Origin of the sequence: Salinisphaera sp. PC39 (assembly GCF_040361335.1) — a bacterium.
Classification (GTDB): Bacteria; Pseudomonadota; Gammaproteobacteria; order Nevskiales; family Salinisphaeraceae; genus APNM01.
The window spans coordinates 112896-169339 of sequence record NZ_APNM01000002.1; the positions used below are offsets into that span (position 1 = coordinate 112896).

Genomic DNA, 56444 nt, shown 5'->3' on the forward strand with positions numbered 1-56444 from the left:
GCACCAAGGCCGAAGTCCGGGACCGGTCCGCCCGCGACACGCAATAGCTAGGGCGTCCCGACGATCTCCCGCCGTCGCCAGTCGCCGGCCAACGCGGGCCAGGCGGGGTCGATCCGCAAGCGCCAGAGATAGATCCAGGCGGGACCGTAGGGCGTGTCGATCCGACGCCGGGTATAGCTGCGCGGATAGTCCTCCAGCCGGTCCAGGGCCCGGAACGTGCGGCCGTCGACCGCATAGACCTCGCCCACGACCCGCGTGCGGCCACCGGTGACGACGGCCGGATAGGGGCCGGTATCGAACAGGGTGTAGGCCGGCGGCGTGCGGTGGCGCCCCAGGTAACGCGCCCGCCGCAGCAAGTGGTGGTTACGGCACCCGCGGCGCAGGGTGCCGTAGACGAAAACCTGCCGGGCGGGATCGTGGCGTTCCGGGGGCATGGGCGTCGCGCACCGTTGGAAACCCGCCTGGGAGGATAGCCGCGCGCATGTCCGATGCAACCGGGGCGCCGTGGCCGCGCCGCGGTCGCCGTGGTAATTTGCGGCCATGGCTGCGACCCAGGACAAGGCGGTGCCCGTGCGGGACGCCGCGACGCTCGTCCTGCTGCGCGACGGCGCGGCGGGACTGGAGACCTTCATGCTCAAGCGCGGGACCGGGACCGCCTTCGTGCCGGGCGCGCATGTCTTTCCGGGCGGGGCGGTGGACTCCGCCGATGCCGACCCGACGGTCTATGCCCGCTGCGACGGTCTCGACGATGCCGCCGCCAGCGCCCGGCTGGGCCTGCCGCAAGACGGTCTGGCCTTCTGGGTCGCGGCGCTGCGCGAGAGCTTCGAGGAGGCGGGCCTGCTGATCGCCACCGATGCCGCCGGCGGGGAACCCGACTGGGACGACCCCGGCCTGCAGCGGCGTCTGGCGGCGGCACGCACCGCCCTGCATGCCGGCGAGACGACCCTGGCGGCCATCCTGGAGGCCGAGGACTTGCGCCTGCCGGTCACGCGCCTGCGCTATTACGGCCACTGGATCACGCCCAAGGGTCCGCCCCGGCGCTACAGCACACGCTTCTTCGCGGCCCTGGCGCCGTCCCGCCAGCGCCCGGCCCACGACGGTGTCGAGGCGGTCGCCGGCGACTGGACCACGCCGGGTCATGCCCTGCGGTGCTACAGGCGCGGCGAGCTGCGGATGATCCTGCCCACCGAGATGCAGTTGCAGCTACTGCGGCGGTTCCCGGACAGCGCCAGCCTGCTGGCCGAGCTGGACGCCATGAAGCGGGTGCCGACGGTCGCCCCGGACCGGCCGCCGAGCGCATGAGCGACGAAGACTTCACACCCGGCCGCGCGGTCGACCTAGCGCCCGGCGTGCGCCGGATCACCGCGCCCAATCCCGGCTACATGACCGGCCCCGGCACCAATACCTATGTGGTTGGCGGGGACGAGGTCGCGGTCGTCGATCCCGGGGTGGACGACACCGGCCACCTGGACGCGATCCTGGCGGCCGCGCCGGGTCCCGTCCGCCGTATCCTGGTCACGCACAACCATCCGGACCACGCCGGCGGCGCCCGTGCCCTGGCGGCGCGCACCGGCGCCCGCATACACGCACACCCGACGCCGCTGCAGGGCGTGCGCGACCGCGACTTCCGGGCCGACGAGCTTCTCGACGAGGGCGACGAGGTGCGGGGCGCGGACTACCGTCTGCGTTGCCTGCACACGCCCGGCCACACCACGGACCATCTCTGTTTCCTGCATGAAGAGACGGGCCTGTTGTTCGCCGGCGATCACGTGATGGCGGGGGTGACCGTCGTGATCGCGCCGCCGGACGGCGACATGATCGCCTACCTGGCCTCGCTGGAGCGGCTCAAGCGCGAGCCGATCGCGGCCTTCGCCCCCGCCCACGGCGGGCTGATGCGGCCGCCGGTCGCGGTGCTGGACGAGGTGATTACGCATCGCCTGGAACGCGAGGCGCAGGTACGGGCGGTACTCGATGCCGAGCCGGCCGGGATCGGGGTGGACGATATCGTCGCCCGGCTCTACCCCGACGTGCCCGAGCCGCTGCGGCCGGTGGCGGCCTATCAGGTCTATGCCCACCTGCTGAAGCTGCGCGCCGAGGGCCGGGCCCGCGGCGAGGATATCGATTCACCCTGGCGCGCGGTCTGACGCGCGGCCGACAATAGGGACGGCAACACCATGCATCGACTCACGCGATTCGCCCTCCCGGTCGTTCTGGCCCTGATCGTGGCCGGCTGCGGCAGCCGGGTCGACCGCGCCCATTTCGAGCGCATCGAGAACGACATGAGCCAGGACGAGGTCGTGGCCATCCTGGGCGAGCCGGACGATCTGGAGAGCGTCGCCCTGGGCGGCGTCTCGGGGGCCACCGCGACCTGGCGCGACGGCGATCGCGCGATCACCGTGGTCTTCACCAACGACCGCGTCACCTTCAAGCGCTTCGGCGCTGCGGACGGGAAGGCGAAACCATGAGCACCGTGACGACGGAACGCGACGGGGCGGTCCTGACCGTCCTGATTGACCGGCCCGAGGTCCGCAACTGCGTGGACCGGCCCACCGCCGACGCCCTGGTGGACGCTTTCGAGGCATTCGAGGCCGATCCGGAGCTCGCGGTGGCGGTGCTGGCGGGCAGCGGCGGCCATTTCTGCGCCGGCGCCGACCTCAAGGCCGTGGCCTCGGGCGAGCGCCGCAATCGCACCGAGGTGGACGGTCCCGGTCCGATGGGACCGTCGCGCATGCGTCTGACCAAGCCGGTGATCGCGGCGGTCGCCGGGCATGCCGTGGCCGGCGGCCTGGAGCTGGCCTGCTGGGCCGACCTGCGGGTGGCCGAGGAGAGTGCGGTGTTCGGGGTCTATTGCCGCCGTTGGGGCGTGCCGCTGATCGACGGCGGGACCGTGCGGTTGCCGCGCCTGATCGGCCAGTCGCGTGCCCTGGACATGATCCTCACCGGGCGCGGCGTGTCCGCTCGCGAGGCCCTCGACTGGGGGCTCGCGAACCGGGTCGTTGCCGACGGCACGGCACTGGCCGAGGCGCGCGCGTTGGCCGCGGATCTCGCCCGCTTCCCGCAGGACTGCATGCGTGCCGACCGCCTGTCGGCCCTGGACCAATGGTCGCTCGGCGAGACCGCCGCGATCGCGCGCGAGTTCGAGGGCGGCGTGCGCGTGCTGGAACAGGCCGTCGAGGGGGCCGGTCGTTTTGCCGGTGGGTCGGGGCGCGGCGGGCGGTTCGACGATTTCTAGGAAGGTGTCTACAAAATCAACCGGCATGAGTGAGGCGTCTGGCCAGCAGCCAAGCTCCCGCCGATCGGGCCCAGGCTTTGGTGGCGCGAGATGAAACCACAGAGGCGCACGGAGGCGCGCAGAGGTTCTTGCTGGCCGCTTGCCGAGGCGCTTCCCGGAAGAAATAATCCACAGATTACGCAGATATACGCAGATTAAAGAACAGCCCTAACCAATCTGCGTTAATCGGCGTCCATCCGCGGATAAACAAATGCCCTGGTTCGGCACGGCGCCGACCGCGCAGCGCCCCGGCGACCGAAACGCCGAGCCAGAACCGGACCTTGGCGGGTGGTTCCTGAAAGAAATAATCCGCAGATGACGCAGATATACGCAGATTAAAGAGCAGCCCGATCAATCTGTGTTAATCGGCGTCCATCCGCGGATAAACAAATGCCTTGACTCGGCACGGTGCCGACCGCGCAGCGCCCCGGCGACCGAATTGCCAGGTTGGTAACGGACCTTGGCGGGTGGTTCCCGGAAGAAATAATCCACAGATTACGCTGATGTACGCAGATTAAAGAGCAGCCCAACCAATCTGCGTTAATCGGTGTCAATCTGCGGATAAAACAAGCGCCTTGACTCGGCACGGTGCCGACCGCGTAGCGCCCCGGCGACCGAATTGCCGGGTTGGTAACGGACCTTGGCGGGTTATCCGCCTCTTCCGCTTGAAAACCGCGATCGTGTCCGGGACAACAGTCAGTTCCCTCTGTGTGCCTCCGTGCGCCTCTGTGGTTAATTTTCTGGCTGGCCGTTTGCCGAAGCGCTTTCCGGAAGAAAGAATCCGTAGATGACGCCGATGGACGCAGATTAAAGAACAGCCCTAACCGATCTGCGTTAATCGGCATTCATCCGCGGATAAACAAATGCCCTGGTTCGGCACGGCACCGACCGCGCAGTGTCCCGGCGCCGGTGACTACCAGCTTTCCGCGTGCGGTCGCAGGTCCAGCTCGAAGGTCCAGGCCGGGCGCGGCTGCCGCGCCAGGTGCAGGTAGCTCTCGGCGATCGCGTCCGGGTCCAGGAAGGTGTCCTCCGCACGGTCCGGCATCATCTCGCGGGTGCGTGGCGTGTCGATCACGCCGTCGATCACCGCCAGGGCCACGTGGATACCCTCGGGGCCGAGTTGCCGGGCCATGGACTGCGCCAGGCTGCGTTGGGCGGCCTTGGCGGCGGCGAAGCCGGCGAACCGGGCGCCCCCGCGCAGGCTGGCGGTGGCGCCGGTCACCAGGATGCAGCCGCCGCCGGCCGCGCGCATGCCGGGCAGGACTCGGCGCGTGCAGTGGTACAGGCCGAAGGTGTTGACCCGCCAGGCTGTCTCGAAGGCGTCCGGCTCGATCTCGTCGACAGCGCCGAAGGCGGCGTTGCCGGCGTTGTAGAGCAGTACGTCCGCGGGGCCGAGGTCGTTCTCTATGGCCTCGAAGGCACGGTCGATGCCCGCCGGGTCGGTCACGTCGCAGGCATAGGCCCGTGCCCCTCCGATCCCGGCCGCCAACTCGCCCGCCCGGTCCGGGTCGCGCGCCAGCATCGCCACCGCGTAGCCGGCATCGGCGAAACGACGGGCCAGGGCGGCCCCGAGGCCCGGCCCCGCGCCGGGGATCACGCAGACCGGCGCGCTCACGGGGCGTCTCCGGCGTCGAGGGTCTGTTCCAGGAAGACACGCATGTGTGCCCAGGCGCGGCGCGCGGCGGTGGCGTCGTAGGCGACGCCGTCCAGGCCGTGTTCGTCGGCGCCCTGGTTGGTGAAGGCGTGCTCGGCGTGGCCGTAGGCGGTCAGGTGCCAGTCGAGCCCGGCACGTGCGTTCATCGCCTTCTCCCAGGCGGTGACGTCCGCGGGCGGCACGTAGGGGTCGGCGGCCCCGTGCAGCACCAGGATGGAAGCGCCGATCTCGTCGTCCTCGGCGGGCGTCGGCAGGTGGCCGTGGAAGCTCACCGCGGCATCCAGATCGGCGCCGCTGTAGGCGAGTTGCAGGACAGTGGTGCCGCCGAAGCAGAAGCCGATCGCCGCCAGGCGTCCGGCATCGACCCGCGGGGTCTCGGCCAGGCGCGCCAGGGCCGCGCCGGCACGCTCGCGCAGGTGCGGCTTGGCCGCGTCCGACCAGGCGCCGGCCTGTTCCGGGTCGCCGGTCGTGCGGCCGCCACCGTACATGTCGGCCGCGAAGGCCACGTAGCCAAGGCCGGCGAGCTCCCGGGCCCGGCGCTTGGCATAGTCGTTCAGGCCCCACCATTCGTGGATCACCAGCACGCCGGGACGGGGCCCGTCGACGCTATCGTCGTAGGCGAGATAGCCGATGTGCTCGGTGCCGTCGATCTCGTAGCGCACCGTTTCCGTGGTGACGGCGGCGCCGGCGGTGGTGGCGGCCAGGACGAACAGGATGGGGGCTGTCAGGGCGGCGAATCGGTTCATGGCATCAGGGGTGCGGACATCAGCGGTCAGTGTCCCGTGCCGCGGGCGGCCTGTCCACCGGGGCGGGTCATGTTTCCTCGCCCAGGATCCATGCAACGGCCGCGGCGAAATCGTCGGCGACGTGCGTGGGTCGGATGTCGGGATCGCGTTCGTCTTCCGCGCGGAATTTACCGGTGCGTACCAGGATGCCGGCCAGGCCGGCATCCCGGGCGCCGCCCACGTCGCCGGCGAGATCGTCGCCGATCATGACCGCTTCGTCCGGGGTCGCACCGAGCTGGTGCAGGGCCGCTTCGAAGAAGGGTGCGGCCGGCTTGCCGACCACCTCGGGTTCGATTCCCGCCGCATGGGCCAGGGCATGGACGAAGGGACCCATGTCCAGCGACAGCGCCCCGTCCTCGTCGGCGAAATAGCGGTTGTCGCCCATGGCGATCAGGCGCGGCGAATCGCTGGCCATCAGCACCCGGAAGGCCCGGTTGAGATGGGCATAGGTGAAGGCGTCGCCGGCGTCGCCGACGACCACCGCATCGGGCTCGCCGGCGGGCATGTCCTCGAACTCCGGTGCGAGATCGGGATGGATCAGCAGGCAGGGCGTCAGATCCTCGCGGGCCACGAGGTCGTGCGCGGCGCGCGCCGCGGTGAGTATTTCCGTGGCGGCCATGTCGAAACCGAGCGCGATCAGCCGTTCGACGAGCGCGGCGCGTGTCCGGCGGGTGGTGTTGGTGACGAAGCAGATGCCGCAGCCCGCGGCGCGCAGGCGGGCGAGGGCATCCACGGCGCCCGGGATCGCCGCGTCGCCGTCGTAGAGCACCCCGGCGAGGTCGATCAGGACGTTCTCGTAGCGGAGTCGGGTCATGTCGTTTCCTCCCGGCCGCGGCCGGATTAGACCATTTGTCACTTTTTGCTAATATCGTGCCGAACCGATCGCTTCCGCTATCCGGCCGCTCGCCGGCGGGAGGACGGCGGCGAACCACAGGGGCGGCGATGCATCGCCCCGGCACACCGGAGGAGGATACGATGACCGATACCGTAATCGGGGTGTTCGAGCGCACGGTCCGCGAGCGCGGCGCGGCGCCGGCGCTCAAGACCAAGGAGAGCGGCGCCTGGCGCGCGATCAGCTACGATGATTACCACCGCGACGTGATGCGCGCCGCCCGCGGCTTCATGAAGCTGGGGCTGGAACCCGGCCGGGCGGTATCGATCATCGGCTTCAACTGCCCGCAATGGCTGATCTCCGATCTGGCGGCCATCGCCGCCGGCGGCGTGCCGGCGGGTATCTACACCACCTCCAGCCCCGAGTTGTGCGCCTATGTCGCCGGCCACTGCGACGCCCAGATCGTGGTGGTCGAGAACGCCGAGCAACTGGCCAAGTTCAAGCGGGTCCGCGACGAGCTGCCGGAGCTCAAGGCCATCGTGATGATGTACGGCAGCGACGACGACACAGACGTGTTGAGCTGGGACGAGCTGCTGGAGCTGGGTGACGACGAGGCGCTGGAAGCGCCCCTGCGCGAGCGCATCGCCAACCAGAAGCCCGAGGATTGCGCCACGCTGATCTACACCTCGGGCACCACCGGCCGCCCCAAGGCGGTGATGCTGTCCCACGCCAACCTGATGTGGACCGCCCACTCGGTCTCGGACATCGTCAAGGTCCAGCCCGGCGACGACCAGATCAGCTATCTGCCGCTGTCGCACATCGCCGAGCAGATGTTCTCGATCCACGGTCCCATCACCTACGGGGTCACGGTCTGGTTCGCGGAGAGTCTGGACGAGCTGGGCGCCAACCTGCTCGACGTGCGGCCGCATACCTTCTTCGCCGTGCCGCGCGTCTGGGAGAAGATCCAGCACAAGATGCAGGCGGCCGCGGCCGATGCCTCCCCGCTGCAGAGACGCATCGCCGCCTGGGCCCGCGGCGTGGGGCTCAAGGCCGCCGAGGCCGAGGAGCAGGGGCGGGGCAAGCCGCTGCTCTATCCGCTGGCGAAGGCCCTGGTCTTCGACAAGGTCAAGAAGCGCCTGGGCCTGGAGCGCAGCCGTTTCCGCGGCACGGGCGCGGCGCCGATCTCGCGCGAGACCCTGGATTTCTTCGCCAGCCTCGATCTGATGCTGTACGAGGTCTGGGGCCAGAGCGAGTCGACCGGTGCCGGCACGGTGAATCGCCCGGGCACCGTCCGGCGCGGCTCCATCGGTCAGCCCTATCCGGAAACTGAAATCCGCATCGCCGAGGACGGCGAGATCCTGATGCGCGGGCCGGAGGTGTTCATGGGCTACCTCAAGAACGAGGAGGCCACCCGGGACACCCTGGATGCCGACGGCTGGCTGTATAGCGGCGACGTGGGCAAGATCGACGACGACGGTTTCGTCTATATCGTCGACCGCAAGAAGGAGCTGATCATCACCGCCGGCGGCGAGAACATATCGCCGGCGCACATCGAGGGCGAGCTCAAGTCGATCGCCGTGGTCAGCCAGGTGTGCGTGGTCGGCGACCGGCGCAAGTTCCTCTCCGCCCTGATCACGCTGGACGAGGAGGCGGTGCCCGAGGCCGCGCAGGCCGCGGGCAGCCCCGCGCGCACGCCCGACGAAGCGGCCCGCTGCGACAAGTTCAATGCCTGGTTCGAGCGCCAGATCGAGGCGGTCAACGAGCGTCTCGCCCGCGTCCAGACCATCAAGCGCTGGCATCTGCTGCCGGAGGACTTCTCCATCGACGGCGGTGAGCTGACGCCGACCATGAAGCTGAAGCGGCGCGTGGTCCACGACAAGTACGCCGACGAGATCGAGACCCTTTACGCGGACGTCTGACGACGGCGGCATAAGCCGCCGCCCGCCGCCGACGCCCGCCCGCCCGGCACCCGCCGGGGGCGGGCGTTTTTTTGTGGGCGCGCGATTTTTTTGGGAGTCGTCTGTTACCTCCCGCCCTCCTGTCGAGTCATACGGGATACAGGCAATGGGCCTGTCGTTACCGCAACAGGAGGGAAAGCAAATGTTCGTACGCAAAGAACTACTCATCGGTGTCGTGGCGTTCGCCCTGCCGGGCAGCGTCGCGATCGCGCAATCCATGAGCGCCCAATCCGCGCTCGCCCATCGCTCGGCCGTGTCGGCGGAGTCGTCGCCGGATGCCTCGGTGTCGGCGGCCTCGGCAACCGAGTCGGCCACGCGCGTGCAGGCCGCCGGGTCGGGCGCCGAGGCCGCGGCGGCCGGGCGCTTCGAGGTGGTCGGCGCCCTGACGTCGGGCCAGTCCGACGAGACGCCGTCGGCGTCCCGGCCGGACGACAGCGGGCCCAGCCCCGAGCCGGCCGACGATAGCGCGGAGAGCGCCGAACCGTCCGCGCCGCAGGAAAACCGGCAGGCTTCCGGGAGTCCGCGGACGGCCTCGGCCGTGGCCCAGGCGGAGGCGCTGCTGGGCGTCGCCGCTGAAGCCGGGGCCGGCAATGCGGTCGCCGCGACGGCCGGGTTGATCTCGGAGATGGATGCCGCCCTCGGCCTGGAGGGACTGACCGGCGGCGATCTCGCCCTGGCCGGTGATCTCGGCCTCGGTACCTCGATGGGCCTGGCCGGCGAGCTGGTGCCCGGGGTGACCCAGGCGCTGGGCCTGGGCGCCATGGCCGACATCGACGCCGATGTCGCCACGGCGCTGAGCGCCGGCCTGGTCGACGGTGTCACGGCGGGGCTGGGCGCCGATATCGGTGCCAGCATCGACAGCAGTGTCACGAGCGGCCTGACCGGCGGGCTGGTCAACAGCCTGGATGCCGGTGTCAGCGGCAGCCTGGGCAGCAGCCTCAACGGCAATCTCGGCGGTCTGGGCGGGTCCGTCAACGGCGCCGCGGGCGTCCTGGGCGGCCTCGGCGTCCAGTAATCCCGACGGAATCCTGAGACTCCTCCCCATTGGCTCCCCCGGCGTTCGCCGGGGGAGTCCTTCCTGATAACGATCGACGACCGGGGGTGAACGATGAATGTCGTAACGATCAGGGCCATGGCGGTGATCCTGCCGTTGGTGGCCGCGGGCCTCTGCGAATCCGCCGCGGCGCGGGTGTTCGGCAGCCTGGAGAGCGGCTATGCCAGTTTCAGCGATTTCCGGGCGGTGGCCAGCGAGCGCCAGACGATCTCGGAGAGCGCCTATTTCAGCGCCGCGAATGTGGGCGCGTATCGCGCGGTCGGCGGTCGCCGCACGGCCGTGCTGGTAAAAATGGGTTTCCAGGACGTGCGTTTCGACGAGAGCGGGCAGCTCGACAACCGCGTCGTCAATGGCGACCTGGGGCTGTACCACCGTCTCGGCAGCGGCAGCTCGGTGATGCTGCTGGGCGGGTTGCGCCGGCTCGAGTTCGAGGACAGCGACCGCGACGACCGGATCGCATCCGCCCGGCTGCAGTTCCGGAAGCCGTTCCTGACGGTCGAATGGCGCAACGAGGTCTATTACGAGCAAGGTGCCGAGACCACGCTCTCGGGTGAATATGCCGGCTATGGTTTGAGTTCGTCGCTGAGCTGGTCGCCGCACAGCAAGTGGCAGTTCAGTCTCGGCATCGGGGCCAACCGCAACCGCTACGACGGCAGCGTGCAGGTGGTGCGCGAGACCGACGGCGGTCTCCTGCGGCCGCCTCGCCGCGAGGTCGTGGATGTGGAGATCGATCAGAGCGAGGACGTCCTGGGCGGGTTCGTCGGCCTCAAGCGGCGCCTGCGCGACTGGCTCTATCTCAGTGCCTCGGCCGCGCACCGGCGCATACGACCGGAGTCCGGTGACGATCTCGAGGGCGAGACATACTCATTGGCACTGGGGGTGCAGTTCTGAGGGGTGTCTGCAAAACGTCGCGAGCGAAGACAGACCGTAGGCCGGGATAAACGAAAGGTTCCCGGCATCCCCGGCGATTCGCCGAAAACGGGCCTGAAGACCCCTACCCCCGCCGAGGATCACGACGGCGGAAAGCGCCTCGACAAGCGGCCGGCAAGAACATGGACCACAGAGGCGCACGGAGGCGCACGGAGGCGCACAGAGGAAAACGACTGTCGTCCCGGCAGCCGCGGCAGCGGCTATCCGGGACCCAGGGACACGTTCGTCAGGCCAGGGATTGTCGGGATGCCGGATCGACCCAAAGCCTGCTCCGGACACGATCCAGAGCCTCCAGCAAACACCTCGGCGCGCCTCCGTGGTTTCATCTCCCGCCAACCAGGGCAAGAAAATGGACCACGGAGGCGGTGTGCCGCACCGCCTGCCCGGGGCCCGGGTCGGCGGTGCGGTATCCGATCGTGCCGATGCATGGCCGGGATCGCCGTGCACTCCCGGATGATGTCCGGGGCAAGGCGATGACCGCCTTGTCGAGTGCGCCTAGAAGGCGGAGGGGGAGACGCGAGTCGTGGGCTCCGCGATGTGCCCGTTCGGCTCGGCGGTCAGAACGGATAACCGCGGGTGCGAGGGGGTCATGCCCAATGGGTGCTCGCCGGTGGGGGTGAGGCCGCCGTATGCGGCGCCGGCGACGAAGCCGGCGACGAAACCCAGGATCAGCGAAACGACGACCATGGCGGGTACGTTCGAGAGGCGCAGTCTGTCCAACAGGGCTGTCAGTGGTCCGCGCCGCCGTGTCGACAGGGCCTCCCGGTGGATATTGGGCCGCTGTCGGCGTATGTCCCGCATGACCTTGTCGCGGAACTCGCGCGAATCGGACCGCTGCGGGTCACGGGCGAGCCATTCGATAATGGCCTCGTCGGAAAGTTCTTCGGGACGTGATACGTCCCCGTCCTTTTCCTCATCGCCCGGGTCGCGATGACTCATATCTCGGCCCCCATGCGTGCGAGCATGCCCCGCAGCGTGGATACGGCGCGCCAACCGCGCACCTTGGCCGCATCCTTGCTGCACTGGAGTATACCGGCAATCGTGTTGTAGTCGTATTCGTACAGGTAGCGCAGGATGATCATATCGCGATCGCTGCCCCTGAGCTGTTCAAGCGCCCTCTCCAGTATGCGCGAGTTTTGCTGCACCTGTACCTGGCTCTCCAAGTCTGGGGCATCCTGGGCGATTTCCATATCGTCAAAGTCTTCCGTGGTGGTCATTCTCTTCTTGTACGATCGCAGGTAATCCCTGGTTTTATTGAGTGCGATTTTTCCTATCCAGGTGGACAGCTTGCTCTTGCCATGGAACTTGGCGAGATTCTCGTAGGCACTGATGAAGGTCTGGTGCGCCAACTCCTCGACCTGATCCTCGTCGTCGACGAGACGGCCGATCATGGTGCGCACCATGCGCTCGTAGCGCGCCACGATATGACTGAAGCTCCCGGTGTCCCCCAACAAGCACGACTGCACCCAGTGGCGCTCTTGTTCGTCCGACATGTCGTCCCCCGATCCCAAAGCCCCGGGCGCCGATCGCCGGCGGGGCCTTCGGTTTACCTATCCGTAGGACGTCGCGGCGGCCGCGGAGGTAACAGGGAATCTGGCGCGAGAACACGGCACGGGATGCCGCGCGTCCGGCGCGAGGGCGACGGGACGGGGCGGGAGGTATGCGACGGGGACGACGTGCCCCGCCGCGAGCGGGGCACGTCCGACAGGATCAGCGGCCGACGAACTCGGGTTTGCGCTTCTGCAGGAATGCCTGCACGGCCTCGGCGAAGTCGGCGGTGCCCTGGACCTTGAGCTGGGTCTCGGCTTCCAGCTCAAGCTGGGTGGCGAGATCGTTGCCCTCGGCCTCGTCGAGGATGCGCTTGGCCAGGCCCAGCGCCCGCGTGGGACGGGCGGCGAGGGTGCCGGCGAGTTCCCGGGCCGCGTCATCGAGCTCGGCGTCCGGCACCACCTTCCAGATCATGCCCCAGCGCTCGGCCTCGGCGGCGGGAACGGCCTCGCCGGTGAGCACGGCACCCAGGGCGCGGGCCCGGCCGACCAGCCGCGGCAGCATGTAGGTCGAGCCGGCGTCCGGCACCAGGCCGATGTTGGTGAAGATCTGCTGGAAGCTCGCGGATTCGGCGGCGATGATCATGTCCGCCGCCAGGGCCATGCTGGCGCCGGCACCGGCGGCCAGTCCCTGGACGGCGGCGATCACGGGCTTCTCGATCGAACGCATCGCCTGGACCACCGGATGGTAATTGGTACGCAGCGCGGTGGCGGTGTCCATGCCGCTGTCGAAGCCTTCCTTGAGATCGGCGCCGGACGAGAAGGCGCGGCCCGTGGCCCGCACCAGGACGGCCCGCACGGCGTCATCAGCCGCCGCGTCCTCGAGGGCCCGGCGGAACTCCTGCAGCAGCGTGGCATTGAGGGCGTTGAGTTGCTCGGGCCGGTTGAACGTGATTACCGCGACGGCGTCCTCCACGCCGTACTCGATCGCCTCGTAACTCATGTCATCGGATCCTTTGTTCGTGAATTAACCACAGAGGCACAGAGAACACAGAGCGAGAATGAATCACAAAAGGCATCGAACAACAAAGATTAAGAACCACTTTGTGCCCTTGCTCTGTGTCCTCCGTGGCTCTGTGGTTCATCTTTCATCCGGCCAGGGTTTCTCGCCGGGGATCGGCTCGCCGGAGTCGCGCAGCCGGATGGCCTCCTGGAAGCCGTGCGCGGCCGCGTAGTCCTTGAACCATTGCCCCTCGGGGGAGTGCCGGGTGATGCCGTCGAACAGCGTGGCCAGGGTCTGGGTGCTGTTCAGGCCCATGTTGTCGTAGGCCTGATTGACGGTCAGTTTCTGCATCATGAGCTGGCTCTTGGGCACCCCGGCGATGCGGGCCGCCAGGCTCTCCACCCGCCGATCCAACTCCGCGGCCGGCACCGCCTCCAGGACCAGCCCCAGCCGTTCCGCCTCGCGGCCGTCGATCAGGTCGCCGGTGAGCAGCATGCGCTTGGCCCGTTCGGCGCCCAGCCGGTAGACCCACATCGCCGTGGTGGGACAGCCCCAGACCCGCGCCGGCGGATAACCGATGCGGGCGTCCTCGGCCATCACCACCAGGTCGCAGCACAGGGCGATATCGGAGCCGCCCGCCACCGCGTAGCCGTGGACCTTGCAGATCACCGGCTTGTGGCAGCGCCACAGCGACATGAAGTCGTCGGTGTTGGCACGCATCATCCGGTAGTCCAGCGTCGGGTCCCAGGGCATGTCCTGGTTCCAGTCGTGGTCGGATTCGGCGTAGGCCTTGAGATCGTAGCCGGCGCAGAAGGCGTCGCCGGCGCCCGCCAGCACGATGACGTGGACGTTCTCGTCGGCATCGGCGCGTCGCACCGCCTCGCGGATCTCGCCGGGCATGCGCCCGTCGATGGCGTTCAGCCGCTCGGGCCGGTTCAGCGTGATCCGCGCGATCCGCCCGTCGGCCTCGTAAGACAGGGTTTCGAACATGGTGCCTCTATCAAAAGAACCACAGAGGCACAGAGAACACAGAGCCGGAAGGAAACACGAAGGCGTGCAAGATCAAGACAATCAAATGTGATCCAGGCGCCTTGTCCTTCTGTAGCCTGATTCCCGGCTTTCTCGCTCTGTGTCCTCTGTGTCTCTGTGGTTAGTTCACATGGGGATCGGCGCGCTCGACGATCGCCGTCAGGTCCAGGCCCGGGGGCAGGGTGCCGAAGGCCAGGCCGGCGTCGCCGCCCAGGCGCGAGGCGCAGAAGGCGTCGCTGACCGCGGCGTTGCCGGCGCGGATCAGGATCGACGCCTGCAGTGCCAGTGCGATCGATTCGGTGAAACGCCGTGCCGACGGCTCCAACTCCGACCGGTCGCCGGATAGCGCCGCCTGCACCCGCGCCAGGTGCTCGTCGTAGTGGCGGTTCTCGCCCTTGGCCGATCGCAGTTCGGCGACCAGGGCCTCCACGGAATCGGGATCGCGGCCCATGGCCCGGAGCACGTCCAGGCACTGGACGTTGCCGGAGCCCTCCCAGATGGAGTTCAGCGGCGCCTGCCGGTACAGCCGCGGCAGGATGTGCTCCTCGACGTAGCCGGCCCCGCCCAGGCATTCCTGGGCCTCGTTGATCTGCGCGGGCGCCCGCTTGCAGACCCAATACTTGCCGATCGGGGTCATGATGCGGGCCAGGCGTTTGTCGTGCTCGTCGCCGCGGGCGGTGCCGTCGAAGGCCCGCGCCAGCCGCATCGACAGGGCCAGGGCCGCCTCCGACTCCAGCGCCAGGTCGGCCAGGACGTTGACCATCAGGGGCTGCTCGATCAGGCGTCTGCCGAAGGCCTCCCGGTACGTGCAGTGGTGGATCGCCTGGGCCGTGGCGTGGCGCATCAGCCCCGCCGAGCCGAGCATGCAGTCCAGGCGCGTCTGCGCCACCATCTCGATGATCGTCGGCACGCCGCGGCCCTCGGCGCCCACCATCCAGCCGAAGGCGCCGCGGAACTCGACCTCGCTGGAGGCGTTGGACTTGTCGCCCAGCTTGTCCTTGAGGCGCTGGACCTGGATGGCGTTGCGCGTGCCGTCCGGCCGCCACTTGGGCAGCAGGAAGCAGGACAGGCCGGCGTCGGTGTAGGCCAGCACCAGGAAGGCGTCGCACATCGGCGCGGAGAAGAACCACTTGTGGCCGACCAGCTCGTATTCGCCGCCGGGACCCGGCCGGCCGAGCGGGTAGGCGCGGGTGCTGTTGCTGCGCACGTCCGAGCCGCCCTGTTTCTCGGTCATGCCCATGCCCACGGTCAGGCCGCGCTTCTCGCCGGCGGGCCGGCAGGCGGGGTCGTACTCGTTCGCCAGGATGCCCGGCAGCCAGGCTTCGGCGACATCCGGCTGGTGCCGCAGGGCCGGCACGCAGGCATGGGTCATGGTGATCGGGCACATGGTGCCCGACTCGAACTGGTTGTGGATGTAGGTCAGGGCCGAGCGCACCACCTGGGCGCCGTCGCGCTCCGCGGTCCAGGTCAGGCCGTGCAGGCCGTGGGTCTTGGCGATCTCCATCGACCGGTGGTATGCGGGGTGGAATTCGACCTCGTCCAAGCGGTGGCCGTAACGGTCGAACAGGCGCGGCTTGGGCGGGTTCTCGTTGGCGAGCCGGCCGACCTCGACCAGCTCGCCGCCGGCGATTTCGCCGAAGGCCTGCAGCCGGTCCTCGCCCCAGCCGCCGCCTTCGCGGTGCAGGGCGTCGCGCAGGGCGGCGTCGGTGGCGTAGGCGTTGTAGCCCTCCAGGGGCGGCGGCTGGTTCTCGACCGTGTGCGTGGGGCGGGTGATGTCCGGCAGGTCGCCGTTCAGCTCGTGTGCGTTGGTGCTCATGACGTGCTCCTCCCCGCGGCGACCGCGCGCAGGCAGAAGGCGGTCAGGCCTTCCACCAGGTCGTCGGCCGCCGCGTCGTTCGCGGGATGGTCGTAGGCCGGCGTGTCCGGCTTCGGTGACAGGGGGCCCACCAGGGTCTCGTTCAGGGCGCCGACCAGGGCGGCGGCCGCCAGGTCCGGGTCCTGGGCCGCGAAGCGGCCGGCGGCGATGCCGTCCGCCAGGACGTCGCGGATCAGGCGGGCATAGGTGTGGCGGAACAGCAGGCGCTCGGCCTCCACCAGCGGATCGACCGGCTCGGCGAGCAGGGCGTAGGCCAGGCGCGGCGCGCGCAGGGCGCGTCGGGTGAAGGTCTCGACGACCGCGCGCAGGCGCTGCGCCGGGCTGCCGGTGCCGTGCGCCGCGGCATCCACGGCGTCGACCTCGTGCCGGACGACCGAGCGGAAGACCTCGGCACACAGGTCCGCCTTGGAATCGAAATAGCGATAGACCGTGCCCGTGGCCACGCCGGCGTCCTCGGCCACGGCCTGGATCTGGGCGGCGGCGTAGCCGCCGGCCGCGATGCGGTCGCGCGCCGCGCCCAGGATGGCGTCACGGACCGTGCGCTTGCGTGCGCGTACCTTGTCGGTTTCCCGGTAGGCCATGGCGTTCGGGGCCCTCCGTAGATGAATCCGGGTTCATGTCTTTATGGAGTGAATCTGGATTCATCGCGTTTGTCAAGCCGTGCCGGGCACAAAAAAGCCGGGTCGGATTTCCGACCCGGCTTCCGCCGGCGACTGTGTTCCGGGCGGATCAGAGGAAGTCGATCGCCGGACCGTAGACCGGCAGGCCGTCGCCGATGACGATCTCCCCCGCCGTGGGCGAGTTGAGCCGGTACAACTCGAAGCGCAGGTCGCCCTGGAGGGTGGGATCCGGCGCCGGCGGGGCGGGCGGCTCGATGTCGTCGATGCTGCTGCTGTCGCTGCAGGCCGCGAGACCGCCGGTCATCAGGGCGACCACCAGCAGCCATTGCGCGCGGCGGCGCAGCCCGCGGATGCGCACGAGTCCGAGCAGACCGACGAGCAGGCCGCCGGCGAGCACCGGCGGTGTCGCGAACAGTGCGGCCGCGTTTTCCTCGTCCTCGGGTACCCGCAGCACGATCAGGAAGTCCTCGCTGGCGCCGCCGGCGATCGCGCATTGCGGCGCGGTGCAGTCGAAGGCGCGGCCGTCGCCGCTGCCCACCTGGGTCATTTCGCCGTCGTCCAGACGGCCGTCGCCGTCGTCGTCGAGCAGGACGTCGAAATCGAGGTTCTCCAGCTCGTCCGGGTCGTTGGACACGAGCAGGCGCAACGCCTCGACACCGCTGTTGAGGAGCAGTCGCACGTCAAAGCCGTTGACGCTGACGCTGTCCTCGCCTTCGTTGCTCAGCGTGAAGCCCAGGACCGCGAGATCCTCGCCCTGCTCGAAGGCGACTTCATCGGGGCCGTTGCGTTCGACCCGCAGGACGGGGTCGTCCGTCAACTCGTAGCTGCCGGCGTCGCAATCGGCCGTCTCGTCGCCGTCGCCGTCGAACGGGCGCGTGGCGCCGCGCTGATCGAGGTTGTCGATGGGCGCATTGCCGCAGGCCGTCTCGTCGCCGATATCCAGCGCCAGGCTGTCCTCGGCCAGCGGATGCGTCGGCAGGACGCCGCCATAGAGCTTCAGGTCGTCCAGGCCGGGGTCCGACTCGTTGATCAGGCTGTTGTCGTCCGCGCTGACGCTGCCGTCCTCGGCGTCGACCACGACGCTGCTCTCGACGGTAACCGTCGCGCCGCCGTCGGCGAGCGCGATGCCGTCGCCGGCGTCGTTCGCGCTGTTGTCGGCGACGGTGCTGAAACGCAGGGATGCGCTGCCGGCGTCGGACTGGAACAGGGCGCCGCCGAGACCGTCGCGGTCGTTGCCGCCCAGGGCGTCGTTGCTCGAGAGCGTGCTGTTGTCGATGGTCAAGGTGCCGGCATTCCAGATGCCGCCGCCGTCGGCGGCCTCGTTGAAGGCCACGGTGCTGTCGTCCAGCGTGGCGTCGGCGCCGCTCCGGTTGCGCAGGCCGCCGCCGTCGCCCTCGGCGATGTTGCGGCTTTCGATCTGGGGCGCGCCCAGGAACACCCGGGTCAGGGTCAGCGTGCCGGAGTTGTCGATGCCGGCGCCGTGGAAGCCGTCGTTCCGGCCGATCTCCGTGTCGGCGATATCGAGATCGCCGGTATTGAGGATGGCAGCACCGCCGGCGTTCTCGCCGTTCGCCTGATTGGTATAGAAACGGCTGTCGGCGATCGTGCCGCCGCCGCTGTTGAACAGGCCGCCGCCGCCGGTGACCGCGGTTTCATCCTCCGTGTCCTCGCCGCGAGCGGTGTTGTTCAGCACGTCGCTGCCCTGGATGTCCGGGGTGCCGGCATTCCAGATGCCGCCGCCGTCGGTCTGGGCGAGGTTGTTGATCACCGTGCTGTCGACGACCGTGATATCGCCGGCGTCGACATAGATGCCGCCGCCGAAGCCGGGAATCTCGGGCAGGGTGCCGTCCGAGCTCTCGGTCTCGGGCTGGCCGGCTCGGTTCGAGCTCAATGCCACCGTGTCCAGCTCGACCGTGCCGCCGGTGCTGGCGAGGCCGCCGCCGCGATGACCGGTGTCGCGCAGGAATTCCTTGGTCGTGATGCCGGTGTTGGAGCTGACCGTGGCGAAGGTCAGGCGCAGGGTGCCGCCGTCGTTGAACAGGCCCGCGCCGCCGGCGACGTCGCCGGTCTCGCCGAGGGCAAAGGCGTTGTTGCCCTGGATGGTGGCGCTGCGCAGCTCGACCGTGCCCGAGGTCCAGATGCCGCCGCCGCTGACCGTGGCCTCGTTGCTGTTGAAGGTGACCACCCGGCCGGCGACGGTACCGGCGGTGCTGTGCAGACCGCCGCCGTCGCCGAGCACGATGTCGTCCTCGTCGTTGTCGTTGCCGGCGGCGTTGCCGGACAGGCTGGTGTTGTCCAGGGCGATGGTGCAGTCGGCCGAGAAGAAGTCGGACTCGGCCGCCGCGGGGCAGCCGCCCGTGATCGCCGCGGTGGATTCGTTGGCGAGACCGCCGCCCGCATGCCCGGCGACGCTGGCGCGGATACTGCTCTCGGACATGGTGAGCGTGCCGCCGGCGGCGACGAAGATGCCGCCGCCCTGGCCGGCGCCGGTATCCTCGTTCAGGGCGAGGCTGTTGGTGATGTTGACCCCGTCCAGGGTCAGGGGTGCGTTGTTGGACAACAGGATCGAGCCGCCCCGCGGGTCGGCGGGCGGGGCGCAGCCGCCGTTCATGTCGATATCGGTCAGGGTGGCGGCGGAACGGACCTCGAATATCCGGATCGGCGGGCGCGGGGTCTCGTCGTCGCCGGTGTCGCACACGAAATTGTTGCCGTTCTCGTTGCCCAGGGCCTCGATCACGACGTCCCGGTCTTCCTCGCTGTCCTCGGGATTCACGATGCGCCCGTCGATCGTCAGCGCATTGTCGGCGTCCTCGATCACGAGTTGCTCGCGCTGGGTCAGCTCCAGCCGCTCGCCATCGTCGATCGCCGGGTAGAGGGCCGTATCGAAGACAATGGTGTCGTCGCCGTAGGCGCCGTCGGCCGGGCAGTCGGTATCCGCGTTGCCGTCGGCGTCGGCACTGTCCGCATTGGCGTCGGCGATCGCCGCGCGCAGGGTGCAGGCGCCGGTCTCGGCGGTGTCCGAGTCGGCGAGCGTGGTCACCGTGAGGGTCGCGGCGAACGCCCCGGGGCTGAGCACCGCGAGCAGCAGGGTGGACAGCAGGGCGGCCAAGCGGCGGCCGCCGGCCGGCCGGACGCGGGAATGACTGGTGGCGGGAACGATCATGTGACTGATGTCCTCGTGTCGGTTGCGCATGCGTTATTTCTCGGACGCGGCGTGGCCGCGCGCCTTTACGAAAGCTGCCGATGCTAACACCGATGGCACGCCAACGGTGCAGGGGATACAGTTGGGGCGATACAAGACGAGAGACCACGGAGGAGCCCATGAGTTCGACCGCACGCGACATGACCGATGTCCGCAGCCAGGTCACCGAGGAGGAATGGCGGCTGCGGGTCGACCTGGCCGCCTGCTATCGCCTGGTGGCGCATTTCGGCTGGGACGACCTGGTCTTTACCCACATATCGGCCCGGGTGCCGGGGCCCGAGCACCATTTCCTGATCAATCCCTACGGCATGTTCTTCGAGGAGATCACGGCCAGTTCGCTGGTGAAGATCGATCTCGACGGGCGCAAGGTCATGGAGTCGCCCTACGAGACCAACCCGGCCGGCTTCACCATCCACAGCGCCATCCATGCCGCCCGCGAGGACGCCCAGTGCGTGCTGCACCTGCACACGCCGCACGGCATCGCGATCTCGGCGCAGGACGAGGGTCTGCGGCCGATCTCGCAGCAGTCGCTGTTCGCGATCGCCTCGCTCGGCTACCACGATTACGAGGGCGTGGCCCTCAACGAGGACGAAAAGCCGCGGCTGGTGCGCGATCTGGGCGAGGCCAACAACCTGATCCTGCGTAACCACGGCCTGCTCACCGTGGGCCCGACCGTGGCCGACGCCTTTCTGGCGATGTATATCCTGGAGACATCCTGCCGCATCCAGGTGCTGGCTCAGAGCGGCGGCAAGGCGCTGACGGAAGTGCCGGACCAGATCGTCGCCGGTATCAAGGCGCAGGCCGACAAGGTCACCCGCGGTCTCGGCGGCTCGCTCGCCTGGCCCGGACTACTGCGCATGCTCGACCGCCGCGATCCTTCTTATCGGGAATAGCGAGGCCGCAAAAACGAACCACAGAGACACAGAGGGCACAGAGTTCAAAAGGTAAACGACGACTAACGCCCGCATGCCTCATGCATGTCGTGTCTTGATGGCCATATGCCTCTGTGTTCTCTGTGTCTCTGTGGTTAGTGGTTTCCTTGCGGCAGTTTGAATTCGGCAATGGACATAAAAACGGCCCGGGGGTTGCCCGGGCCGCGGACGCGATACGGGGCATCCCCCCGAAATCGCCCGATAGCGGTTGTCTACTTCAGGTCGGACAGCGTCAGGTTGGTACGGTTCTCCCAGCGCTGTCGGATCCGCGCCTGATCGGCCGCCGGCAGGGAGATCAGGCCCAGACCCTTCAGGTAGCCCTCGTCCGAGATCATCTGCGGGCTCACGAACAGGTCCACGTAGGCGTCGAGCCCCGGCACTTTGCCGATGTGCGCCTTCTTCACGTAGAAGAACAGCGAGCGCGACACCGGGTACTCGCCGGAGCTGATCGCGGCGCGCTCCGGCGCCACGCCGTCGATGGTGGCGGGGTCGACCTTGTCCTTGTTCTCCTCCAGGAAGGAGTAGCCGAAGATGCCCAGGGCGTTGGCGCTCTGCGCCAGCTTCTGCACGATCAGGTTGTCGTTCTCGCCCGAAGGCACGTAGGCGCCGTCCTGGCGGATCTTGGTGTAGGCGCCGCCGTAGCCGTCGATGTTCTCCGAGCCGTGCTCCATCACCAGCTCCTCGAAGGCGTCGCGCGTGCCCGAGGAGGTCGGCGGGCCCATCACCAGGATCTCCTTGTCCGGCAGCGAGGCGTCGATGTCCGACCATGTCTCGTAGGGGTTGGCCACCAGCTCGCCGTCCATCGGCACCTTGTCGGCCACCGCCAGGGTGATCTGCTCGCGGGTGAGCGCCCATTGCGGCTGACCCTTCTGGTAGGCCAGCACGATGCCGTCGTAGCCGATCTTGATCTCGACGATGTCCTCGACGCCGTTATCGCGGCACATCTCGAACTCGGAGGGCTTCATGCGGCGCGAGGCGTTGGTGATGTCCGGGTGCGTCTCGCCCACGCCCTGGCAGAACAGCTTCATGCCGCCGCCCGAGCCGGTGGACTCGATCACCGGGGTCGGATAATCGGTGGTCGCGCCCAGCTCCTCCACGACGTAGCTGGCGAAGGGATACACCGTGGACGAGCCCACGATGCGGATCTGATCGCGGTCGAAGGTTCCGCCTTCGGCGGCGGACTGTTGTGCGGTCTCGCCGCTGCCGTCCTGGCCCTGACCGCAGGCGGCGAGGCCCAGGGCGACGGCCGCGGCCAGGCCCGCGATACCCCATTGATGACGGTTGGTGTGGCTCATTTGCTCCGCTCCCTCGCGGCGGTTGATCGTCTCGTTTCCGGAATCCGTGCCCCGCCACCCGTGTGCGCGGGGCCATGCCGAGGCGCAGATTGGCAAAGGAATGTGAAGGAAATATGACAGCAATGTAACAAAAGGCCGGTCGCCGACGTTTATCGGGCGTCCGTCGCCGCCAGACGGCGCACCGGGGCGAACTCGCCGACGAAGCCGATTTCCGGCACCAGCCAATGCCCGGTGCCGGCATATACCGTCTTCTGCGCGTGCATGATCAGGCTGCATACATCGGCGGCGGTGGCGCCGCCGCGGTTGACGATGATGTTGGCATGCCGCGACGAAATCTCCGCGCCGCCGGCGCGCAGACCCTTGAGGCCGCACTCGTCGATCAGGCGGCCGGCGCCGATGCCCTCGATCTTGCGGAAGATGGAGCCGGCCGAGGGTTCGGTGTCCAGCGGCGGATGGCGCTGGGCGCGCCAGTCCAGGTTGGCGGCCATGATCTCGCGCATGCGCGCCGGTTCTCCGGGCGTGAGCGCGAAGGTGGCCTTAAGCACCAGATCGTCGCGGTGGTGGAGGATCGAATCGTCGTAGCCGAAGCGGAAATAGTCGCGGTCCACCGTGCGGCGCTCGCCCTCGGCGGACAGGATTTCCGCCGATTCGAACACCTCGGCGATGAACAGGGTCCGCTCGCGCTCCGGCGGCGGTGACAGGAAATGCAGGTTCTGCCACAGGGCGCCACCGACCGTGGAGGGGATGCCCACGAAGTGTTCCAGGCCCGACAGGCCGTGGGCGACCGCGGCCTCGATCACGTCGGGATACATGGAGGCGCCGCTCTCGACCGCGAGACGGTTGTTCTCGAATGCCAGGTGCGCCGCGCGGTTTCGGATCACCAGGCCGGGGTGGCCGTGGTCGCCGACCAGGATGTTGGCGCCCTCGCCGAGCAGGAAGAAATCCACCTCCAGCGCCCGCGCGGCGGCGACCGCGGTCGCCAGTTCGTCGGCGGTGCGGGCTTCGTAGAACAGCGCCGCCGGTCCGCCGATGCGGAAGGTCGTGAACGGCGCGAGTTCGATGTCGCGGCGCAGGCCGGGGCCGAGGCGCGCGGCCAGGGCGTCGGCTTGTTCCTCGGTGACGGGTCGGACCTTGGGCATGTGGCGGTTCGGGCGTGTCGGTGCGCGTGTCGCGGCGTGTCCGGCGACGATTATGCCGCATCGGCCGCGACGGTCGAGGCGGACCGCCCCCGGATGCCCCGACACCCCCTCGCCTCTCGCGGCGCAATCCAGTATGTTGGCGGCCGATTCGAGTTTCGCCGGATATTCGACATGACGTTCGCCAATAGTTTCCAGCCGCCGACCCGCATCCTCATGGGCCCCGGGCCGTCCGACGTGCACCAGCGGGTGCGCGAGGCCCTGGCGCGGCCCACCATCGGTCACCTGGATCCGGAGTTCATCCGCTTGATGGACGAGATCAAGGCGGGGCTACGGCGCGTGTTCGACACCGCCAACGAGATGACGCTGCCGATCTCGGGGCCGGCCTCGGCGGGCCAGGAGGCCTGTATCGTGAACCTGCTCGAACCGGGCGACAAGGCCGTGATCTGCATCAACGGCGTGTTCGGCGGCCGCCTGCAGGACATGGCCCGGCGCGCCGGCGCCGAGGTCGTGACCGTGGAGCAGGAGTGGGGACGGGCCGTGCCGCCCGAGGCGCTGGAGGAGGCCCTGGCCGCCAATCCGGACGCCAAGATGGCGGCCTTCGTGCACGCCGAGACTTCGACGGGCGCCCTGTCGGACGCGCGCGCCCTGGCCGAGGTGGCGCGTCGCCACGACTGCCTCGTGTTGGCCGACACCGTGACCTCGCTGGCCGGTGTGCCCGTGCGCGTCGACGACTGGGGCCTGGATATCGTCTACTCGGGCACCCAGAAGTGCCTGTCCTGCCCGCCGGGCCTGTCGCCGGTGACCTTCTCGCCGGCCGCGCGCGAGGCCATGGCCGCGCGCCGCGTGCCCGTGCAGTCCTGGTTCCTGGACCTGTCGTTGTTGACCGCCTATTGGGGCGGCGAGAAGCGTAGCTACCACCACACCGCGCCGGTGAACGCCCTCTACGGCCTGCACGAAGCCTTGCTGATGATCGACGAGGAAGGCCTGGATGCGATCTGGGCGCGGCATCGCCGTTGCCACGAGGCGCTGGTCGCGGGGCTGGAGGCGATGGGTCTGTCGTTGGCCGTGCCGGTCGCCGAGCGCGTGCCGCAGCTCAACGCCGTGACCGTGCCGGAGGGCGTCGACGAGGCCGAGGTCCGCCGGCGCCTGTTGGTCGACCACAACCTCGAGATCGGCGCCGGGCTCGGTCCGATGGCGGGCAAGATCTGGCGCATCGGGCTGATGGGGCAGAGCGCCACGCCGCGCCATGTCCGTTATTGCCTGACGTCCCTGGAATCGGTGCTCACGGCGATGGGCGCGCCGGTCAATCGCGGCGAGGCGGTCGCGGCGGTCGAGGCGCTGGGGATTTGAACGAACCGTTTCCAGTTGCCAGTTTCGTGTTTCGAGCCGGCCCTCGGGCGCCCTCTCGCAACGCGAAACTGGAAGCTGGCAGCCCGGTCACGCGATGACCGTCGCCGTCTTCGACCTGGACGAGACCCTGACCGGGCGCGACAGCTTCCGGCGGTTTCTCACGGGCTACCTGCGTCGCCACCCGGGCCGCGTCTGGCGCCTCCTGCTGCTGGTGCCGGCATTGCCGCTCGCGGCGAGCCTGCCGCGGGCCGGGCAGAATCGGCGCACGCGGATCAAGCAGGCGATGTTGAAGGCCTTCCTCGGGGGGACGCGTCGGGCGGAGGTCGCCGCCTGGTCTGCGGAGTATGCGGCGTTTGTCGCCGACACCGATCTGCGTCCGGGGTGCCTGGAGGCCCTGCGCGGGCACCAGGCGAACGGTGACCGCGTGGTGCTGGCCACCGCCAGTTTCGATGTCTACGTCGAGCCGCTGGCGCGGCGGCTGGGCATCGATGAGGTCGTCTGTTCGCGCGTGGCCTGGGACGCGGCCGGCCGCCTGGCCGGCATCGACGGTGGCAACTGCCGCGATCACGAGAAGCTGCGCCGGGTCCGGGCCCTGTTGGGCGATGACGGTGCCGGCGTGATCGCCTATTCCGACTCTCATGCCGATCTGCCGCTGCTGGCGTGGGCGGAGACAGGCATCGCGGTCTCGCCCACGCCGCAGTTGGCGTCGCGGGTCGGGGAACTGGGGCTGACGGTGCGCGACTGGTAACGCCCGCCGGCCGTCCGTGGCCTCGCGGATCATGCCGCTTCAATCCCCGGCGCTTTCCTCGGGCTCGATCGAGAAGACCCCCGGCCGGTCGCTGTCCACATAGGTCACGCTGACCTCGCTCTGGCTCAGACTGAGGCCCAGGAGATCGAAGAGGGGCTCAAGGATGAGATCGAGACCCTCGAAGATCGACCCCAGCAGCGAGAACACCAGGTCCAGCGGCTCGGCAAGCCCCAGCGTGTTGAGCAGGGTGAACAACGGATTGAGCAGAAGGTTGCCCAGCAACCCGTCGAATGGTTGCTCCTCGAACAGATAGTCGCTCAACCCCGACTCCAGGGAATCGAGGAGGCTGGACAGGCTTTGCCCCGTGTCCGCTTCCAGAGTTTGCGTGTTGGCCGCCGAGGGCTCGTCGAGCGTGGGCACGAACGGGCCGTCGTAATAGAGCGGGGTCTCGCTCTGGTCGGCGCCGGCCGTGAGGTTCTGCGGCAGGTTGATGCTGACCAAATCGGCGAAACCGAGCACGCGTACGTCCAGCAGTTCCCCCGAGCTTGCCTGCGGATTGGGGTCGAACACGTTGTCGAATTCGCCCACGCCGAGTCGCAGCAGGCCGGGGTTGGCCTGCACGGTGGCCGACGGTTGCGCGTTGCTCGGCCCGGCGCAGGCGATGCGGTCCAGGATGGCGTAGCTCTGGCCCGCCTGGACGAAGAGCGGCAGGTAGAGCTCGACGCGGACCAGGCCGACGTTGAGGACCGCGTTGGCGGTCAGTTCCAGGTTGACCTGCGCGGTGCTCGCCCAGGTCCGGGCGCCGTCGTTGGTGCTGCCGTTATCCGTCGTGTTCTCGCCGGCATCGGGGTCGTCGTAGCCGGGTCGACCGATGCCGGAGGCCTGGGGCGGTTCGACCACGCCCAGGCGCAGGTCGATGTCGATATCCACGCCGGGAATGCTGCTGAGCGCCCCGAGCAACGGATCGGTGACGCCCGATCCCAGTTCCACCGCCGCGTTGCGGCTGTTGCCTACGGTCTGGGCCAGGGCCGGGAGCAGCCCGAGCACGTCGATCGGCACGTCCGCGGCGGCTCCCTCGGTGCCGGCTTCCACGTTCAGGATATCGCCCAGCGAGACATCGACGTTCGAGCTGACGCCCGCGCCGATGCCGTCGATGATGTTCCCGGCCGTGGTGCCGCCCGGTGTGCTGCCGACCGCGTCGCCCAGGTTCTGCAGCAGTTGCCCCGGTGTCAGCTCCAGCGCCAGGAGTTCGGCGGTGGTGGCGGCCTGCGTGGTCACGTCGAGCAGGTCGGCCAGGGTTACGTTGACGTCGGCCAGGGCCTGGTAGTCCAGCAGGCTGAGGTTCAGGTTGGTATCCAGCAACCCGCCGAGCACGGCATTCAGGACGACGCTCTGTTGGCTGTCCAGGTCGGCGAGATTGGAGGCCACCGCGACACTGCCCACCGGCTGCCGGGCGGCGGCCGCGGTCGCCGTGAGCACGCGATCGCCGCCGGCGAACAGCGAGGTCAACAGGGTCGGCAGCGGCCGTTGCAGGCGCACCTGGACGGCGTCCGCCTCGCGCGCGTCCGCGGCGGCGCGGCCCGTGGTGAAGCTGCGGAAACCGCCGTCGCTGTCGACGTTGCCGAGCGTCACGGTCCGGGTGATGACATCGTTGCCGTCGCCGAAATTGGCCTGGAGGCTGTCGTTCACCGCCGTCGACGCGGCGGCCTGGAAGTCGCCCGGCTGGTCGCCGCAGCCGCTGATGGCACTCGCGGCGTCCAGCGCGGCCACGTCCGCCAGTTTCTGGAGTTGGTTGTGGGCGGCATACAGCCGGCCCACCTCGATCGCCAGTGCCATGCAGGTAAGCAGGGCGACCAGGAAACCGGCCACGATGATCAGGGTCGCGCCGCGTTGCCGGCCGGGCAGGGGCGGTCCGCCGGCGCGTATGCATCGGTCATAGTTCATGGGAGGACTCCAAAGTTTCAGAACCATGCCCGGACGGAGCGCCCGGCCGTGCCGACAAGGCCGCGGCAGCGCTCGACGCCGGCGGCCGCCGCCGTGTCCGCGGCGGCGGCTGAATTCCGGTTGCGTGACGATGCCTACAGGTCGGGCATCCTCATTCCTACGTTATCGGAGTTTTGCAGAGAAGCTTGATCCCCACAATGTGCATGCGTCGGGGACCCGGCGTAGAATGCGCGCCCCCGACGCCGTCGGCATTGAATCGTATATGTCCGAGGATCCGAGCCGAATCGAGTACCGCCTCGAGCCGAGCGAGCCGCGCGCCCACCGGGTGATCGTCACCTGTACGGTGGCCCGGCCCGACCCGGCCGGGCAGGCGTTCTCCTTGCCGGCCTGGATTCCCGGCAGCTACGTGATCCGCGACTTCGCCCGCAACATCCAGGCCCTGCGGGCCGAGGCCGGCGGCACGCACGTCGCGGTCGAGCGGCGCGACAAGCAGACCTGGGTCTGCGCCCCCTGCGACGGTCCGCTCACCGTGCATTACGAGGTGTATGCCCTGGACCCGTCGGTGCGCGCGGCCTATCTCGATCATCGCCGCGGCCTGTTCAACGGCACTTCCGTGTTCCTGCGTCCCCACGGCGCGGACGACCGGCCCTGCCGGGTGGAGCTCGTGCCGCCGCCGGCCGACGGCGGTGCCTGGTCCGTGGCGACGACGCTGACGGCGGAGGAGACCGATGCCGCGGGCTTCGGGACCTACCATGCCGCCGACTATGCCGAGCTGATCGACCATCCGGTGGCGATGGGCCCGGCGCTGGAACGTGTCGAATTCGATGTCGCCGGCGTCCCGCACGCCTTCGTGCTGACCGGCGAGGCCGCCTGCGATCGCGACCGGCTGGCAGCCGACCTCGCGGCCGTTTGCCGGACCCAGGCCGATTTCTTCGGCGAGCTGCCCGTGAGGCGCTACCTGTTCCTGGCCCAGCTCGGGGGCGGCGGCTACGGCGGCCTGGAACACCGTGACTGCAGCGTGCTCGCGCTGCCGCGCGAGGCCCTGCCCGCCGGCGATGCGGAACGGCGTGGCGATGCCTATCTGAACCTGCTCGGGCTGTGCAGCCACGAGTATTTCCATCTCTGGAACGTCAAGCGCATCCGGCCGCGCGCCGTGGCCGAGAGCGACCTGGCCGCCGAATCGCACTTCGAGGACCTCTGGGCCTACGAGGGCGTGACCTCCTATTGCGACGACCTCGCCCTGGTCCGGGCCGGCTTGCTGACGCCGGCGGCGTATCTCGAGCGGGTGGCGCGTGCCGCGACCCGGCTGGAGCGCACGCCCGGCCGCCACCGCCAGTCGCTGGCCGAGTCCAGCTACGATGCCTGGACCAAGTTCTACCGGCCGGATGCCAACACGCCCAACGCCGTGGTCAGCTACTACCTCAAGGGGGCGCTGGTCAGCCTGTGCCTGGACCTGCACCTCCGGGCCGAGACCGATGGCGCGGTCGATCTCGGCAGCGTGATGCGCGCGGCCTGGCACGCCCACGGCCGTCATGGCGAGCCGGTGCCGGAGCACGGTCTGGAATCGCTGGCGGAGGAGGCGTCCGGTGTCGATCTCTCGGAGTTCTTCGCGCGCTTCGTGCACGGCCGCGAGGATCCGCCCCTGGCCGACTATCTGCAGCCCTTCGGCGTGCGCTGCGAGCGTCGGGCGCCGTCCGATCCCGGCGAGGCGGCCCAGTCCGCCCTGGGATTACGGCTGGAGGCTGCGGATACGACCCGCGTGGCACACGTTCTGGACGGCGGCGCCGCCCAGCGCGCGGGATTGTGCCCCGGCGACCGGCTGGTGGCGCTGGCCGGCCTGACCGTCTCCGGCGGCACGCTGGCCGCCCGCCTGCGGCCCTATCCGGCGGGCGTGACCCTGCCGCTGCACGTGGTCCGCGGCGAGGAGTTGCTCTGCCTGGACCTGACGGTGGCGCCACCGCCCGCCGATACCTGGCATCTCGCGCCTGATCCCGGGGCCGGGGACGCCGCCCTGGCACGCCGGCGTGCCTGGATCGGTGGCTGACATGAGCGAGCCCCGCCCCGAGCACTGGGTACCGGCGTCGGCGGCGGCCACGCTGCCGGAACTGTTCAATGCCCGCGTGGCGCGCACGCCCAAGGCGCCCGCCTATCGTTATTTCGACGTGCCGGCGCGGCGCTGGCGCACGCTGACCTGGGGCGAGATCGCGGCCCGGGCGGCGCGTTGGCGGGCGGGTTTCGCCGCACTCGGTCTGGCGCACGGCGATCGCGTGGCCATCCTGTTGCGCAACGAGCCCGACTGGGTGGCCGTGGACCAGGCGGCGCTGGCCCTCGGCCTCGTGACCGTGGGCCTGCATTGCAGCGATACCGCCGCCGCGAACGCGCGCCTGATCGCCGACGCCGGCGCACGCGCGGTCGTGGTCGCCAAAGGACGCTGGTGGCGTGCGGTGGCCGGCGCCGATGCCGACGCCCTGCCGGATGTCCAGTGCGCGGTGACCCTCAACGCCGACGATGCGGGCGACGACCGTCTGCGGGCGGTCGCGGACTGGTTGCCGGCGAAAGGCGACACGGCGGCGCCGCGCTGCGCGCCCGACGACCTGGCGGCCCTGATCTACACCTCGGGCACCACGGGTAATGCCCGCGGCGCCATGCTGACGCATGCCAACCTGGTCTGGAATGCCTACGCCTGCGCGGACGCCGTGCGGATCGAGGGCAGCGAGCGCCTGATCTCGGTGTTGCCGCTGGCGCACGCCTTCGAACGGACCGTCGATTGCTACCGGGGGCTGATCACCGGCGCCACCCTGTCCTTCTGCCGTCACCCGCGGTTCCTCAAGCCTACCCTGATGCAGGAGCGACCCACGGCCATGATCGGGGTGCCGCAGATATACGAACGCTATTACACCGAGTTGCACCGCTGGCTCGGGCGCCGCCCCCGGGTCTTCCGGCGGCTGGTCCAGTTCACCATGGCCCTGGGCTGGTCGGTGTTCCAGCGCCAGCAGGGACAGGGGCCGCGCCGTTTCCGGCACCTGCTGTGGCCTTTCCTGCGGCGTACGGTCGCGGCGCCCTGCCTGCGGCCGTTCGGCGGGCGGCTGGAGGTCGCGGTATCCGGCGCCGCGGCGTTGCCGCAGCCGGTGGCACGCACCCTGCTGGGACTCGGGTTGCGGGTACAGCAGGGCTACGGGCTGACCGAGGCGTCCCCGGTGGTCAGCGTGAACCGGGCCGACGACAACGATCCCACCAGCGTGGGCACGCCGCTGGCCGGCGTGGAGACCCGGCTGGGCGCGGACAACGAGCTCTGGGTCCGCAGTCCCGGCGTGATGCGCGGCTACTGGAACGATCCGGAGGCCACGGCCGCCGTGCTCGAATCCAACGGTTGGCTGCGGACCGGCGACAAGGTCAGCCGGCTCGACCAGAAGCGGTTGTACCTGACCGGTCGGGTCAAGGAAGTGATCGTGATGGCGACCGGCGAGAAGGCATCGCCGGAGCCGATCGAGGCCGCGCTGACGCTCGATCCCATGATCCGGCACGCCGTGATCGTCGGCGAGGCGCGGCCCTATCTCGCCGCGATCCTCGAATGCGACGCCGACCTGGTCGCCGGAGAGTTGGAGAAACTGGGCCTGAGCGCCGACGAGCCCGGTTGCCTGGCCAGCCCGCGCCTGGAACGGGAGATGCTGCGCCGCGCCGCGCGTCAGCTCAAGGCCTACCCGGCGCACGCCCAGGTGCGGCGCGTGAGCGTGACCACCGACGAATGGACGGTTCAGAACGCGTTGCTGACCCCGACCGACAAGGTCCGCCGTCGCGCCATCGCGCGGCGCTACGGCAGGGAGATACGGCGGCTCTACGGTCATCGCGCCGTGCCGGAGAAAACCGACTTTTCCTATAATGTGAACGTGGAATAGCCCACGCCCGCCGACACGCCGCCCATGACCGTCCAATACATCGCCGCCGCCGTCGCCGTGCTCCTGGCCTACCTGCTGGGCTCGCTATCGGGCGGCCTGCTGATCGGGCGGCTGCTGGGCCGCGAGGATCTGCGCCTGAGCGGCAGCGGCAACGCGGGCGCCACCAACGCCCTGCGCACGGGCGGGCGGGGCTACGGCGCGGCCGTGCTGCTGTTCGATCTCGCCAAGGGCGTCCTGGCGGCGGCCTTCCTGCCGCTGCTGGCGCCGTTCCAGTGGCTGGCCTTCGCCTGTGGCGCGGCCGCGGTCATCGGCCATGTCTACCCCGTGTTCTACGGTTTCGCCGGCGGCAAGGGTGCCGCCACCCTGATCGGCGTGCTGCTGGTGCTGGCGCCGGCCGCGCTTCTGCCCGCGCTCGCGGTCTGGCTGTTGTGTCTGGGGCTGACCGGCTATGTCGGTCTGGCGACCGTCCTCGGCATGACCATCGTGGCCGGCGCGCTGGTCCTGTGGCACGGCATCGCCGCCGAGTCCCTGTTCGGTGTCGTCATGTGGGCGCTCACGGTCTATACTCACCGCGGCAACCTGCAGCGCACCCTGGCGGGCGACGAGAACCGCTTCGAGCGCGCCATGATCCTGCGACGCCCGCGATGAGGCTGCTGGAGCTGTTATCCGACGGCGCCTGGCACAGCGGCACCGCCCTGGCTTCGGCATTGGGCGTCTCCCGCGCCGCGGTATGGAAGCAGGTCCAGGCGGCGCGCGACCTGGGTGCGCCCGTGCAATCGGTGCGCGGGCGCGGCTATCGGCTGCCCGGCGGCTACCGGCCCCTGGACGCGGCGGCGATCCGGTCCGACCTTTCGGCGACCGCGGCGGCCGTGCTGGAGGACCTGGAAGTGCTGGCCAGCGTCGACTCCACCAGCAGCTACCTGCTGCGGCGCGACGACGTCGACAACGCGGCCTGTTTCGCCGAGCACCAGACCGGCGGCCGGGGCCGGCGCGGGCGTGCCTGGGCCTCGCCGTTCGGGGCCAATCTCTACTTCTCCGTGGTTTGCGGCTTCGATCCCGCGCCGCCGGCGGTCGGTGCCCTGTCGCCAGCGGTGGGCATCGCCCTGGCGCGGGCCCTGCGCGAGCTGGGTGCCGGGACGGTCGGGGTCAAGTGGCCCAACGATCTCGTCGCGGACGGGGCCAAGCTCGGCGGCATCCTGCTCGAGCACCGCGGCGAGGCGGCCGGCGGCTGCCGCATCGTTGTCGGTGTGGGGCTCAACGTGGACGCCGCGCCGGGTGCGGACGACGGTGTCGATCAGGCCACGGCGCGTCTCTCGGACCTGGCGTCGCCGTTGCCCGAGCGCAACCGCCTCGCGGCGGTGCTGCTCGACGCCGTGCTGCGCGCCGCGGCGGATTTCCGCTCCCGCGGCTTCGCGCCGTTCCGCGAGACCTGGTCCGAGTTCGATGCCCTGCGCGACCGCGACGTCTGGTTGGAGACGGGCGAGTCGCGGATCGCCGCGCGGGCGGTCGGCGTCGCCGACGACGGCGCCCTATTGGCCGAGGTGGACGGCGAGACGCGGCGCTTCTATGCGGGTGAGCTGAGTCTGCGCCCCCGGCGATGAACCTGCTGCTAGATATCGGCAATACCCGCGTCAAATGGGCCCGGGCCGACGGCGAGCGCCTGCGCGACTCGGGCTCGATCGCCCATCGCGAAGACCCTGCCTGGTCCGCGCGGCTGCCGGCGGAACGACCGGCCGCGGTGTGGGTCGCCAGCGTCGCCGACTCGGCGGCGGTCGAGAGCCTAGCCGCGCACGCCGGCGACCGGTGGGCGCTGACGCCGCGCGTCGTCCATAGCACGGCCCGCGCCTGCGGCGTGCGCAACGCCTATGCCCGGCCCGAGAGGCTGGGGGTCGATCGCTGGCTGGCCTGTATCGGGGGATACCATCGCGGCGCCGGTTCCGTGCTGATCGCGGACGCCGGTACCGCCCTGACCCTGGATTTCGTGGCCGCGGACGGCCGGCACCGCGGCGGCCTGATCACGCCGGGCGTCGCCACCATGCGCGCGGCGATCGCCGGCGGGACCCGCGTACGGGCCGAGCCGGGGGAGTTCGAGCCGGCCTGGCTCGCCGACGACACCGATCCTGCCGTGGCCCTGGGCACCCTGCAGTCGGCCCTGAGCCTGATCGGCAACGCCCGCCGGGCTCTGGCGCCCGAGCGCCTGCTGCTGACCGGTGGCGAGGCCGACCTGCTGGCACCGCATCTCGACACGGCCTGGGAGCGGGTGCCGACCCTGGTCCTGGAAGGCTTGGCACGCTTGGCCGCCGCGGGCGACAATAGCGCCTGACCGCCCGCAACGGGCGTTGTCCGCAGGGACATGCTGGCGTAGCTCAGTTGGTAGAGCAGCTGATTTGTAATCAGCAGGTCGCAGGTTCGACTCCTGTCGCCAGCTCCATTCACGACAGGGTCCTTTCTGGACACAATGGCCGGCACGCGCCCTATCCGCCGGTGCCCCGGCCGATTCTCCAACACGGCCAGATGGCGCGCCTTGGTTGTTGTCTTATACATAAGACATATGTAGCCTAATGTCTTACTTGTAAGACATGTTCGTTAAGCCGTATGGCCAGGGCCAATACTCGTGCGTATTCCGCCTACACACAACAGGCTATCCGCCTGTTGGGCATGCAGATTCGTGCCCATCGGCTGGAGCGGCGCATGACCACCGCAGAATTGGCTGAGCGCGCGGGTATTTCTCGCGACATGCTCTACCGCGTGGAAAAGGGTGACCCGCGGGTCACGCTTGGCGTCGCGTTCGAGTTGGCCGCCATTGTCGGTGTTCCCTTGTTCGAGGCGGAGCCCGGGGCACTGCAGGCGCGCGCGGTGCAGATGGCCGAGAAGCTGCGTCTGCTGCCCGGGGCTGTTCGCAAGCGGCCGGCGGAGCCGAAGGATGACTTCTGAGAACGAAGTCTACGTCTGGGTCTGGCTTCCCGGCCGAACCGAACCGGTGGTAGCTGGCCGGCTGGCGTCAACGGCGAGTGGTCTGCAGTTCAACTATGGCCGTAGCTATCTGGCGCGAGACGATGCCATTCCGCTCTATCTCCCGGAACTGCCATTGCGACCCGGTCTGTTGCCGTTGCCGCCCGGCCTGTCCATGCCCGGATGCCTGCGCGATGCTGCCCCAGATGCTTGGGGGCGACGCGTCATCATCAACCGGCTGCTGGGTGTGCGGGGCCGTGACGTCGATACCGCCGTTCTGGATGAACTGACGTACCTTCTGGAATCCGGCTCCGATCGCGTAGGGGCGTTGGATTTCCAGGGCTCGCCGACCGAGTATATGCCTCGCGAGCACGGGCAGGCTGGCTTGGAAGCATTGTTGGAAGCGGCTGAACGTGTCGAAAAGGGCCTGCCCATGCCGCCGGAATTGGAACGTGCCCTGTTGCACGGCACCTCCCTGGGCGGTGCCCGGCCCAAGGCCATGATCGAAGACGAGCGACGCAAGTACGTCGCCAAGTTTTCCAGTAGCACGGATTGGTATTCGGTGGTGAAAGTCGAGTACGTGGCGATGCGTCTGGCCGCATTGCTGGGTTTGAAGGTTGCGCCGGTGAGGCTCGTGCAGGCCGCCGGCAAGGATGTGCTGCTGGTGGAACGATTCGATCGCGATAAAGCGGCGGACGGGTGGCGCCGCAAGGCCATGGTCTCGGCGCTGACCCTGCTCGAACTCGACGAAATGATGGCCCGTTACGCCAGTTACGAACGGCTTGCCGAGATCATCCGGCACCGCTTCACGGACCCGAAAGCCACCCTGTGCGAGTTGTTCGGGCGCCTGGTCTTCAACGTCCTGTGCGGCAACACCGACGATCACGCCCGCAACCACGCGGCCTTTTGGGACGGCGAGCGACTGAGCCTGACCCCCGCCTACGATATCTGCCCGCAAAACCGCGCGGGCAACGAGGCCACGCAGGCCATGCTGATCCACGGCGACAACCGGCTCAGCCGCCTGACCGTGTGCCTGCGGGCCGCGCCGCAGTTTTTGCTATCGGACGAGGAAGCCAGGGGTATCATCGATGAGCAGATTGAAGGCATTCATTGCCATTGGAACGATGTCTGCGCGGAAGCAGGGCTGAGCGGCATCGATACCAGGCTGTTCTGGGGCAGGCAGTTTTTGAACCCGGGTGCCATGGCGGGATACGATTCGCCGTGACAGCGGGGTATTGGTACCCCGTCGGTGACCGACGAGAAAAATAAACTATCCCCGGAACCCGTAGTCGCCGGAACCCGGAATTGCAATATCGCGTTTGGCCAAAGAACGGCAAATGCAATGCTTGATTGCAAGACCTGACCCTGCCCCCTCTCTTAACGGACAGTCTAGTGCTACCATAGAGCTACAAGCGAAAGTGGATAAGTCCCTGCCTCAGAATCCGAATCCTGCAAGCGGGTGCGAGTTCGAATCTCAGTGCGAGCGCTTGGCTTCAGGGATGAACTTGAACTTCCCTAGCTCAATACGACGCCTGTGCTGGTGACGGCGGGAACCATGATCGCCTCCCGGTGAATCCTCGAGTACGATAGACCCCTTTGATTATCTGGACATGTCGCGGCAGGCGGGACGCATGGCATATACACGTTTGGAAGAGCTAGGCCAGGGCGGGTTTGGTAAAGTCTATAAGGTCAAAGGCAATGATGGTCGCGAATATGCGCTAAAGACCCTGGAGCCTTTGGACAATATCCTGCGGGAAGTGTCCGCCGAGGAGCTGCAGAAGCGCTTCAGCCGTGAAGTCCGCTATCAAAGCGCTATAGACCATCCGAACGTTCTTCGCGTAATAGACTTCAATCTAGACGATAATCCGCCCTACTGTGTTTTGGAGTTGGCGGACTGCTCTCTACAGGACGAACTCCAGAAAGATCGTACGCTGGGCGGCGATCCTGGGAAGCCTCTCTTTGACATCCTGGCCGGCCTGGAAACCCTGGCGGATCATGGCTATGTACACCGCGATCTAAAACCGCAGAATGTCCTCCGCATTACGCGTGATGGCGACGAACGCTACGCAATTTCGGACTTTGGTCTGATGACGGCCGGCAATACAGACTCGACCACGCTGACAGGCACGAATGCAGGCGGCGGCACCATCCACTACGCTGCGCCCGAGCTCCTTGGGGGATTTAGGCGGGCTACAACTCAGGCGGATATCTATTCATTTGGCGCGATTTTACACGATATTTTTAACGGTGAACCGCGCATCCCATATACGGAGGTCTCGGCGCCCCCTCCAATAGGGCCGATCATCGAGCGTTGCACCAAAAAAAATGCAGTGCGTCGGTTCGGATCGGTAGCGGAACTTCGCGAAGCCCTTTACGAGGCGCTGGATGCACAAGAACTCCGGTTCGGCTCAGACCGTGAAGAAAGAGCCGTCCAGCTCCTTAGGGATAAGGACGAGCTTTCGGATGAAGAGTGGGACTCAGTGTATGCGGCACTAGAAGAAAATGAGCACCGAGGGCAAAGCAACCACAATATATATCGCGTACTCCGCCAACCGCATATCGAACATTTGGCAAATACGGCCCCGCCGGTATTTAAAGCATTTGGAATCGCCTGCGCCGAATACATTTCGACTGACAGTTTCCCTTTTGAGTATTGTGATGTGCTCGCCGCTAAAGCTCAAGCTTTCTACGATCGAGGGGATGTAGAACTTCGGGCAACAATAATATTGGCCGTGCTGATTCTGGGTGTAAGCCACAACAGATGGGCTGTTGAAGAACGCTTCATGCGGCTTGCGGGAGTTGATGCTGACGACGCAGTAATAGCGCGTTTTCTGACCGAGGTGGAGGTCCAGCAACGAGACATAGAAAAGCTCATTTCTCACGTAGAAAAATCAATCAACACATCACGCACACGGCTTCATCCCCTTGTCCAGAGCCATTTAGCTAAGTAGTCAGATGGTCGTCACCACAGACACGTTCTCATGCGCTGGCAAAAAAAATGCAAACGAGGACGCCCTTATTGTAGAAACCTGCGCCGACGGAGCAGTATGCCTTGCCCTAGCAGATGGTATGGGGGGGCATGACGCTGGTCGTTTAGCATCTCACACCGCGATAAAGGCTGTGCAAAAATGGTGTCGTGCCGGGCGTCAAACAGGTCGCGAAGAGCTATTTCTCCACATCGTCGAACTTCTGAGGCAGGCATCACAGAAGAATGGCACCTCACTAAACTTAGGCACAACACTCACAATTTGCGTGCTAGCTGACAACATGGCCTCAGTTGCTCACGTGGGGGACTGCCGTATCTATCATTTACGCGGGAAAGGACTCGTAAGTCGGACCGAAGATCAGACCGAACTTCACCACCTATTGCGTGAGCGAATAATCTCTCGCGAGCAAGCTAAAAATTATCCCCGACCAAACGTGCTTTTATCAGCGCTATCGCCACGCAGTGATTTTACTATTTACGACTGTAATTTCGAAGTCCAAGCCGGTGACATTATTATGCTCTGTTCGGACGGTGTTCATCGCGTCATCAACAAACCTCAAATCCGTTCTATAGCAGATCAATGCCAAGACGTTTCGGGATTTGTTGGGATGATTAAAGCTTATTTGGATAATGCAAAACCAAAGGATGACTACTCAGTTATCGCAGCTTATATTGATGATAGTTCTAAATGAGTTACGCTAGGACATCCTAAACGCCAAGATAATAGGCGCTGTGCCTGATTAAACAGCAAAAATATTTGACAAATACAATGACTTCCAGGGCAGGCGAACATTACTAGGGCGCAGCTACGGATTGCCAATGCATACTTTTCCGTACCGATGGTTCGAGACATTCCGCTCAATTTGTATAAACACACTAAGCGTGAAGTTCATAGAGTGCGATAAAAATACTAATAAATAGGCTTGATATGATGGACGGGCCTGAGCTCAATCATGTGAATAGCTTTATCGAACGGTGGTCGCCTTCGGGAGGCGCTGAGCGATCGAACTACCAACTGTTCCTGGCTGAGCTTTGTGACTTGCTAGATGTGCCGCGTCCGGACCCGGCGCGGCCGGACAATCTCGAAAACGCATATGTGTTCGAGCGTAGCCTGAGCTTCACAGATGGCGGGGCACTTACGGGGACAGTATATTCATCTTCAGCCTTTTTCGACGACTGAGGAATAGAAGAGATAGTTACGTATACTGCTCCCAGATTACAAACGCCTCTGCGGCAAAACCGTCATAATTCGTGTTCAACTGGCGAGTTCTTCTCGGTCAGGGATACTCAAATCGTCGCTAAAGATAACGAGTTCGCTGGCGTGTCGTTTAACTTGAGCGCTGTACCGCAGGTGCAGATGGGCCTGTCGGCAGCGGCGGTAAAGTTCTGCGATTTCCTGAGTGTCGTCATAGGAGACGATCCACGGATGGTCAAGACGAGATTGCACTAGCTCGGCTACGCGAGCGTGGTCGGCATGCTCGTAATGATTGCGGTACAAACGCTGGCCCTTGTGGTAGTAGGGAGGATCGATATACAGCAGTGACCGTTCTGGCAGATCTAACTTGGCAAGGAAGTGCTCAGCGTCTTCACGGTACACGGCAATCTTGTTGGCATACTGTGCCACGCGGCTAATTCGTTGGGCGATGGCTTGGCGATTGAAGCGAGCATCCATCAGCCAGCGACCCGTTTGGCTGAGGCCGCCAATAATGCCGCCACGCAGTATGCCGGAACGATTGACACGGTTTAGATACAGTGCAGCAAAGCCAAGTGCCAATATATCGCCATGGCCTTCAGTTTCTAAAATCTCGCGCTGGCGATGCCATTCGTCGATGGTCAGCGGTACCGTCTGTAGCCGTTCGATTAATGCCCCAGGCGCATTAAGTACAGAGCACCAGAAAGCGTGGATGCCAGGATCAATGTCATTAAGGATGATACGGCGCATACAGCCGGTCATGAGTAGCTCTAGTGCAACACCTCCACCGCCTGCAAATGGTTCCACATACGTGCCTCCAGAAATTCGATTTGCTAGCACGATATCTCGTATAAACGGTGCTAGGCTGGCCTTGCCTCCTGGATAGCGTAGTGGTGTGTAGTAACGCATCCCCTACCTCGTACTATGGATGCTATGAGAAATCGTAGCTGTTGTCATACTTTCGCTAGAGGTGCTCGAAAATAGCAATAAAATAGGGCTCCATATTGTCCCAGCCGTCGATTAGATACTCCTTGCTGGGATTGAAGTGCTTGTTGTGGACGTAGGCATTGAAGGAATTTATCGAATATGGGGATTCCTTGGCGGAAACTACGGAATTTATACCTTTTGCTTCGTTATTTGTCAGCCAATTCTTACTGCGAAGGTGTTTCACGGCAGCTTGTACACGTTTCGACAGTGAGTCAGTCGAGTTATACGTGATGCCCTGGGTGTCCAGATAGGCATCCGTACTAAGTTCCAGAAACACGCGCATAAGAACGGATGCGGCGTTGCCGAAGCGCGGGATTTCCAGCTGCAAAAGCTCCCAGTGAATACTGTTCAGTCGTCTGTCACTAATCTTGAGCTTTGTCTCATTGGGTATGACACGCATGCGTTCGTGACGGTGCGGCTTGCGTCGTTTCTTTTTGGACTTCTCTTCGATGCCTGGCTTGCGTATAACAGGTTCCAGCTGCACGGAATCATTCAGGGACTTGCTGTGGTCCGGCTTTTCATCGTTCTCGAAGCTATCGATGTAGGCTTTCTGCCGCTCGGCGTCGTAAACTCGGCCAACCGGTAGGCCGGCTGCGATGTCGCTCACCATGCGGCGAAGACCTTTAACTGTTTCTTCGCGCCGCAACGTACGGCGTGGGATTCCGTCCTCGCTGGTGATACCCAAAAAATCACGTACTTCGGCGTTGCGCAGTAAACGATCGAGGGTAGAGATTGCGAAGTCCCCGGACTCCACCTTTTCTACAATCTCTGGGTCCAGTTTGTCCGCAAATGCATCAATAACAGCCTGTGAAAAGGCATATCGCCCTTTTTTGCCTAGACGTTGCTGATGCCGGCTTTTTTGTCCTGGGCTCCAAGGCACGGTGCCGATGCCGCTTTGCGGGCCTTGATGCCGCAGCTCGATCAAACGCTCCGCTTCTTCGACTGAAGTGGCAACGGTGCATTCAACCGCGCCGGGTATCTCGACCGTAGCATTTTTCCGGATATCGGCGAATTTCTTGCGATAGCTTTTGTCAATGGTGCGCTTGGGGTCATCGAGCAGCTTCAGCGCCGTGATGCGGCGATTGCCCTCCCAAACAATGTAATCGCCCTCCACCTCGTCATCGGGAAGAACCAAGATGCCATCGAGAGGACTCAAGCCGTGTGTCGCAATGTCGCGCGCGAGCGCTATGATCTGATCACCGATATTTTCCAGCATCCAGGTAATGCACTCATGCTCAGATTCCAACTCGCCGTGCCGATCGTTTAAGCGATTCAGAACAAGGTTGGCAAGCGCTATTTCGATTCGATCGTGTGTCATCATCTCCCCCTGCTCGCGGCGTATAGCGGCTTAGTGAATTATTTAAAGATGGGTCAAAACCGCTTGCGGTATAGACTATCACTAATATGGCAGTACAAAATGATGCTCATGCTCGTACGAGAGGATACTGTGCGCAGCGACAATCATCTCTTCCAGCGCTGCTTGTTCACTCGGCCCCTGACTTTCAGTTAGCGCGTGCGGCCGCGCGTCCAGCTTCCCGAGTGCGTTGCGGACTGGCATCATGCCGCTTAGCGGTCTTCTGATGTGGATTTTTAAGCGCCTCGTAAAGCGCGGTTTCGAGCAGGCGGGTGCGGCCGGCTTCGGCTTTGGCGAGGCTGAATTCTAGTTGGTCGCAGAGGCCCATCAGTTCATCAACCCTCTCAATAATACGACGTTGTTCATCCGTCGGTGGAAGCGGTATGGGACAGCTGCGGAGTTGCGTCATGTTGATAGATGCGAGATTTGTAGTTCTCTTCGATGCTTCCGCAAAAAATGACCGTCCAACCGCGCTGTTTGCGTAGAGCGCAACCCATTCCGGTAGTAGATCTTTGGAGGGCGGGCGCAGGCGGAAGATATGATTTTGATGAATACAGTTCGATAGCTCACCTCGCCAAACAGCTGCGCGGCCGAGCTTGTCCCAGTCGCCACCTTCAGTCATCAATACGTCCCCGGTCTCCAGTCGATAGCGGACAATATCGGAAACGCGGACCTTGATTGATTTCACAACCGATAGGTCTAGAAATCCACGCTGCACATTAGCGACGCGCATGTAATTAGCATCGATAGCATCGTGGTCGAATACTCTCTGTCCCTTCGTTACACCGCTAACAATAACTAGTAGGTCATCGAATGTTGCCTGTGCCCAGCTCTTAGGCATCTGCACAGGCCCCAGTTCGTGGGCAGACTTACTGACCGGTGGGCGCTTGCGAAGCCCTTCTGCCGTGAATGCCTCTTCTTTGGCTCTTTTCAATTGGTTAAACAGTACCCATGCCGATTCATCCTCCGGGTCTTGCTCGACCAGCCTCCCGCGCACGGCAAGATCGAGAATTGTCTGACGCAGGCTCCTGATCTGGTCGGGGCGCGTGGTGAGGGCCGGGAACGTGTCGAGGGCGAAGTGGGCGTGGGACTGGAAGGTCGGCTCGTCGGTGTCGGGGGCGATTAGGCGGGCGAGGCTGGCGGTGATCAGGCGGTCGCGCGTGGCTTCGCGGGTGTTGTGGGTTTCTTCCAGCCGGTCGCAGAGGGCCATCAGTTCGTCGACCTTGGCGACGATGCGGTGTTGTTCGCTGATCGGAGGAACCGGCAGCAGTAACTCGTATGCGTCAGTACGAGATAAACCCGGTTTCACGCCTTTCCCGAGCGCATCCAAGCCGAGTGTAGAAAGCGCAATATAAAGGAAGCGCAAGGCGTAAAAATCGGGCTCCTCAATGAAGTACGCGACATCTGTGGTCCAGGAGGGACCTTCAGATATATTTAGCGCGCCCGCTGAACCTTTGCGGCCTACGATGATTGAAGGCGAGGAAGTTAAGGGAGTGTCGGTGAATCCTACGATCCCGTTAGAACCGTAGACCGGGACAGGACCTGACTCCAGACGGTCGCTCTTTTTCAGCCCTTTTCCGTATTGGAACTCCAACAATTCTCCGGCCTTAGCTTGGCGCCACCCTTTCGGAAGGTCAGCTGACGAATGCGTGTGTGCCTGGGCCGGCAGGCGATCAAGTACCGACTCATCCTCCGGATCCTGCTCCACCAGCTTCCCGCGTACGGCTAGGTCGAGCACGAACCGCCGCAACCGACTGACGGCATCCGGTGCTTCACTGATGCGGTCGTAGAGTTCCAGCAGACGGTCAGGTGTCATGCGTGGTGAGGGCAGGTCGGAAACGGATCCGCTTGTTATCCAGAATGGCTAAATGCCCGGGTAATTGTTCAACCAAGTCCGGTTTGAGTAGAAAACGTCGAACAAGGTCAGCGATATCGCTGGCGACGGTTGTATCCGGTAAGCGAAGTACCAGCCGACCCGGCGAGGACTCTGGCGGATAGGTGCGGACGTCGCAAAAGTCCGTATCCCGCGTAACAAGGACCCAGGATTGGGTTAGCGCAAATTGATCTATCTCGGCGTCGGGCGCATCGCCCAGCCCTAGGTCTCGGACGTGTGATACTTCATATCCGGCATCGACTAAAGCGTGCAGAGCCGAACGCGGCATATTCGCGTCCAGCAGGAATTTCATGCGGCCGATTGCGGTAGATTATGAAATGATTCCTGCTCTACCAGCTCATTCGCGAATGCCAACGCGGCCTGAATATCTTCTTCACTGACGTCGTATTCCCGCTGGATTTCATCGCTGCTCATGCCGCCCGCGAGGCTTCCGACGATGACCGATACGGGTACGCGTTTGCCCCTGATTACGGGCCTGCCGTGGCAGATGTTTGGATCAATTTGAACTCTGTTGTGCTCAGTCATCGGATTGCTCCGTTCGGACACGCGACTACACGACCTATCATTAACGGACAGTATACCTACCCGGTCGCTTATCGCAGCAAGGCCTCGCCGAGTATCGATTTGAGCTGGTCGCGCAGGGCCCGGATCTCGGCCTCGGCGTTGTTGAGTTCTTCCAGCAGTTCTTCCGGGTCGCCGTGGTCTTCTTCCTCGGTGTGCGGGTTCTTGATGTCCAGGTTGTAGTTGCGGGCCTTGATCTCCTCGGCGCTGACCTTCCAGGCGCGCGGGCCTTCTTCGCGGCCTCTGCGTTTCGGGCCGCCCCACCACTCGGCGCAGTCGGCCAGGTGCTCCAGGCGGATCGGCTTGGTCATTGAATAGGCCTTCTGGCCCTCGGGCACTTGGTGTTCCCAGTACCAGACTTCCTTCGTGGGCTCGCCCTTCTCGAAAAACAGCAGGTTGGTGCCGATGCTGGCGTAGGGGCGGAACACGGAGTTGGGCAAACGCACGATGGTGTGCAGATTGCACTCTTCCATCAGGTGTTCCTTGAGGCGCGTCTTGACGCCCTCGCCGAACAGCGAGCCGTCCGGCAGCACCACGGCGGCACGGCCGCTGGGTTTCAATAGCCGGACGATCAGGGCCAGAAACAGGTCCGCGGTTTCCTTGGTGCGGAACTGCTGCGGGAAATGGGTCGCAACACCGTCTTCCTCCTTGCCGCCGAAGGGTGGGTTGGTGAGCACGATGTCCACCCGGTCCGACTTGCCCCAGGAGATGTAGGGCCGGGCCAGGGTGTTGTCGTGGCGTACGAAGCTGGCGTCCTCGATGCCGTGCAGCAGCATGTTGGTGGTGGCCAGCATGTGTGGCAGCGGCTTTTTCTCCACCGCGCGCAGTGCGCCTTGCATTTTGGCCTCGTCCTCGGGGCGCTTCACGTAGTGGCTGCGCATGTGGTCGATGGCGCAGGTGAGAAAACCGCCGGTGCCGCAGGCGGGATCGAACAACGTTTCGCCGGGCTGCGGGTCGATCTGTTGGGTCATGAAGGCGGTGACGGCGCGCGGCGTGTAGTACTCGCCGGCGTTACCGGCCGATTGCAGGTCGTTGAGGATCTGCTCGTAGATGTCCCCGAAGTGCTGACGCTGCTTGAGGTCGTTGAAGTCGATGCCGTTGATCTTGTTGATGACCTGGCGCATCAGTTGGCCGGATTTCATGTAGTTGTAGGCGTCCTCGAACACGCCGTGCACCACGCGCCGGCGGTCGCCGGGTCGGTCCGAGACGGGCAGGTTCTTGAGGGTGGGGAACAGTTCGTTGTTGACGAACCCCATGAGTTCCTCGCCGGTCATGCCCTCCGGGTCGGCCGCCCAGTTGCGCCATTGCAGGCGTTCGGGAATCGGCGAGCGGTAGTTGTCCCTTAGCAGCTCCAATTCCTGGTCCTGATCGTCGATGATCTTGAGAAAGAACATCCAGCAGAGTTGGCTGATGCGCTGGGCATCGCCGTCCACGCCGGCGTCCTGGCGCATGATGTCCTGAATGGATTTGACGAGGGTGCGAACACTCATGGTTATCGATGGGGCCTATGTGCGAGGTCGAGTTCCGCCGCCGTTTCCCGCAGCCGACGGTCGCGGGTCCAGAGGTGGGCGGTATCCGTGAGCAGTGCCGAGGCGAGCAGGTGTATGTCGATGTAGCCGATGCCCCGTCCCATCAAGCGTCGCTGCTCGATCAAGGTGAGGACTTCCTCGTGGGTTGCCACCGTGGGCTGTGGCAGGTTTTCCATGTAGCCGATCACTTCCGTTCGGTTCTTGAGCGTGCCGCAGGCGATTTCGCCGATGACGAAGGGATGTATCAAGACCTGTTCCGCTTCGAGGCTGTCCGCCAGTTGCGATACGCCTTTGGCCAAGTGATCGATCCAGACGGAGGTATCGACGATGATCATGCGGGCTGTGGGCGTCGCCGCGGACCCGCTTTCGCACCGGCGTCGCTGCCGCCCAGGCGAGCCAGTCGCCGTGCGCTTTCGCGCGCGATCAAGGCGCGTATGCCTTCGTTGATGAGTGCTGTGCGCTCGGTCATGCCGGTCATCCGCTGGGCTTCTTCGAGCAGTTTCTCGTCAATGTTCACGGTGGTGCGCATGTCTGCTCCTGTTGCAGGAAGTCATCAAAATATACATCAAGTGATGACCGCTATCGATGCCTCTGGTGTCATGCGGCGTCCGGATACAGGGCTGCCTGCAGTTCGTGCACGGCCCGCTCGAAGCCGGACCTGCCGCCGAACGCATTGACCAGTTGCACGGGGGTGCCGAGGTCGTTCAGCGGCGGGACGCTCAACACGCGGGGGTCGTCGATGTCGAGCACACCCTCGTCCGCGTACTTGGTCAGCAGGGCATCGAGCACGGCGCGTGCCTGCTCGCCGTAGCGGGCGAATACGTCCTGCTTGCGGACGTTTTCCGCGCGTTCGCGCCGGGTCAGCGGCTTGGCGTCGAAGGCGATGTGGCAAATCAGATCGAAGGGATCGAGGCCGTCGCCCAGTTCATCGATGATGGGATCCAGCGGCAGGCCCTCGGCCGCAAGCTCGTCGAGCACCGCCCGCTTGCGCTCGGCCGCGCTCCAGCGGCGCAGGAAGTCGTCCAGGCTGGCGAAACGCTTCTTCAGTGCCCGCTTGGTGAAGTCGCGCAGCGATTCCGTGACCGGCTTGCCGTGCTCATCGAGGTACTCGACGCGTTCGGCGACGATGCTGGCGCCCACGCCGTCCACGTAGACCTTTTTCGGCTTGTCCCGTACTGAGGCGCCGTCGTCTGGATGGCCGGCAACGAGCTGCTCCCCGGGGCCGATCTCATAAGGCGAGGGTTCGCCGTCGTGTTGTGGCGGTGGTTCCACGTCCGGTGGTGCGACGGGCTCGTTGTCCTTGGGCTCATAAATCTGGACCGGCTCGCCGTCGAAATCCGGGTCGGCAAAGTGGCTGGTCGCGCCGCGGAAGTCGATCAACGTGAAATAGTATTTGTCCGTGTCCTCGTGCACGCGGGTGCCACGGCCGACGATCTGTTTGAACTCGGTCATGGAGCCGATCTCGCGGTCGAGCGCGATGAGCCGGCAGGTCTGCACGTCCACGCCGGTGGACAGCAGGCGGGATGTGGTCACGATGACCGGATAGGTCGACTCCGGGTCTATGAAGTTGTCCAGTTGCGCTTGGCCCTCCGGATCGCCGCCGGTGATGCGCATCACGTAGCGGCTGTTCTCGGCGACGAGGTCGGCATTTTCATTGATCAGGGCCTGGCGCATGCGGGCGGCGTGCTCCTGGTCCACACAGAAGACGATGGTCTTTTGAAAGCGGTCGCCGCTTTCCCGTAGAAAGGCGGTGACCTTCTGCGCCACCACCTTCGTGCGGTCGTCGATGACCAGGGTGCGGTCGAAATCCTTGGTGTTGTAGATGCGGTCCTCGATTTCCTCGCCGTAGCGGTCGAGCTGGCCCCTCTCCGGGCGGTAGCCCTCCACGTCGCGGTCGATGTGCACCTTGACCACCTTGTAGGGCGCCAGGAAGCCGTCGCGGATGCCCTGCTTCAGGGAGTAGGTGTACACCGGCTTGCCGAAGTACTCGATGTTGGAGATGTACTTGGTCTCCTTGGGCGTGGCGGTCAAACCGATCTGCGTGGCACCGGAGAAGTACTCCAGTATCTCGCGCCAGGCGGAGTCCTCGGCCGCGCTGCCGCGGTGGCACTCGTCGATGACGATCAGATCGAAGAATTCGGGCGAGAATTCGCGGTAGAGCTTCTGGCGTTCCTCGGGGCCCGTGATGGCTTGATACAGGCCGAGGTAGACCTCGTAGGCGGTATCGATGCGCCGTTGCCGATCAACCCCCGCAGTCAACTCGGTTTGTGTGCCGTCTTCGCGCTCTATCGTTCTGGCCCTGGTGGACAGCTTGGCCATGGCCGCGCCGAACGGCCGGAAGTCGTTGACCATGGCCTGATCGACCAGCACGTTGCGGTCGGCCAGGAACAGCACGCGCTTCGTTTGCCCCGCCTTCCACAGCCGCCAGATGATTTGGAAGGCGGTGTACGTCTTGCCGGTGCCGGTGGCCATGACCAGCAGGATGCGGTCGCGGCCCTGGGCGATGGCCTCGATGGCCTTGTTGATGGCATTGATCTGGTAGTAGCGCGGCGTCTTGCCGCTGCTGTCCTGGTGGTAGTCCTGAAGCACGATGCGTTCGGCATCCGGCGTCAGTCCTTTCCACGCGCGATAGCGCGCCCACAGATCATCCGGGGGCGGGAACTCGTCGAGGGTGAGGGTTTGCTCGCGTTCGGTGTTCGTCCCGGTGCGGTCGTGGAAGACGAAGCCGTCGCCATTGCTGCTGAATACGAACGGCACGTCCAGGGTCTCGGCATAGCCTAACGCCTGCTGCATGCCGTCGCCGATACTGTGGTTGTTGTCCTTGGCCTCGATCAGCGCGATGGGGATGTTCGGCTTGTAGTAGAGGACATAATCCGCGCGCTTGGCTTGGCCGCGCGCCACCATCTTGCCGCGCACGATGATGCGGCCCCGGGTGAAGGAGACTTCCTCGCGAATCTGCAGCATCTTGTCCCAACCGGCCTGCTCCAGGGCGGGAGTGATGAACTTGCTGCAGATATCACGTTCGCTGAGTGCGCGCTTGTCCACTGTTCCCTGGCGGCGCCGGTGCGACGCTCCTGCCCCCTCGACACGATCCTGTGCATATGGACGGTAACCGCCCCTGGCTACCTGTGGCAGCTAGAAGCAGTGTACCTAATGACATCTGGATGCAACATTGCGCCAACAAGGGCGGCTTGTAGCCGCCTTTTTTACCTTTCAGGTGGTCAGAATGCCGCCCTCGACGGGCAAGGTGATCCCGGTGACATAACCGCCGGCGTCGCTGGCGAGGAACAACAGTGCCGCGGCGAGTTCTTCGGTGTCCCCGAAGCGGCCGGCGAGAATGCGCGGCTTGAGTCGTTCGACGTAGTCGGGATCGAACTGGTCGGTCATTTCCGAGGCGAAAAAACCCGGCGCCAGGGCGTTGACGCGAATACCCCGGCGCCCCGTCCATTGCTGTGCCAGATCGCGGGTCATGCCGATGAGTCCGGCCTTGCTGGCGGCATAGGCCGATTGCGGCAGCCCCGCCGTGGTCAGCGCGAGCACACTGCTGATGTTGATGATCGAACTGCCGGGCTGCATCACTTTGCCGCAGGCCTGGGCCATCCAGTAGCAGGCATTGAGGTTGAGGTCGATCACGGAACGGAACTGGTCGGGCGTTTCCTTGAGCGCCGGCACGGCGGTGCCGATGCCGGCATTGTTGACAAGGATGTCCACGCGGCCGAAGGCGTCCATCGCGGCATCGACCAGCGCCTGGCAATCCTCCGGACGGGTGACATCGGTACGCACGGCGATAACCCGCCGGCCCGCGGCTTCCACCAGCTTGCAGGTCTCGGCCAGCTTTCCCTCGCGGCGCGCGCCCAGCACCAGATCCGCGCCGGCCTCGGCCAGCGCCTTGGCAAAGGCGACGCCAAGCCCGCTGGAGGCGCCGGTGACGATGGCGACGCGGTCATCGAGCCGGAAACGATCAAGTACGCTCATGATTGTGAGTCCTCATAAAGACCGGTCCCGTGCTCCGGGGCCGGTGCTGTTCAGGCTGGCTCGGGCATCCTTCGCCGGATAGGCCAAAACCACGAAATTGTGCACCTCGAATTACGGCACCATTTTACTGATCACGTCATTTTCTCTCTCGAGGTTATCTCGGCCGCCCTCGCCGCGCCGGCCGCAAGCGCCCGTCCATTCACTGTGCCAAACGCGCCAGTTGGTCATCTGCATCAGCAGGCGAGAGCCCAGCCGAAGCATCTGGGCGCTTCCATGACATGGCGGGCGGCGTGTGCTTGCGCATGACCATAGTGTTCGATCTCATCGAGGATGTGGCATGCGTGTTACGGACGTTAAATCCGCCCGGCCATGTATCGCGATATAGGGCCAAGCGGTCAGACAGGAACTCGGTGGCCGCATCCGGCCGCGAGACAATGCGCACGCCTGGAACCGACGCCGTGAGTCGGCCTAATCAGGTCCGATCGGATCCGCGTCCAAGCTGCCCCGCAGCCGCCTGGCCGACCGCCGGCGCGGATTTGCGATCAATCGGTCGCAGGTTCGACTCCTGTCGCCAACTCCCATCCCCCCGAGATGTCCCTGTACCGGCCCCCATGTAAGATGTGATCCTAAGGGTATGTAAGCTTTTGGGTGCGGTGCGAGGGATCGCTCGCCGTGCTTTCGGGGACCGAGGCACGACGGATGCGGAAGTACCTCTATTTCTGGCGATACCTGCGGTTGCGGACGCAGATTCTGCTGGGGTTGGTGCTGCCTGCCACGATCCTGGCCCTATCGGCCGCGCTTATCTACTTCGCCCTGGAAGCGGCCGTGCGGGAGTCGGCTCAGGCGGAGGAGAGCATCCGCGCGATATCCCTGCGCCAGGCACTGCTCAATGCGATCCTCGATGCCGAGACCGGCGAACGCGGTTTCGCGATCACCGGTCAGGAGAAGTTTCTGGCGCCTTACCGCGAGGCCACGGATAATTTCGAACGCATCCTGGCCGATATCCGCGAGCTCGATGACGACGGCGAGACCCGACGTCTGGACGAGGTGGCACGCCTGTTCGCCGAGTGGCAGGAGCAGATCGCGGAGCCGGTGATCCGAGACCGCAGCGAGTCGCCGGGCACCCAGTTCAGCCAGGGGTTCGCGGCCTATTATCTGGTGCGGGGCGTGCTGGAGCGGCTCGACGAGGGCGGGGCGCTGCCGGATGACGAGATGGTGTCCACGCTGATGGCGCGGGTCGACGAGGCGGCCGCGGGCGGCCTGGGTGGCGGCACCGCGCAGGAGTGGCGGCGCGTGCTGCGTTTCGCGGAAGTCTTCCGCGAGGCCTGGTCCCGGGCGGATCGCGATGAGCTGTTGCGGCGCGGACGCCGTCTCGCGACGGCCCTGTTGCCGTTGATCGAGCAGGCCCGGCGCCGCGAGGCGCGGGCGGCGGAACTCGTGGCGTCGGGACGTGGCAAGGCCCTGGTCGATGAGATGCGGCGCTTGGTCGAGGCATCGATCCGCGGGGAGGAGGCCCGTTATCGTCGATTGACCGAACGCAGTCGCGAGTACATGACCAACGCCGAATGGTTTGCGGTGGTGCTGCCGCCGGTGGCGGGTGCCCTCGGCCTGGTCCTGCTGCTACTGATGGCGTTGGACGTTATCCGTGCCGTGCGTGCCCTACGGGCCGGCGCCGATGACGTGGCGTCGGGCCGTCTGACCACGCAGGTCCGGATCGACCGTGTCGACGAACTCGGTTCGCTGGCCGCGAGCTTCAACGAGATGGCGCGCCAGCTTGCGCGCCGGCGCGACGAGACGCGGGTGCTCAATGCCATGCAGTCCATGCTCGGCGCTGCCCGCGACCCTGAGGAGGCCTATCGTGTGGTCGAACGCTGCTGCGGTCGCCTGCTGCCCGGCATGCATGGCGCGGTGTACGTCATCGCGCCGTCGCGCGACATTGCCGAATGCGTGGCCTCCTGGGGCTGGTCGGCGTCGCCGCCCGCCATGTTCACCCTGGATGAGTGCCGGGCGGTGCGTTCGGGTCACGTCTACCAGGCGGCCACCGATTCGCCGGAGTTGTTCTGCGGACATGCGGATCCGGCATCGGGCGCGACGCTCTGCGTGCCCCTGGTCAGCCAGGACGAGATGCTGGGGGTGTTGCACGTCGGCCGGAGCGAGGGCGGCGCGATCGACGGCCAGGAGCGCGAGCTTGCGACCACGGTCGCCGAGTATCTCGCGCTGGAACTGGCCAATCTCCGATTGGCGGAGCGGTTGCGCGCACAGGCGATCCGGGATCCCCTCACCGGGGCCTTCAACCGGCGCTACCTGGAGGAGACCCTGGCGCGCGAACTCGTGCGGGTCGCGCGTGCCGGGCAAGCCTTGTCCCTGCTCGCGGTGGACGCCGATCACTTCAAGGCCCTGAACGACCGCTACGGTCACGGCGCCGGCGACCTCGTGCTGCAGAAGCTGGTGGCGGCCATGAATGCCGGCGTGCGGTACTCCGATATCGTTTGCCGCGCGGGCGGCGAGGAGTTCGTGATCGTGTTGCCGGATGCCGATGCCGCCACGGCACGGGATCGTGCCGAGTCGCTCCGGGAACGGGTCGAGAACATGCAGGTGCAATACCGGGGCCAGTCCGTAGAGGACGTCACCGTCTCGGTGGGGGTGGCCGTCTTCCCGGCGCATGGCACACGCGCCGAGGCTTTGATGCGGGCGGCCGACGTGGCGCTTTATCGGGCCAAGCGGGAAGGGCGCAACCGCGTCGTGCTTCATGAAGCGGAGCGCGATACGGACGATGCCTGAGGCCGTGCCGGCGCCATGCGGGGCATGGGCGCGCGCGGGTTGACATTGCCTTGCCGATTCACAAGAATACGCGGCTCTTTGGGGCCTTCGGGCCGTCCGTGCATCCGAGCCGGACGTGCCGCGAGTTCCCGGAGCGGAGGGGTGCCCGAGCGGTCAAAGGGAGCAGACTGTAAATCTGCCGGCTTAGCCTTCGAAGGTTCGAATCCTTCCCCCTCCACCAGATGATTCAGGGTGCGGGTTGCAGGGGGCAGGTTGCAGGGTTGGCGGCGTTGGCGCCGGTTTCCTCCCTGTTCCCTGTGACCTGTAACCTGGCCCCTGGGAATCGCGGGCGTAGTTCAACGGTAGAACCTCAGCCTTCCAAGCTGATGATGCCGGTTCGATTCCGGTCGCCCGCTCCAGGCACTCAGGTTACGGGTTACAGGTTACAGGGGACAGGTATAGAGCGGATGGGGCAGCAGCCGGCGCCTTTCCATATTGTCTGTAACCTGTCCCCTGTAACCTGTAATTTGATAAAACGCCCAGGTAGCTCAGCCGGTAGAGCACTCCCTTGGTAAGGGAGAGGTCGGCGGTTCAAGTCCGCTCCTGGGCTCCATGACATAGTTGTCGCGCAGCGACACTTCGTCCTTTCCCCCGCAAGCGGGGGAAACCGAAAGGGGGTGCGGTGAATTTTCCCCCTCACCCCAGCCCTCTGCCCAAAGGGGAGAGGGGGTTAAGGGTTCTTGGAAAGATAAAGGTAGGCAAGCAATGTCCAAGGCAAAATTCGAGCGCACCAAGCCGCACGTAAACGTGGGCACGATTGGTCACGTGGACCATGGCAAGACGACGCTGACGGCGGCGTTGACGGTGGTGTCGAACAAGCTGTTTGGATCGGAGGCGCGAGCTTTCGACCAGATTGACAACGCGCCGGAAGAGAAGGCGCGCGGCATCACGATTGCGACGGCGCACGTGGAGTACGAGTCGGAGAAGCGCCACTACGCGCACGTGGACTGCCCGGGTCACGCGGACTACGTGAAGAACATGATCACGGGTGCGGCGCAGATGGACGGCGCGATTCTCGTGGTGAGTGCGGCGGACGGTCCGATGCCGCAGACGCGCGAGCACATTCTTCTGGCGCGCCAGGTGGGTGTGCCGTTCATCGTGGTCTACCTGAACAAGGCGGACATGGTGGACGACCCGGAGCTTCTGGAGCTGGTGGAGATGGAAGTCCGGGAGTTGCTGGACGCCTATGATTTCCCCGGCGACGACACGCCGATCATCGTGGGCAGCGCGCTGAAGGCGCTGGAAGGCGACGAGGGCGAGCACGGGATCGAATCGATCGCCAAGCTGGTTCGGGCGATGGACGAGTACATTCCGGAGCCCGAGCGCGCGGTGGACGGCGACTTCCTGATGCCGGTGGAGGACGTGTTCTCGATTTCGGGCCGCGGCACGGTGGCCACGGGCCGCGTGGAGCGCGGCATCGTCAAGGTTGGCGAGGAGATCGAGATCGTCGGCATCAAGGACACGGTCAAGACCACGGTCACGGGCGTGGAGATGTTCCGCAAGCTGCTTGACGAGGGTCAGGCGGGTGACAACATCGGCGTGCTGCTGCGTGGTGTGAAGCGCGAGGACATCGAGCGCGGCCAGGTTCTGGCGAAGCCGGGCAGCATCACCCCGCACACGAAGTTCGAGTGCGAGGTGTACGTGCTGAAGAAGGAAGAGGGCGGCCGCCACACGCCGTTCTTCAAGGGCTATCGTCCCCAGTTCTACTTCCGCACGACGGACGTGACGGGCACCTGCGAGCTGCCGGCGGACGTGGAGATGGTGATGCCGGGCGACAACGTGACGATGAACGTGGAGCTGATCCACGCGATCGCCATGGAAGAGGGCCTGCGCTTCGCGATCCGCGAGGGCGGCCGCACCGTGGGTGCCGGCGTGGTGACGAAGATCACCGAGTGATTTTCTAGTGATTCGTGATGGGTGACGGGTGATTCGCCAGAGTCGGCCGCCACTCACGGATCACGAGTCACCGATCACGGCCGATGGGCCTTGCGCCCATCGGCCATTGTGGTACTATCCGCCACCTTTTCCGTAGGCCAGTAGCTCAATTGGCAGAGCAGCGGTCTCCAAAACCGCAGGTTGGGGGTTCGAGTCCCTCCTGGCCTGCCATTCGGTCGTCGGCCGACCCCTAGACAAAGGCAGATATCGTGGCATCCCAGGAGGAACAAGGCGGATCCGCGCTGGACACGGCGCTGCTGTGGCTGGCCATCGCGGTGCTGGGGGCCAGCATTTTCGGATACTACTGGTTCGAGACCCAGTACAGCGATCTCGTGCGGGTCCTGGGAATGCTGGCCGGCGCGGCGGTGGCCGTGGTGATCGCCCTGCAGAGCGCGATCGGCAAGGTCGGCTGGGCCTATATACAGGGATCGCGCACCGAGTTGCGCCGGGTGGTCTGGCCGAATCGCCAGGAGACGATCCAGACCACGCTGATGGTGATCGTCGTGGTGCTCGTCCTGGCCGTGTTCATCTGGGCCCTGGACGTCGTCCTGGGTTGGGGCGTGAAACTGCTCACCGGCCGCTAGGTCGGTCGCTAGTTCAAGGTGTTGGTGATGTCCAAGCATTGGTACGTGGTTCACGCCTATTCGCAATACGAGAACCAGGTCAAGAAGTCGCTGGCGGAGCATGTCAAGCGTCATGGCATGGAGGATTATTTCGGCGACATCCTGGTGCCGACCGAGGAGGTCGTCGAGGTCAAGGAAGGGCAGCGCCGGACGACGGAGCGCAAGTTCTTCCCCGGCTATGTCCTGGTGCAGATGGAGATGAACGACGAGACCTGGCACCTGGTCAAGAACGTGCCCAAGGTGCTGGGTTTCATCGGCGGCACGGCCGACCGGCCGGCGCCGATCTCGGACAAGGAGGCCGCGGCGATCCTCAACCGCGTCGAAGAGAGCGTCGAGAAGCCGCGCCCCAAGACCCTGTTCGAGCCGGGTCAGGAAGTGCGTGTGATCGACGGCCCCTTCGCCGATTTCAACGGCGTCGTGGAAGAGGTCAACTACGACAAGAACCGTCTGCGCGTGGCGGTCATGATCTTCGGGCGGTCGACGCCGGTGGATCTGGACTTCTCGCAGGTGGAGAAGGGGTAGGTACGGAAGACGGGAGACGGAAAACGGAAGACGGAAGGCATGGATTCGGCGTCTTCCGTTTCCCGTTTTCCCTTTTCCGGGACTGAACCGGGGAGCCTGACCTTCGTGTCAGGCGTTTGCACCCGCAAGGAGTAGCAATGGCTAAGAAAATCCAGGCTTATATCAAGCTGCAGGTGCCGGCGGGGCAGGCCAATCCGAGTCCGCCCGTGGGCCCGGCGCTGGGTCAGCACGGCGTCAACATCATGGAGTTCTGCAAGGCGTTCAACGCCGAGACCCAGGACACCGAGGCCGGGTTGCCGATCCCGGTGGTGATCACCGTCTATGCCGACCGCAGCTTTACCTTCATCCGCAAGACGCCGCCGGCGTCGATCCTGCTCAAGAAGGCCGCCAAGGTGGCCAAGGGCTCGGGCGACCCGCTGAAGGAAAAGGTGGGTACGGTCACCCGCGCCCAGCTCGAGGAGATCGCCAAGGCCAAGTGGCCGGACCTCAACGCCGCGGATATGGACGCGGCGGTGAAGATCATCGCGGGCAGCGCCCGCAGCATGGGTCTGCAGGTGGAGGGCTAAGCCATGGCGAAGATATCCAAGCGTAAGGCCGCGATCCGCGAGCAGGTCGATCCGGTCAAGGTGTATGCCCTCGACGAGGCGATCGAGACCCTCAAGAAGCTGGCCAACGCCAAGTTCACCGAGTCCGTCGAGGTCGCGGTCAACCTGGGCGTGGACGCGCGCAAGTCCGATCAAGTGGTGCGCGGTTCCACCGTGATGCCCAACGGCACCGGCAAGAGCGTGCGCGTGGCGGTGTTCACGCAGGGCGACAATGCCGACAAGGCGAGCGAGGCCGGCGCCGACATCGTCGGCTACGAGGATCTGGCGGAGCGCGTGCAGGGCGGCGAGATCGACTTCGACGTGGTCATCGCCAGTCCGGACGCGATGCCGGTGGTGGGCAAGCTGGGCCAGATCCTGGGTCCCAAGGGCCTGATGCCCAACCCCAAGACCGGCACGGTGACCGCCGACGTCGCCACCGCGGTCAAGAACGCCAAGTCCGGCCAGGTGCAGTACCGCACCGACAAGGCCGGCATCATCCACTGCGCCATCGGCAAGGTGGATTTCGATACCCAGGCCCTGACGGAGAACCTCGGCGCGCTCATCGCGGACCTCAAGAAGGCCAAGCCGAGTACCGCCAAGGGCATCTACCTGAAGAAGGTGACGCTGTCGACCACGATGGGTCCCGGTCTGACCGTGGATCATTCCGGTTTGGCAGCGTGATTTGTGATTAGTGACTCGTGATTGGAGTGGCTGGTGGTTCCCGGAATCACCAATCACAAATCACCAATCACGACGCAAAAGAGTGCTTTGCTGCGCAGCCCGCTGACTCGTCACGGCTGTGCCGTCAAAGACCGTCCGGTGCCGTGTCCGTCCGTTCGCGAACGGGCGCGGCTCAAAGGCGAATCGACGCCGGCCGACGCAGACGGTGTGTTCGCGGTCCGACCGTGAGCCCGCCGTTGAGCGGGTGCCGCGCGAGTGGTGCCCGTCTTACTGGCAGTGGCGGCGCGAGCCGCCGCGAACCGACGAGGAGTGAATGGCTATGGCCATGAGTTTCGAAGCCAAGAAGGCCATGGTTGCGGAGGTCAACGAGGTGGCCGGCCGCGCGCATTCCGCCGTGTTGGCGGAGTACCGCGGTCTGACCGCCGGCCAGATGGATCGCCTGAGGCTGCAGGCCCGCGAGAACGGGGCCTACCTGAAGGTGATCAAGAACAATCTGGCCCGGTTGGCGATCAAGGGAACCGATTACGAGTGCATGAGCGAGGCCTTCGTCGGCCCCGTCATCCTGGGCTTTTCGCTCGAGGATCCGGGTTCGGCGGCGCGCGTGATCAGCGATTTCCGCAAGCAGGCGGAGGCGCTGAACGTGACGGCGATCTCGTTCTCCGGGCAGTTGCTGCCCGGGGATCAGCTCGACCGTCTGGCCAAGCTGCCCACTCGCGATCAGGCGCTGGCGCAACTGATGGGCGTGATGAAGGCGCCGATCAGGAAGCTGGCGTCCACGACCCGCGAGCCGGTCGCCAAGTTCAGCCGCACCGTGGCCGCGGTCCGCGACCAGAAGCAGGCCGCT

Annotated in this window: 51 protein-coding genes and 5 tRNA genes (2 of these 56 cut by a window edge); 32 read left to right on the top strand and 24 right to left on the bottom strand. The window is 65.8% G+C overall.

Annotation, left to right across the window (positions count from 1 at the left end; genetic code table 11):
• Positions 1–47, top strand: partial view of a hypothetical protein gene (locus PC39_RS02890; RefSeq protein WP_353251861.1) — the end only. Its footprint begins 457 nt before the window's first position; the window shows 47 of its 504 coding nt (coding positions 458–504); the start codon falls outside the window, past its left edge; its stop codon occupies positions 45–47.
• Here the strand turns inward: PC39_RS02890 and PC39_RS02895 are convergent, their stop codons facing one another.
• A complete protein-coding gene (locus PC39_RS02895; protein ID WP_353251862.1) occupies positions 48–434 on the bottom strand; it encodes a gamma-glutamylcyclotransferase family protein in 387 nt (128 codons plus the stop codon). It abuts the gene before it with no gap.
• Between the two features lie 106 nt (positions 435–540).
• On the opposite strand from PC39_RS02895, the gene PC39_RS02900 reads away from it, so the two are divergent.
• Genes PC39_RS02900 through PC39_RS02915 form a run of 4 tightly spaced genes read left to right on the top strand, consistent with a single transcriptional unit; the run spans position 541 to position 3232 of the window.
• Positions 541–1302: an NUDIX hydrolase gene (locus PC39_RS02900; protein WP_353251863.1), complete on the top strand. Its 762-nt coding sequence runs from the start codon at positions 541–543 to the stop codon at positions 1300–1302.
• Positions 1299–2144: an MBL fold metallo-hydrolase gene (locus PC39_RS02905; RefSeq protein ID WP_353251864.1), complete on the top strand. Its 846-nt coding sequence runs from the start codon at positions 1299–1301 to the stop codon at positions 2142–2144. The genes PC39_RS02900 and PC39_RS02905 overlap by 4 nt, the downstream gene beginning before the upstream one ends.
• A gap of 30 nt (positions 2145–2174) precedes the next feature.
• Positions 2175–2465, top strand: coding sequence for a DUF3862 domain-containing protein (locus tag PC39_RS02910; protein WP_353251865.1), 291 nt, complete (start codon positions 2175–2177; stop codon positions 2463–2465).
• Positions 2462–3232 (top strand): crotonase/enoyl-CoA hydratase family protein, encoded by a 771-nt coding sequence (locus PC39_RS02915; protein ID WP_353251866.1) that lies wholly within the window; start codon positions 2462–2464, stop codon positions 3230–3232. The genes PC39_RS02910 and PC39_RS02915 overlap by 4 nt, the downstream gene beginning before the upstream one ends.
• Positions 3233–4184: 952 nt before the next feature.
• On the opposite strand, the gene PC39_RS02920 is transcribed toward PC39_RS02915, so the two are convergent.
• From PC39_RS02920 to PC39_RS02930, 3 genes are all read right to left on the bottom strand, one after another.
• Positions 4185–4886, bottom strand: a complete 702-nt coding sequence (locus PC39_RS02920; RefSeq protein WP_353251867.1) for an SDR family NAD(P)-dependent oxidoreductase — start codon at positions 4884–4886, stop codon at positions 4185–4187.
• The gene (locus PC39_RS02925; protein ID WP_353251868.1) at positions 4883–5671 is read right to left on the bottom strand and encodes a dienelactone hydrolase family protein; all 789 of its coding nucleotides are present in this window, start codon (positions 5669–5671) and stop codon (positions 4883–4885) included. The genes PC39_RS02920 and PC39_RS02925 overlap by 4 nt, the downstream gene beginning before the upstream one ends.
• A 67-nt stretch (positions 5672–5738) precedes the next feature.
• Entirely contained in the window at positions 5739–6524 is a 786-nt protein-coding gene (locus PC39_RS02930; RefSeq protein WP_353251869.1) for a TIGR01458 family HAD-type hydrolase, read from the bottom strand.
• A gap of 161 nt (positions 6525–6685) precedes the next feature.
• On the opposite strand from PC39_RS02930, the gene PC39_RS02935 reads away from it, so the two are divergent.
• From PC39_RS02935 to PC39_RS02945, 3 genes are all read left to right on the top strand, one after another.
• On the top strand, positions 6686–8461 hold the full coding sequence (locus PC39_RS02935; RefSeq protein ID WP_353251870.1) for an AMP-dependent synthetase/ligase: 1776 nt from the start codon (positions 6686–6688) through the stop codon (positions 8459–8461).
• A 181-nt stretch (positions 8462–8642) separates the two neighbouring features.
• Positions 8643–9515, top strand: coding sequence for a hypothetical protein (locus tag PC39_RS02940; protein ID WP_353251871.1), 873 nt, complete (start codon positions 8643–8645; stop codon positions 9513–9515).
• Between the two features lie 93 nt (positions 9516–9608).
• Positions 9609–10445, top strand: coding sequence for a hypothetical protein (locus tag PC39_RS02945; protein WP_353251872.1), 837 nt, complete (start codon positions 9609–9611; stop codon positions 10443–10445).
• 534 nt (positions 10446–10979) lie between these two features.
• On the opposite strand, the gene PC39_RS02950 is transcribed toward PC39_RS02945, so the two are convergent.
• From PC39_RS02950 to PC39_RS02980, 7 genes are all read right to left on the bottom strand, one after another.
• Entirely contained in the window at positions 10980–11423 is a 444-nt protein-coding gene (locus PC39_RS02950) for a hypothetical protein (protein WP_353251873.1), read from the bottom strand.
• Positions 11420–11977 carry an RNA polymerase sigma factor gene (locus PC39_RS02955; RefSeq protein ID WP_353251874.1) on the bottom strand — a complete coding sequence of 186 codons (558 nt, stop codon included), beginning with the start codon at positions 11975–11977 and terminating at the stop codon, positions 11420–11422. The genes PC39_RS02950 and PC39_RS02955 overlap by 4 nt, the downstream gene beginning before the upstream one ends.
• 217 nt (positions 11978–12194) lie before the next feature.
• On the bottom strand, positions 12195–12974 hold the full coding sequence (locus tag PC39_RS02960) for an enoyl-CoA hydratase-related protein (protein ID WP_353251875.1): 780 nt from the start codon (positions 12972–12974) through the stop codon (positions 12195–12197).
• Between the two features lie 138 nt (positions 12975–13112).
• The gene (locus tag PC39_RS02965) at positions 13113–13964 is read right to left on the bottom strand and encodes a crotonase/enoyl-CoA hydratase family protein (RefSeq protein ID WP_353251876.1); all 852 of its coding nucleotides are present in this window, start codon (positions 13962–13964) and stop codon (positions 13113–13115) included.
• A 160-nt stretch (positions 13965–14124) separates the two neighbouring features.
• Positions 14125–15819 carry an isovaleryl-CoA dehydrogenase gene (locus PC39_RS02970; protein WP_353251877.1) on the bottom strand — a complete coding sequence of 565 codons (1695 nt, stop codon included), beginning with the start codon at positions 15817–15819 and terminating at the stop codon, positions 14125–14127.
• Positions 15816–16460 (bottom strand): TetR/AcrR family transcriptional regulator, encoded by a 645-nt coding sequence (locus tag PC39_RS02975; RefSeq protein WP_353251878.1) that lies wholly within the window; start codon positions 16458–16460, stop codon positions 15816–15818. The genes PC39_RS02970 and PC39_RS02975 overlap by 4 nt, the downstream gene beginning before the upstream one ends.
• A 148-nt stretch (positions 16461–16608) precedes the next feature.
• A complete protein-coding gene (locus PC39_RS02980; RefSeq protein WP_353251879.1) occupies positions 16609–19692 on the bottom strand; it encodes a choice-of-anchor Q domain-containing protein in 3084 nt (1027 codons plus the stop codon).
• A gap of 149 nt (positions 19693–19841) precedes the next feature.
• On the opposite strand from PC39_RS02980, the gene PC39_RS02985 reads away from it, so the two are divergent.
• On the top strand, positions 19842–20594 hold the full coding sequence (locus PC39_RS02985) for a class II aldolase/adducin family protein (protein WP_353252041.1): 753 nt from the start codon (positions 19842–19844) through the stop codon (positions 20592–20594).
• A gap of 251 nt (positions 20595–20845) precedes the next feature.
• On the opposite strand, the gene PC39_RS02990 is transcribed toward PC39_RS02985, so the two are convergent.
• Both PC39_RS02990 and murB read right to left on the bottom strand, forming a co-directional pair.
• Positions 20846–21928 (bottom strand): PstS family phosphate ABC transporter substrate-binding protein, encoded by a 1083-nt coding sequence (locus PC39_RS02990; RefSeq protein WP_353251880.1) that lies wholly within the window; start codon positions 21926–21928, stop codon positions 20846–20848.
• A gap of 149 nt (positions 21929–22077) precedes the next feature.
• A complete protein-coding gene (murB, locus tag PC39_RS02995; protein ID WP_353251881.1) occupies positions 22078–23067 on the bottom strand; it encodes a UDP-N-acetylmuramate dehydrogenase in 990 nt (329 codons plus the stop codon).
• Positions 23068–23238: 171 nt separating this feature from the next.
• On the opposite strand from murB, the gene PC39_RS03000 reads away from it, so the two are divergent.
• Positions 23239–24417 carry a pyridoxal-phosphate-dependent aminotransferase family protein gene (locus PC39_RS03000; RefSeq protein WP_353251882.1) on the top strand — a complete coding sequence of 393 codons (1179 nt, stop codon included), beginning with the start codon at positions 23239–23241 and terminating at the stop codon, positions 24415–24417.
• Positions 24418–24511: 94 nt separating this feature from the next.
• Complete coding sequence (locus PC39_RS03005; RefSeq protein WP_353251883.1) at positions 24512–25165, top strand: HAD family hydrolase; 654 nt, start codon at positions 24512–24514, stop codon at positions 25163–25165.
• Positions 25166–25204: 39 nt separating this feature from the next.
• On the opposite strand, the gene PC39_RS03010 is transcribed toward PC39_RS03005, so the two are convergent.
• Positions 25205–27109, bottom strand: a complete 1905-nt coding sequence (locus tag PC39_RS03010; RefSeq protein ID WP_353251884.1) for a TadG family pilus assembly protein — start codon at positions 27107–27109, stop codon at positions 25205–25207.
• A 262-nt stretch (positions 27110–27371) separates the two neighbouring features.
• On the opposite strand from PC39_RS03010, the gene PC39_RS03015 reads away from it, so the two are divergent.
• From PC39_RS03015 to PC39_RS03060, 10 genes are all read left to right on the top strand, one after another.
• Entirely contained in the window at positions 27372–29153 is a 1782-nt protein-coding gene (locus PC39_RS03015; RefSeq protein ID WP_353251885.1) for a M61 family metallopeptidase, read from the top strand.
• A gap of 1 nt (position 29154) precedes the next feature.
• Positions 29155–31005 (top strand): AMP-dependent synthetase/ligase, encoded by a 1851-nt coding sequence (locus PC39_RS03020; protein WP_353251886.1) that lies wholly within the window; start codon positions 29155–29157, stop codon positions 31003–31005.
• 24 nt (positions 31006–31029) lie between these two features.
• Positions 31030–31653, top strand: a complete 624-nt coding sequence (gene plsY, locus PC39_RS03025) for a glycerol-3-phosphate 1-O-acyltransferase PlsY (protein ID WP_353251887.1) — start codon at positions 31030–31032, stop codon at positions 31651–31653.
• Complete coding sequence (locus PC39_RS03030) at positions 31650–32606, top strand: biotin--[acetyl-CoA-carboxylase] ligase (RefSeq protein WP_353251888.1); 957 nt, start codon at positions 31650–31652, stop codon at positions 32604–32606. The genes plsY and PC39_RS03030 overlap by 4 nt, the downstream gene beginning before the upstream one ends.
• On the top strand, positions 32603–33328 hold the full coding sequence (locus PC39_RS03035; protein ID WP_353251889.1) for a type III pantothenate kinase: 726 nt from the start codon (positions 32603–32605) through the stop codon (positions 33326–33328). The genes PC39_RS03030 and PC39_RS03035 overlap by 4 nt, the downstream gene beginning before the upstream one ends.
• 32 nt (positions 33329–33360) lie before the next feature.
• Positions 33361–33436: transfer RNA gene (locus PC39_RS03040), tRNA-Thr, on the top strand.
• A 227-nt stretch (positions 33437–33663) separates the two neighbouring features.
• Positions 33664–33939 (top strand): helix-turn-helix transcriptional regulator, encoded by a 276-nt coding sequence (locus PC39_RS03045; protein ID WP_353252042.1) that lies wholly within the window; start codon positions 33664–33666, stop codon positions 33937–33939.
• Entirely contained in the window at positions 33929–35182 is a 1254-nt protein-coding gene (locus PC39_RS03050) for a type II toxin-antitoxin system HipA family toxin (protein ID WP_353251890.1), read from the top strand. The genes PC39_RS03045 and PC39_RS03050 overlap by 11 nt, the downstream gene beginning before the upstream one ends.
• 406 nt (positions 35183–35588) lie before the next feature.
• Positions 35589–36908, top strand: coding sequence for a serine/threonine-protein kinase (locus PC39_RS03055; protein WP_353251891.1), 1320 nt, complete (start codon positions 35589–35591; stop codon positions 36906–36908).
• Between the two features lie 4 nt (positions 36909–36912).
• A complete protein-coding gene (locus PC39_RS03060; protein ID WP_353251892.1) occupies positions 36913–37635 on the top strand; it encodes a PP2C family protein-serine/threonine phosphatase in 723 nt (240 codons plus the stop codon).
• A gap of 563 nt (positions 37636–38198) precedes the next feature.
• Here PC39_RS03060 and PC39_RS03065 read toward each other — a convergent pair.
• The 10 genes from PC39_RS03065 to PC39_RS03110 all read right to left on the bottom strand — a co-directional run bounded on the left by PC39_RS03065 (position 38199) and on the right by PC39_RS03110 (position 48435).
• On the bottom strand, positions 38199–39044 hold the full coding sequence (locus PC39_RS03065) for a DNA adenine methylase (protein WP_353251893.1): 846 nt from the start codon (positions 39042–39044) through the stop codon (positions 38199–38201).
• Positions 39045–39099: 55 nt separating this feature from the next.
• Positions 39100–40443 carry a ParB/RepB/Spo0J family partition protein gene (locus tag PC39_RS03070; RefSeq protein WP_353251894.1) on the bottom strand — a complete coding sequence of 448 codons (1344 nt, stop codon included), beginning with the start codon at positions 40441–40443 and terminating at the stop codon, positions 39100–39102.
• 181 nt (positions 40444–40624) lie between these two features.
• The gene (locus PC39_RS03075) at positions 40625–42292 is read right to left on the bottom strand and encodes a restriction endonuclease subunit S (RefSeq protein WP_353251895.1); all 1668 of its coding nucleotides are present in this window, start codon (positions 42290–42292) and stop codon (positions 40625–40627) included.
• The gene (locus PC39_RS03080) at positions 42282–42662 is read right to left on the bottom strand and encodes a DUF5615 family PIN-like protein (protein ID WP_353251896.1); all 381 of its coding nucleotides are present in this window, start codon (positions 42660–42662) and stop codon (positions 42282–42284) included. The genes PC39_RS03075 and PC39_RS03080 overlap by 11 nt, the downstream gene beginning before the upstream one ends.
• The gene (locus tag PC39_RS03085) at positions 42659–42895 is read right to left on the bottom strand and encodes a DUF433 domain-containing protein (protein WP_353251897.1); all 237 of its coding nucleotides are present in this window, start codon (positions 42893–42895) and stop codon (positions 42659–42661) included. Before PC39_RS03085 ends, PC39_RS03080 begins: the two co-directional genes overlap by 4 nt.
• Before the next feature lie 68 nt (positions 42896–42963).
• Positions 42964–44421: a class I SAM-dependent DNA methyltransferase gene (locus tag PC39_RS03090; RefSeq protein ID WP_353251898.1), complete on the bottom strand. Its 1458-nt coding sequence runs from the start codon at positions 44419–44421 to the stop codon at positions 42964–42966.
• Positions 44422–44423: 2 nt separating this feature from the next.
• Positions 44424–44795, bottom strand: a complete 372-nt coding sequence (locus PC39_RS03095) for a type II toxin-antitoxin system VapC family toxin (RefSeq protein ID WP_353251899.1) — start codon at positions 44793–44795, stop codon at positions 44424–44426.
• Positions 44792–44989 (bottom strand): type II toxin-antitoxin system VapB family antitoxin, encoded by a 198-nt coding sequence (locus PC39_RS03100; protein WP_353251900.1) that lies wholly within the window; start codon positions 44987–44989, stop codon positions 44792–44794. The genes PC39_RS03095 and PC39_RS03100 overlap by 4 nt, the downstream gene beginning before the upstream one ends.
• A 68-nt stretch (positions 44990–45057) precedes the next feature.
• Positions 45058–47505, bottom strand: a complete 2448-nt coding sequence (gene hsdR / locus PC39_RS03105; protein WP_353251901.1) for an EcoAI/FtnUII family type I restriction enzme subunit R — start codon at positions 47503–47505, stop codon at positions 45058–45060.
• A 168-nt stretch (positions 47506–47673) separates the two neighbouring features.
• Complete coding sequence (locus PC39_RS03110) at positions 47674–48435, bottom strand: SDR family NAD(P)-dependent oxidoreductase (RefSeq protein WP_353251902.1); 762 nt, start codon at positions 48433–48435, stop codon at positions 47674–47676.
• 699 nt (positions 48436–49134) lie between these two features.
• On the opposite strand from PC39_RS03110, the gene PC39_RS03115 reads away from it, so the two are divergent.
• From PC39_RS03115 to rplJ, 11 genes are all read left to right on the top strand, one after another.
• On the top strand, positions 49135–51216 hold the full coding sequence (locus PC39_RS03115) for a diguanylate cyclase (protein WP_353251903.1): 2082 nt from the start codon (positions 49135–49137) through the stop codon (positions 51214–51216).
• Between the two features lie 135 nt (positions 51217–51351).
• Positions 51352–51436, top strand: a tRNA-Tyr gene (locus PC39_RS03120).
• Between the two features lie 104 nt (positions 51437–51540).
• Positions 51541–51614 (top strand) — tRNA-Gly (locus tag PC39_RS03125).
• A 118-nt stretch (positions 51615–51732) separates the two neighbouring features.
• Positions 51733–51808 (top strand) — tRNA-Thr (locus PC39_RS03130).
• Between the two features lie 152 nt (positions 51809–51960).
• Entirely contained in the window at positions 51961–53151 is a 1191-nt protein-coding gene (gene tuf, locus PC39_RS03135; RefSeq protein WP_353251904.1) for an elongation factor Tu, read from the top strand.
• 134 nt (positions 53152–53285) lie between these two features.
• Positions 53286–53361, top strand: a tRNA-Trp gene (locus tag PC39_RS03140).
• 38 nt (positions 53362–53399) lie between these two features.
• Entirely contained in the window at positions 53400–53774 is a 375-nt protein-coding gene (secE, locus tag PC39_RS03145) for a preprotein translocase subunit SecE (protein WP_353251905.1), read from the top strand.
• 27 nt (positions 53775–53801) lie between these two features.
• Complete coding sequence (gene nusG / locus PC39_RS03150) at positions 53802–54335, top strand: transcription termination/antitermination protein NusG (RefSeq protein ID WP_353251906.1); 534 nt, start codon at positions 53802–53804, stop codon at positions 54333–54335.
• A 137-nt stretch (positions 54336–54472) separates the two neighbouring features.
• On the top strand, positions 54473–54901 hold the full coding sequence (rplK, locus tag PC39_RS03155; RefSeq protein ID WP_353251907.1) for a 50S ribosomal protein L11: 429 nt from the start codon (positions 54473–54475) through the stop codon (positions 54899–54901).
• A 3-nt stretch (positions 54902–54904) separates the two neighbouring features.
• Complete coding sequence (gene rplA / locus PC39_RS03160) at positions 54905–55600, top strand: 50S ribosomal protein L1 (protein WP_353251908.1); 696 nt, start codon at positions 54905–54907, stop codon at positions 55598–55600.
• A 319-nt stretch (positions 55601–55919) separates the two neighbouring features.
• Positions 55920–56444: the 5' portion of a 50S ribosomal protein L10 gene (gene rplJ, locus PC39_RS03165; protein ID WP_353251909.1), read on the top strand. The gene runs 3 nt beyond the window's last position; 525 of the gene's 528 nt are visible here — the first part of the coding sequence; the start codon lies at positions 55920–55922; the stop codon falls past the right edge of the window.

Bases quoted from the DNA above. Each gene is read 5' to 3' on its own strand.
- PC39_RS02895 (WP_353251862.1), bottom strand. From the start codon at position 434: ATGCCCCCGGAACGCCACGATCCCGCCCGGCAGGTTTTCGTCTACGGC.
- PC39_RS02900 (WP_353251863.1), top strand. From the start codon at position 541: ATGGCTGCGACCCAGGACAAGGCGGTGCCCGTGCGGGACGCCGCGACG.
- PC39_RS02905 (WP_353251864.1), top strand. From the start codon at position 1,299: ATGAGCGACGAAGACTTCACACCCGGCCGCGCGGTCGACCTAGCGCCC.
- PC39_RS02910 (WP_353251865.1), top strand. From the start codon at position 2,175: ATGCATCGACTCACGCGATTCGCCCTCCCGGTCGTTCTGGCCCTGATC.
- PC39_RS02915 (WP_353251866.1), top strand. From the start codon at position 2,462: ATGAGCACCGTGACGACGGAACGCGACGGGGCGGTCCTGACCGTCCTG.
- PC39_RS02925 (WP_353251868.1), bottom strand. From the start codon at position 5,671: ATGAACCGATTCGCCGCCCTGACAGCCCCCATCCTGTTCGTCCTGGCC.
- PC39_RS02930 (WP_353251869.1), bottom strand. From the start codon at position 6,524: ATGACCCGACTCCGCTACGAGAACGTCCTGATCGACCTCGCCGGGGTG.
- PC39_RS02935 (WP_353251870.1), top strand. From the start codon at position 6,686: ATGACCGATACCGTAATCGGGGTGTTCGAGCGCACGGTCCGCGAGCGC.
- PC39_RS02940 (WP_353251871.1), top strand. From the start codon at position 8,643: ATGTTCGTACGCAAAGAACTACTCATCGGTGTCGTGGCGTTCGCCCTG.
- PC39_RS02945 (WP_353251872.1), top strand. From the start codon at position 9,609: ATGAATGTCGTAACGATCAGGGCCATGGCGGTGATCCTGCCGTTGGTG.
- PC39_RS02950 (WP_353251873.1), bottom strand. From the start codon at position 11,423: ATGAGTCATCGCGACCCGGGCGATGAGGAAAAGGACGGGGACGTATCA.
- PC39_RS02955 (WP_353251874.1), bottom strand. From the start codon at position 11,977: ATGTCGGACGAACAAGAGCGCCACTGGGTGCAGTCGTGCTTGTTGGGG.
- PC39_RS02960 (WP_353251875.1), bottom strand. From the start codon at position 12,974: ATGAGTTACGAGGCGATCGAGTACGGCGTGGAGGACGCCGTCGCGGTA.
- PC39_RS02965 (WP_353251876.1), bottom strand. From the start codon at position 13,964: ATGTTCGAAACCCTGTCTTACGAGGCCGACGGGCGGATCGCGCGGATC.
- PC39_RS02970 (WP_353251877.1), bottom strand. From the start codon at position 15,819: ATGAGCACCAACGCACACGAGCTGAACGGCGACCTGCCGGACATCACC.
- PC39_RS02975 (WP_353251878.1), bottom strand. From the start codon at position 16,460: ATGGCCTACCGGGAAACCGACAAGGTACGCGCACGCAAGCGCACGGTC.
- PC39_RS02980 (WP_353251879.1), bottom strand. From the start codon at position 19,692: ATGCGCAACCGACACGAGGACATCAGTCACATGATCGTTCCCGCCACC.
- PC39_RS02985 (WP_353252041.1), top strand. From the start codon at position 19,842: ATGACCGATGTCCGCAGCCAGGTCACCGAGGAGGAATGGCGGCTGCGG.
- PC39_RS02990 (WP_353251880.1), bottom strand. From the start codon at position 21,928: ATGAGCCACACCAACCGTCATCAATGGGGTATCGCGGGCCTGGCCGCG.
- murB (WP_353251881.1), bottom strand. From the start codon at position 23,067: ATGCCCAAGGTCCGACCCGTCACCGAGGAACAAGCCGACGCCCTGGCC.
- PC39_RS03000 (WP_353251882.1), top strand. From the start codon at position 23,239: ATGACGTTCGCCAATAGTTTCCAGCCGCCGACCCGCATCCTCATGGGC.
- PC39_RS03005 (WP_353251883.1), top strand. From the start codon at position 24,512: ATGACCGTCGCCGTCTTCGACCTGGACGAGACCCTGACCGGGCGCGAC.
- PC39_RS03010 (WP_353251884.1), bottom strand. From the start codon at position 27,109: ATGAACTATGACCGATGCATACGCGCCGGCGGACCGCCCCTGCCCGGC.
- PC39_RS03015 (WP_353251885.1), top strand. From the start codon at position 27,372: ATGTCCGAGGATCCGAGCCGAATCGAGTACCGCCTCGAGCCGAGCGAG.
- PC39_RS03020 (WP_353251886.1), top strand. From the start codon at position 29,155: ATGAGCGAGCCCCGCCCCGAGCACTGGGTACCGGCGTCGGCGGCGGCC.
- plsY (WP_353251887.1), top strand. From the start codon at position 31,030: ATGACCGTCCAATACATCGCCGCCGCCGTCGCCGTGCTCCTGGCCTAC.
- PC39_RS03030 (WP_353251888.1), top strand. From the start codon at position 31,650: ATGAGGCTGCTGGAGCTGTTATCCGACGGCGCCTGGCACAGCGGCACC.
- PC39_RS03035 (WP_353251889.1), top strand. From the start codon at position 32,603: ATGAACCTGCTGCTAGATATCGGCAATACCCGCGTCAAATGGGCCCGG.
- PC39_RS03045 (WP_353252042.1), top strand. From the start codon at position 33,664: ATGCAGATTCGTGCCCATCGGCTGGAGCGGCGCATGACCACCGCAGAA.
- PC39_RS03050 (WP_353251890.1), top strand. From the start codon at position 33,929: ATGACTTCTGAGAACGAAGTCTACGTCTGGGTCTGGCTTCCCGGCCGA.
- PC39_RS03055 (WP_353251891.1), top strand. From the start codon at position 35,589: ATGGCATATACACGTTTGGAAGAGCTAGGCCAGGGCGGGTTTGGTAAA.
- PC39_RS03060 (WP_353251892.1), top strand. From the start codon at position 36,913: ATGGTCGTCACCACAGACACGTTCTCATGCGCTGGCAAAAAAAATGCA.
- PC39_RS03065 (WP_353251893.1), bottom strand. From the start codon at position 39,044: ATGCGTTACTACACACCACTACGCTATCCAGGAGGCAAGGCCAGCCTA.
- PC39_RS03070 (WP_353251894.1), bottom strand. From the start codon at position 40,443: ATGATGACACACGATCGAATCGAAATAGCGCTTGCCAACCTTGTTCTG.
- PC39_RS03075 (WP_353251895.1), bottom strand. From the start codon at position 42,292: ATGACACCTGACCGTCTGCTGGAACTCTACGACCGCATCAGTGAAGCA.
- PC39_RS03080 (WP_353251896.1), bottom strand. From the start codon at position 42,662: ATGAAATTCCTGCTGGACGCGAATATGCCGCGTTCGGCTCTGCACGCT.
- PC39_RS03085 (WP_353251897.1), bottom strand. From the start codon at position 42,895: ATGACTGAGCACAACAGAGTTCAAATTGATCCAAACATCTGCCACGGC.
- PC39_RS03090 (WP_353251898.1), bottom strand. From the start codon at position 44,421: ATGAGTGTTCGCACCCTCGTCAAATCCATTCAGGACATCATGCGCCAG.
- PC39_RS03095 (WP_353251899.1), bottom strand. From the start codon at position 44,795: ATGATCATCGTCGATACCTCCGTCTGGATCGATCACTTGGCCAAAGGC.
- PC39_RS03100 (WP_353251900.1), bottom strand. From the start codon at position 44,989: ATGCGCACCACCGTGAACATTGACGAGAAACTGCTCGAAGAAGCCCAG.
- PC39_RS03110 (WP_353251902.1), bottom strand. From the start codon at position 48,435: ATGAGCGTACTTGATCGTTTCCGGCTCGATGACCGCGTCGCCATCGTC.
- PC39_RS03115 (WP_353251903.1), top strand. From the start codon at position 49,135: ATGCGGAAGTACCTCTATTTCTGGCGATACCTGCGGTTGCGGACGCAG.
- tuf (WP_353251904.1), top strand. From the start codon at position 51,961: ATGTCCAAGGCAAAATTCGAGCGCACCAAGCCGCACGTAAACGTGGGC.
- nusG (WP_353251906.1), top strand. From the start codon at position 53,802: ATGTCCAAGCATTGGTACGTGGTTCACGCCTATTCGCAATACGAGAAC.
- rplK (WP_353251907.1), top strand. From the start codon at position 54,473: ATGGCTAAGAAAATCCAGGCTTATATCAAGCTGCAGGTGCCGGCGGGG.
- rplA (WP_353251908.1), top strand. From the start codon at position 54,905: ATGGCGAAGATATCCAAGCGTAAGGCCGCGATCCGCGAGCAGGTCGAT.